The organism is Marinobacter sp. SBS5 (genome assembly GCF_048285575.1).
In the GTDB taxonomy this organism is placed as follows: Bacteria; Pseudomonadota; Gammaproteobacteria; order Pseudomonadales; family Oleiphilaceae; genus Marinobacter.
On sequence record NZ_JBLWAZ010000002.1, the window covers coordinates 1 to 56,251 of the forward strand.

Consider the following 56,251-nt stretch of genomic DNA (forward strand, 5'->3'; position numbering starts at 1 on the left):
CTTTTTAAAGAGCGTTTGAGCGTCTCGTTGCTCAACAGTGGGGCGAATTCTACAGCGTTCTCGAAACCTGTCAACAGGTATTATCGAAAGTTTTTCATTTATCTCGGTTTCCCGCAACTCACTGATCCCACTTCGATTATTTAATGCCCAGGGCGAGCAAAAAACAACCAAAAACTACGAGCACTACCCTGAGGAAGATGGTGTTACGTCCATTCAGATGATACGTTGCTAATACAAATATAACCATCTACCGTGAACTCATGCCAACGACTCCTATCGACGCCGATCGCCCTGAGCATATTAGCACCCCGGGCAACTATATAGATGCACAACGCTATCAGTCGCTGCTCTCTCTTCACCCGGATTCAGTCTTTGAACTCGACCGGGATGGCTGCTTCATCGAGGTCAATCATAATTTCGAACACCTTTTCGGCACTACAAAAGCCAGTATTATAGGGCTGGACTTTGAAGAGCTGGTCGGCCCCGAGCACACTGACGACACCCGTGATTCCCTTCGGCTAGCACTACAAGGGACGTCAGCCCGAATTGAAATAGACAATTCGACAGAACTCGGTCGTGAATCTCTGATCGAGATCACTCTCATTCCTTCCATTGTTGATCATCACGTTGCTAGCGTTTATGGCATCGCGAAAGACCTATCCAGTCAGACCATAAACGCTCTAACACTGCGCAATGTGGATAGCCTAACAGGCCTACCGAATCGTTTGGCATTTGAAAAGCGGATTAGTGAAACCGAACAGAGTGATCAACAGCTCTCTGCAGTTTTGATTATCAACCTCGACGATTTCAGCTCCGTGAACAGGCATCTTGGCCACAATATAGGAGACCGTTTACTTCAGGCAGCAGCAAATCGCTTAAAGGAAGGGGTCCAGTACGGTGATTTTTTGGCGCGCTGTGCCGGAGACGAATTTGGCGTGCTATTACCGAACATTACTAATGAAGAGATCGCACTACAAATTGCAGAAGGCTATTTGTATCTGCTCTCCTGCCCTTTTGTTATCGATCAACACGTACTCCAGGTAACCGCCAGCATCGGCATCGCCTTTCGTCATACAGCGCCCCCCTCTAGCGCAACACTGATTCAGCGCGCCTGTATAGCGGTAACAGATGCCAAAACACAAGGGCGAAACACCTGGGGCTGGTATTCTGATGATTCAAATTCAGTCGTGCTAGAGCATGTTTCGCTTCGCCGTGATCTTGCGGATGCCATTGACGATAATGGACTTGTGCTCCACTACCAACCACTGGTCAATGCGCAAACCGGAGAAATAAAGTCACTGGAAGCGCTCGTCAGATGGCAGCACCCCAGTCGCGGACTGATGTCACCACAAGAATTTATTTCGCTTGCCGAAAAGACAGGACAAATCATTGATATCGAACGTTGGGTGCTTCGTCGAGCATGCAAAGATATCCGAAACTTAAATTCCGGCCGCAAACATCCCTTATCCATTGCAGTTAATATTTCCCCTGCACACTTCGGGCGAAACGGGTTCATTGAAGAGATTAAACACATTCTTAACGTCAGTGGCCTCAGCTCTCAATACCTGGAGCTCGAGGTTACCGAAAGCTCTCTAATGTGCGACACCGACAAATCTGTCGAGCGACTCCGCAATCTTCGAGCCCTTGGTGTCAAGGTGGCGATCGATGATTTCGGCACGGGCTATTCAAACCTCGCATACCTGCACCGATTTCCCATCAACAAGATAAAGATAGATCAGACCTTTATCAGACATATCGACACCAGCAATGTAAATGCAGCGATCGTAGAAGGTGTTATCACCATGGCCCACCGATTGGAGCTGGAAGTCGTTGCCGAAGGCATCGAAACCGCGGAGCACCGCCAACACCTTCTGGGGCTTAATTGCGATACCTTGCAGGGCTACTTTTTTTCGAAAGCGCTCCCAGTCTCGCAAATTCGAGCGCTGCCAGCGCACCTGCCTGATAACATCAGATAATCACCACTGTAACGCATTCATTCTCCCCTCAATAGCAAGCGCAGTCTATCCTTCTATTGTTGGTCCGCCGAATCCCGGTGTACCAGCTATTACGTTGCTGTTAAAGTTCACCCCAATCGCTTCTGACAACCATTTGCGGGTAGAAAGCACTTGCATCAGGCCGCAAGGAGATTTTATGAAAACGCTATTGCCTAACATATTGCTAGCCATTTCATTACTCGCGAGCACCCCATTGCTAGCGCAAGACGGTCCCTTGAGAGTCGGAATGTCCGGTCAGTACTTCCCTTTCACGTTTGTCGAACAGGACGAGCTTAAAGGCTTTGAGGTTGATGTCATGAACGCCCTAGGCGAAGAGATGGGTCGAGAAATCCAATACGAAACGGCGAACTTCTCCGGCCTGTTTGGGATGCTTCAATCCGGGCGCATCGACACCGTTGCTAACCAGATCACCATCACAGAAGAAAGACAGAAGGCCTATGTCTTCAGCGACCCCTACGTTTATGACGGCGCACAGGTGGTCACCAAGAAAGGCAACGCTGAGGTTCAATCGGTTGAGGACCTTAAGGGGAAAACCGTTGCAGTGAACCTGGGCTCCAATTTTGAAGCCCTTCTTAAAGAACTGCCTTACGCCGACCAGATCAACATCAAAACCTATGAAAGCAACCTTGAACGAGATACGGCCTTGGGCCGTGTTGATGCTTTCGTGATGGATCGCGTGAGTGCCAGCCAGATTATTAAAGAGAAGCCCCTACCCCTCGAACTGGCAGGCCCCACATTCTCCCAAATCAAAAACGCCTACCCGTTCCACGGCAACGAAGCCGGGCGCGCACTGCGTGACGAAGTGAACAAAGCCATGGCTACCCTACGTGAAAACGGCACACTGGCTAACATTTCCGAAAAATGGTTCGGCACCGACATTACTCAGCCTTGAGGGGCTTATCGAGGACTGACTCATTATGGACGTGCTGAACGTCGAGTACATGCTAGGCTTGGTACCTGTTCTACTTAGGTACCTACCCCTCACTCTACAGCTGGCAGGCATCGGGATGGTGTTCGCGCTGATCCTCGCATGCCTGTTTGCCGTTGTCCGGGTACTGCGCATTCCAGTCCTTAATCAGCTAACGATCGTATTCATCTCCTTCTTCCGGGGCACACCGTTACTTGTGCAGCTGTTCCTGTTCTATTACGGGCTGCCACAACTGTTCAGCGCACTAACCGTAATCGATGGCATCACCGCCACCATCATGGGCCTGACCATGCACTTTGCGGCCTACATGGCCGAATCCATTCGAGCCGCTATCGTGGGAGTCGATCGCAGCCAAACCGAAGCCGCCTTATCCATCGGCATGACTAACGGTCAGCTGATGCGCAGAATCGTGCTACCCCAAGCTACCCGAGTGGCCCTGCCAACACTGATGAACTATTTCATCGACATGATCAAAGCCACATCTCTCGCTTTCACGCTAGGTGTTACCGAATTGATGGGAGCGACGCAAAAAGAGGCGGCCGGAAGCTTCCTCTACTTCGAGGCGTTCATTGTCGCCGCCATCATGTACTGGATCGTGGTTGAAATCCTGTCCAAGCTCCAAAACTATCTGGAAACACGCCTGAACAAGGCCTATAACCGATGATCAAACTAGCCTCACTGAGCAAACATTTTGGCGATACCGTAGTTCTCGACAAGATCGACCTAACCATCGAAAAAGGCGAGATTGTGGTCATCATCGGCCCCTCTGGAACCGGCAAGTCTACCCTACTTCGCTGCATCAATTTTCTTGAACAGCCCACCTCCGGAACCATCTCGGTTGCTGACCTCACGGTCGATGTCAAACGCGCCAGCCGGGCAGACATTCTCGCGATGCGAAGGCAAACCGCGTTCGTATTCCAAAACTATGCCTTGTTCGCCAACAAGACCGCACTGCAGAACATCGCAGAACGCCTGCTGGTGGTCGATAAGTGGCCTAAAGAAAAAGCGCATCGCAAAGCTCACGAAATTTTGAATAAGATCGGCTTGGGCGACAAGGCTGGTGCCTACCCAGCCTCCATGTCGGGTGGCCAGCAACAGCGAGTGGCCATTGGCCGTGCTATGGCTGCAGGCGCGGAAGTGATCCTGTTTGATGAGCCTACATCCTCTCTGGACCCCGAGTGGGTGGAGGAAGTACTGGGGTTAATGAAACAGCTCGCAGCGGAACGTCAGACCATGCTGGTGGTCACCCATGAGATGTCTTTTGCCCGGGACGTGGCGGACCGCGTTATTTTTGTGGAAGGCGGCCGCATTGTTGAGCAAGGGCCTCCCAGCGAGATTTTCCAGAACCCTAAAGATCCCCGCACCCAGGATTTTCTTAAGAAGATATTGGCTACCAATCCGGTAACACCGGAGCGCCCCTGAAAAACAGGCATGGATGCCTTCTTCCCTCAAATTATTCAGTTTTCCTGATCGTTCACATCGAATCGTTCCGCTATTCTCAACGAAACTTACTCACTATATTACTCGCCTCAAACAACGCCACTGACCAGATACAGCGGCACGATGATGAGCAAAGGCGATTCACCTAACATCGCGCCTACACGCTCTGCACTTACCGATACAGCCTGAGGTCCACCATGCAAGCACTACAGTTAACAGCAACCGGCACTCTCGATGCACTACAAATGCAAGATCTCCCGAAACCCGTGCCTAAGGACGGTGAAGTTCTGGTTGAAGTTCGGGCTACCGGAGTCAACCCGAGTGACATCAAGAATGTCCTCGGTCGATTCCCTTATACCAAACCACCGGTCATTCCAGGGCGTGACTTTGCCGGCGTTATAGTGGATGGGCCCGCCGAGCTCCAAGGAAAATCGGTTTGGGGTGGAACGGGTAAAGGCTTCGGTTTTTATCAAGATGGTTGCCATTCGCAGTATGTAGCAGTGCCGGCCAACGCTGTTGCCCTTATGCCAGAATCACTCACCTTTGCTCAAGCAGCAACGTTCGGTGTTCCTTTTATCACAGCATGGGACGCGCTCGAGCGTAGCCAAGTAAAAGCGGGCACACGGTTTTTAATTATTGGCGCAGGTGCAGTGGCCAAAGCAGCTCAATCATTAGCCAAAGCGAAAGGTGCTGAGGTTGTCGCCGCCGCACGGCGCCCCGAGGTTGTCGAGAACCTTAAAGCCGAAGGCATAAACGCCCTAACGCTGAAGGATAACGATCAACTGCCGGAACAGGCGAAAGAAAACTTTGGAGGGAATTTACCCGAAGTGATCTTCGATACCACAGGCTTCTGGTTAGCCGCGGCCGTTAACACCGTTGACACGTTCGGGCGAATTGCCGTTATTGCCGCACCGACAGATGGCATGGCTAGCCTGTCATCCCTCAACTTATACCGCCGGGGTGGCTCCATTGTTGGCATCAATTCATTGCTATACAGCGTGGAGGATTGCGCTCGGATGCTGGAGCAAATAGCTGAAGTGTTTGACGGCGACTTGCCGATTCCTGATCACTTTACAGAAATGCCGCTCTCAGAAGCCATCGCGGCCTACCGCAAAGTGAGCGAAGGTAGCTCTGAGAAAATCGTCCTGATTCCCTAAAACTGACCTCACCAGCATCCAACTCAAACTGGAGGTTCCGATACAATGGAACCTCCCGGATTCAACCTCTTTAGCTTCCGATCTACCCATGCCAAGTTGAGCATTATGACGATGCTCGAGCCTCCCGATAGGTCACCATTCGTTGCTTTTCTTCGTCCCAAAGGGCGTACCGGAAGCAATCTGCAATGTCCCTGGGTGCAAGCGTTGTGATCAAGGGTGATTGCAGCTCGGGAATGGCCGCCATCACTTCCGGCAGGCGGTAAAAAGGAATTCGTACGTTGAGATGGTGAATATGATGGTAGCCAATATTTCCGGTAAACCACTGCATAACCCGGTTCATCCGCAAACAACTCGAATGGCAGATCAGCGCTACCAGAGAATCGCTGTGTTTCGCGGGTGCCCGTAGCAGCGGTAAGAGCGTAATGTTCAAACCGAAGACTATCGGGTAGCTCAACAGCACCACCAGGGGGTGCCGCTGGGCTCGATAGGCAAAGCGTTGCCACCGGGTTGAGGACTGCCACACTTCGGTGGTCAAAAGCGGAAAAGCGCCCACACCGGCGTCTGAAATCTGACCCACGTGGCCGTGATGATAATTATGACTGGCTAGCCAGGATCGAGTCGGCGTCAGGGCAAAAGCCCCATAAGTATGAAAAAACCAATGAGCGGCCCGGGATTCCTTGAGAATGCCACCATGCAGGTAGTCATGGAAGGTGATGAACACCCGCACCATCAACAGGGCGCCCAGCACTGAAAACGCCAGTCGCAAAGGCCACCACGCGATGCCCCCCGCGGCTGTCAGGGTAGTAATCATCAACAAAAAAGCAGTTCCAACATGCCGCCAGCTCGTCGCCGAAGACTGTTCAACGTAGGGCGTGGTAGCCGCAAGCAGCGCCCGGTCTACCCGGATGCCTTCGCTGTGTTCCGGCAAGCTGGTGTCCAAGTCCTGAACATTACCCTGACCCATGCGCCACTCTCCCCTGCTTTTAAAAATATAGCTTTTGGCGGGACGTTTACAACAATTGCACGGCCTGGAATGAGCTTGGGAACACTAGAACTCCCAGTACAGGAGGGAGCATCTCCAAGTACTTCTAGATCAGCCCAAAACGGCGAATCTCTTCAAGGGCCAAGATCAACAATGTCGATTTATGGCCTTTTTCTGTCGATTTTTAGAAATTGGTCGTCTCACCTTGTGGGTAACACTAGGCCATGTACCAGGCAGATATCTCAAGGAGCAATTGAGCTCCAGAAGTTTCTACCTGAGTAATGGCGAAAATTAGCAAAAACAAAAACCCCAAGCCGGAGTGATGAATCCTCATGTTATCTGCACGTTTCTTACACCCAAAATCCATCGCTGTGTTTGGTGGGCGTGAAGCAAAAAAAGTTATTGAACAGTGCGAAGCCCTGGGGTTTACCGGAGAAATCTGGCCGGTTCACCCAAAGCATGCCGAAATTTCCGGGCGTAAAACATACCGCTCGGTTGCTGAGCTACCTAGCAGCCCGGACGCGGCTTATATCGCTGTTAATCGCAACCTGAGCATCCAGATTGTTGCGGAACTAGCAGCTCGGGATGCAGGTGGTGTGGTGTGCTACGCCACAGGGTTCTCTGAGTCTGGTGAGGATGGTAAGGAACTTGAGCAGCAACTTTTAAAGGCAGCCGGAAATATGCCGTTGCTCGGGCCTAACTGTTATGGGTTCCTGAACTATATTCAGGGAGCAATGATGTGGCCTGACCAACAAGGCGGTCGACAGGTAGATCGAGGCGTCGCTCTCATTACCATGTCGAGTAACATCGCCTTCAATCTCACAATGCAACGGCGCGGCCTGCCAATCTCTTACCTTGTGTCTCTGGGCAACCGCCTCAAGTTTGACCTCCAAGACGCGATCACCACCTTTGCCCAACAAGAAGAAGTCACTGCAATTGGCTTATACGTCGAGGGTATTACCGATCCTCGAGCATTCCAGGAAGCAGCTGAAGTAGCGCGTCAGTTTGGTAAGCCAATTGTCGCCCTGAAGTCCGGCCACTCAGAAGTAGCCAGCCAAGTTGTAATGTCGCACACCGCTGCGCTCAGTGGTTCCGACGAACTGATCGATGCCTTGTTCGAACGCTCAGGCGTAGCCAGGGTTAACTCTTTGGAGACACTAATTGAAACGTTGAAGCTGCTACATGTGCACGGCCCCCTTCGCGGCGCCCGTATTGGTGCAATGAGCACCTCCGGCGGAGACATGACAATCCTGGCAGATGCTATAAGCGAAACAGAGCTATCTCTGGCGCCCCTATCTGACAGCGGTGCGATAGCGCTGAAACAAGTAGTTCACGAGCGCATGGCGGTTGTCAACCCTCTGGATTACCAGTTGTTCGACTGGGGTAACCAAGAACGACTGCAGATCACCTATGAAGCGTTTATGAACGATGGCTTCGACCTGGCTATTAGCATGCTCGACCTTCCTCGCGAAGATCGATGCGATGCGTCTGACTGGCAAAGTGCCGAGCACGCTTTCATTGAAGCCAGCATTAGTACTCAGTACCCAACGGCAGTGATGTCAACTGTTTCAGACAACCTGCCTGAAGCGCTGGCACTTCGTTTGATGGAGAGAGGTATCGTCCCTCTAAACGGTATCCAGGCCGCGGTTCCGGCCATCGAGGCAGCAGCCCGCATCGGCCAACTCTGGGCACGCAATTCGACAACGGAACTAATACTGCAGAGTGTACCAACATGTTTTTCGGGTGAGCAGATTATTATTAATGAAGCGAGCGCAAAAACAGCGCTTGCCAAACACGGTTTGGCAGTCCCTCCCTCCCGCATTGTTAAAAGTGAAGAGGAAGGCATTGCAGCCGCTGAAGCACTTGGGTACCCAGTGGTGATTAAAGCTCTGGGCATCGCTCACAAAACCGATGTAGGCGGCGTTCGCCTCAATTTAACCAACCCACAGTCTGTTGCCGAAGCTGTGTCTGAAATGAGGCAGCTGGCTCAGGATGTTCTTGTCGAAAAGATGGTAACTGGCGCTGTCACCGAGTTGATCGTCGGAGTTAGCCGCGACGAGCAGTTCGGGTTGCATCTTGTGGTTGGTGCCGGTGGCATCATGGTAGAGCTACTTAAAGACAGTCGCCCGCTTTTATTACCGACCAGCCGATCTGAGATTGAGGCAGCCCTTCGCTCACTTAAGACCTCAAGCTTGTTGTTTGGCTTTCGCGGGCGAGAAGAAGCTGATCTTGACGCTGTCATTGATGCTGTTATGGCGATCGCTGCCTACGCCCAAGAACACGCTTCTTCGCTGATCGAATTAGACGTTAACCCATTAATGGTTCTACCTAAAGGCCAAGGCGTGGTGGCTGCCGATGCCTTAATTCGCAAGGCACCCGCACTCCCTCACGCAGAACAAGCCGTTCGTGAGACCGCCGATCAGGAGCCAGCGTGATGAGCAACTACCTGGAACTGGAACGTCGTGGGGCGGTGCTCGAAATCACGCTGAACCGTCCTAAAGCAAACACCATTGATATCCCGTTGAGCCAAGAACTGAGCCGGGTATTTGCTGAGTTTCGCGATGACCCCGAGCTTCGTGTTGCCATTATGACGGGGGCGGGAGATCGCTTCTATTCTGCGGGCTGGGACCTAAATGCAGTTGCTGATGGCGAGGAGTACATCGGTGAATTCGGCGAAGGCGGATTCGCCGGCTTCCCCGAATTGAAATCACTCAACAAGCCAGTGATATGTGCAGTCAATGGCATGGCCGTAGGTGCTGGTTTTGAAATGCTAACCCGTGCTGACTTTGTCGTTGCCGCCGAGCACACCGAGTTCTTGTTGCCAGAAGTGCGCATCGGAATTGCCCCGGACATCGGGACCTTTATGCTTCCCAAGCTGTTCACCCGCCAGCGCGCCATGGAGGTCCTAATGACTCGTCGACGCTATTCGGCCCAGCAGATGGCGAGCTGGGGCCTAGTAAACCAAGTGGTTCCTAGGTCAGAGCTTATGACGGCTGCTCGGGCACTGGCAGAGCGCTTGCTCACCTCCGCCCCACTGTCATTGGCAGCCATCAAAGAAACCGTTAACGAAACTGAAACCACTACATTTTCTGACTGCTACCAACGTTTGCGGAGCAATACCTGGCCAGCATTCAAGGCCATGCTGGAGAGCGACGACGCAATAGAAGGTGCCAGAGCATTTGGTGAGCGCCGCCCTCCTCGTTGGGCTCAAAAATAAACAACCAAGATCCACCCAGAACAATAAAGGAAGAGCGTAATGTCTGACTATTTACACGCTGTACATAATGGCGAAATTTTCGAAATCACTTTAGATAAGCCAAAAGGCAATGCCGTTAGCGCTGCCCTAAGCCGAGAGATGGGAAAACTGTTTGCCAAATTTCGAGACGATCCATCCCTACGCGTCGCAATACTGACGGGTGCGGGCGAGAAGTTCTTTTGCGGTGGCTGGGACCTGAATTCAGTAGCAGACGGTGAGGAGTATACCGGCGACTTCGGTGAAGGTGGCTTTGGCGGTTTCATCGAAATGCCAAAACTCTACAAACCCGTCATTTGTGCCGTTAACGGCTACGCGATCGGCGCGGGTTTCGAAATGCTGCTGCGCTCCGACTTTGTGATCGCTGCTGAAAACGCACAATTCTGGCTTCCAGAATCCCAGCTTGGCGTAGCGCCAGATGTAGCAACCTTCCTGCTACCGAAACTCTTGCCTCGTCAAAAGGCCATGGAAATTTTAATGACCGGCCGTCGATATACAGGCCACGAGCTGGCCGACCTGGGATTGGTAAACAATGTTGTGCCAGCGGGGCAAGCAATGGCCGCAGCACGAGATCTTGCAGAGGAACTCATCAAAGCCGCTCCGCTATCGCTGGCAGCCATAAAAGAAGCCGCTGAACTGACTGAGGGGCTTACATTCAGTGAAAGTTACGCCGCCCTTCGCTCGAAAGAGTGGCCGGCGTTTATGGCCATGCTTGAAAGCAGTGATGCGCAGGAAGGCGCCAAAGCTTTTCTCGAGGGACGCTCTCCAGAGTGGACCGGACAATAACAATATTCTAATCGGAGAAACGTTATGGATTTTCAACTGACTGAAGAACAGAACATGCTGGTGCAGACCGTATCCACGTTTGTGGAAAAAGAGCTGCTGCCTTATGAAAACGAAGTTGAGGAACGTGGCTTTGTAAGCCCTGAACTAGCAGCAACCATCCGATCCAAAGCCCTTGATGCAGGCCTTTACGCTTTCAACCTGCCTGAATCTGTTGGTGGGCTCGGAATTGATCACGTTAGCCAAGCACTTATTGAGCGGGAACTATCGAAAGTTTCGTGGGCGCTTCACGTAAACGTAGCTCGTCCAAGCAATATCTTGATGGCCTGTCGAGACGACCAAATCAATGATTACCTAATGCCATGCGTACGCGGCGAAAAATCGGACTGCTTTGCACTTACAGAGCCAGGCGCCGGTTCGGACGCTGCAGGCATCACCACTCGCGCACGAGAAGACGGTGATGAGTATGTTATTAACGGAAGCAAACACTTTATAAGCCACGCCGGTGAAGCTGACTTTGCCATTGTATTTGCGGTCACAGGGGTTGATAACTCCTCATCACGCCCACGTAATCAGGTGACGGCATTCCTAGTCGACAAAGGCACAGCTGGCTTTGAATGCCGCCGCGGCCCGATTTGCGTCAGCAACCGCGGTTACGAGCAATATGAGCTGTTCTTTGATGATTGCCGTGTACACAAGTCCAAGGTGCTGGGTGAAGTGGGCAAAGGCTGGGAAGTCGCCAACACTTGGCTGACAGCGGGACGCGTCATGGTGGCCGCAAACTGTGTGGGACAAGCGCAGCGTGCCATGGACATGGCCGTCCAGTGGGCAGCAGATCGCAAGCAATTCGGAAAAGCCATAGGAAGAAATCAGGGCGTTTCGTTCAAGCTTGCGGATATGGCAACAGAGATTCGCGCCGCAGAGCTGTTAACGCTTCATGCTGCCTGGAAGATGGACCAAGGTACTATGACCGATTCAGATGCAGGTATAGCAAAATTGTTCGCGAGTGAAATGCTTGGTCGAGTCACAGACGAAGCCGTGCAGATCTTCGGTGGCATGGGGCTGATGAATGAAACACCTGTAGAGCGATTGTGGCGAAACGCCCGCATTGAACGGATTTGGGAAGGCACTTCTGAGATTCAGCGCCACATTATTTCAAAAGACCTGCTGCGGAATCAGGCACAGTAAAAGATATTGCCCAAAAAGATCTTCCAACAATAAAACAGATCAAAACAAAGGCATTGAACAATGAACAACAATATTGCAGGGGCTACCCGCCCCAAAGATGCTCCGATAGATAAGCACATCTTCTGGCCTTCTTGCCTAATCGTTTCAGCAGTCATCCTTGGGATGATTGTCTTTGAAGATCAGGCGCTAGCAGGTATCAAGGTCGCATTTGATTTTGTTACCAACCAATTCGGCTTTGCCTATATCTGGGCTGGCGCGTTCTTTTTTGGTGCAGTGTTATGGTTATCGCTAGGGCGCTATAGTCAAGTACGCCTTGGCGGGCCCGACGCACGCCCTGAATTCTCGCGCCTAAGCTGGATCACAATGTTTTTCTGCTCAGGCATTGGCACCTCACTGATCTTTTGGTCTTCGATTGAGTGGACTTATTATTTTACGGCGCCTCCTTTCGGGTTGGAGCCTAAAAGTGATCTTGCCGCAGATTACGCTGCAATGTACGGCATGTTCCATTGGGGACCGCTTGCCTGGGCGTTCTATTGTTTGACGGCCTTCCCTATCGGATACGCTTTCTACAACCGGAAAAAATCTCAGCTGCGACTAAGTGCTGCCTGTTCAGGGCTTCTTGGCGACAAGCATGCCAATGGCCTCGCAGGTAAGGTCATCGATATCCTGATGGTATTCGGTCTAGTTGGCGGTATCGGCACAGTACTCGCGTCGGGTACACCGATGCTCGCAGAGGCCGTTAGCCGTCAATTGGATATTGAGCACACGTTCAAAGTCGATATCGCGGTTGTCCTTGTATGGGTGGCGATCTTCGTCACATCCGTCGTGCTCGGCCTTAAGAAAGGCATCCAGCGTCTAAGTCGGCTCAACATGTATGCGCTGACCATTCTGTGCATCCTAGTGTTTGTTGGTGGTCCAACCTTCTTTATGTTGAACAGCTTTACCAACAGTCTCGGCCTGATGGTCACCGAGTTCGCCCATATGGCGTTCTACACAGATCCAATTGCTAACAGCATGTTCCCGCAGTGGTGGACGATTTTCTACTGGGCTTGGTGGGTAGCGATGGGCCCCTATATGGGCATTTTCATTGCACGGATTTCTCGTGGCCGTACCTTCAGAGACATTGGCCTGACTGTTTTGTCGGCGGGCAGCGCCGGGTGCATGTTGTTCTTCGTACTCTTTGGCAGCACCTCTATGAACGCTGAACTAACGGGTGCTTTCCCGGTACTCGAAACAATTGCCAACGAAAGTCCTTCGGCTGCCATTTTGGGCACGTTAGAGCAGCTGCCATTTTATGACGTCATCCTCATCCTGTTCATCGTAGTTGGCTTCGTCTATTCAGGCACAACGGTCGATTCCTCAGCGTATGTTTTGGCCTCCGTCACTTCCTATAACCTCCGTGAAGGCGTTGAGCCAAACGTTGCCAACCGTTTTTTCTGGGCGATTGCGTTAGGGGGTGCTGGACTGGTTCTTATGAATGCGGGTGGCCTTGAGCCTATTAAAACAGCGAGTCTCGTTGTCGGCGTACCGCTTCTGGTAGTGATGTGCATGTCCTTCTTCTCACTTTTAAATTGGTTGAAGGCGGACTACCCCATGCTTACCCCAAGCATTGAGCAAACAATGACGGGCAACGTGCACATTAATGTCGAAGCCAACCGTAACTCAGCAGTAGGAGCAGAGAGCTATGTTTAAGACTCGAATAACCGAACTTTTCGGTATTGAGTACCCAGTTATTCAGGGCGGAATGCAACGGGTCTCAACTGCAGAGTTGGTTGCAGCTGTGGCCAATGCCGGAGGGTTGGGATTTCTCAGCGCCCTCACCCAGCCCACCCCTGCGGCGCTGGCTGAGGAAATTACTCGAACCCAGGCGATGACGAACAAACCTTTCGGAGTGAACCTAACGATCTTACCGAGCATTACACCTCCTCCGTACGAAGAGTATGCTCAGGTCATCATTGATTCTGGCGTGAAGATCGTCGAAACCGCAGGGCGCAGTCCCAAACCGTTCATGGCCGCATTTAAGGAAGCGGGAATAAAAGTGGCCCACAAGTGCACATCTGTGCGCCATGCGCTGAAAGCACAAGAAGTCGGCTGCGATGCGGTCATCATTGATGGATTTGAGGCTGCGGGTCATCCAGGCGAAGATGACATCCCTTCTCTCGTTCTACTACCTCGCACCGTTGATACTTTGGACATCCCGGTTATAGCCTGTGGTGGGTTCAGCGATGGCCGGGGGCTAGCGGCGGCTCTGGCCATGGGAGCGGAAGCCGTCAGCATGGGCACCCGTTTTTTAGGAACTGTAGAAGCACCTGTGCACCAGAACCTCAAAGACAAACTTCTCGAAGGCAGCGAGTTAGATACTCAGCTGATTTTCCGTAAGTTCCGTAACACGGCCCGAGTCTACCGAAACTCGGTGGCTGAAGAAGTTGTCAGCATTGAGCAAAAGAAGGACACCGAATTTTCGGATATAGCGGAATTAGTGTCCGGTAAACGAGGTGCAAAAGTTCTAGAAACCGGCGACATGGAACACGGCATTTGGTGGGCAGGTATGTCACAAGGCCTGATTTACGACATCCCAACCGTGGACGTTTTGGTAAAACGAATAGTCTCAGATGCTTACGAAATTGTTCAGGGACGCCTAGCCAAACTGATCAGCGCTTAGTACATACTAAACAGAAATATGCCTTAACCTTTGCCCCTTCGGGGGCTTTTTTTATGCCTGAATAGACGCACCTGCACGCGCCCGGTGAGATTTACGGTCATTCGACGGAGTGCAGCTATATACCGATCGGTAATTTCGTGTCAGAGCTGCAGAAGAACTAAACCCACAACGCACCGCTATCTGAGTTATTCCGAGACTGGTTTCCCGCAATAAACGCTGTGCTGCGGCTATGCGCAACTCAATGTAATGCCGGGCCGGTGTTGTTTTAAATATTTCATGAAATTCTCGCTCGAGCTGACGTTGCGAAGTTCCTACCTTTGAAGCCAAATCCGAGATCGCAATTGGCTGTTCAATATTGGCTTCCATAATTCTCACGGCTTTCGCCAATCGCGGCGCTCGAACGCTAAGCCAGGTAGAGGCATACTCTCTCTGTTGTTTGCTGCCCGGCTGCTCAATATCGAATATAAGGTACTCAGCTACCGCAAGGGCTAATTGCTCGCCGTGATGCTGGCGTATCAACTCCAAGATGAGGTCCATAGAGGTGCTCGCCCCACCTGTCGTAATCCTGTCTCTATCAATCACATAACGGTCGGCACACACTTTGATGTCGGGAAAGCGCTCATGAAACACCTCTAGCTCTGCCCAATGAATCGTAGCCCGATAACCACTCAGCAAGCCCGCTTTAGCAAGCGCAAAAGCACCAGCATCCATACCCGCAATTTGAACGGCATAGGGTTTAAGTTTCCGGAGGCTCTTAACCAAATCCGCCGTGACATAAGACTCATAGTTATAGCTGGCAAGTACAAAGAGCACGTCCAACGGTGCTATGCTGGGAATGTCGGCAATACTTTTAGTAACAGGAAAAGTCAGTCCACTGGTACTTGATACGCTTTGGCCATCAACCGAGAATAAATGCCACTTAGCAACAGGCCGGTCCGACAGATCATTTGCGGCGCGAATAGGCTCAATAAGATTGGAAAAACAAAGATTACTAAACTCTGGCAGCAAAAGGATGCCGTAATTTTTGATCATCGCTCATCGACCCGATTCATCACCGTTAACAACAACGACTGGCCTATTTCGTTACAAGGCCGCACATCCCATGAAACTGCTCATTCATCTAGCCCTAAAAACTGGGGGAGCGCCGTTCGATGAAAGCCCTAACCCCTTCTACGAAGTCATCGGCATTAACACAATCGGAAAAGCTATCTAACTCCGCTGCCAGAGTTTCATAAAATTCATCGAAATTACGCTGAGCATGCAACAACCGCAGAGTATTTGCTGAAGCAATACTCGGCCCTGCAACCAGTTGTTTCGCCACTTGGCTGACATCTTCTTCTAACTCATTTGCGTCAACCAACCTCGTAACAAGCCCCCAACTCTCGGCCTGCTCAGCATCAAAGCTACGGTTAGTCAAAAGCACATCTGATGCTCGCCGCTCTCCAATCAAACGGGATAGGCTGTAAGACAGCCCGCCATCAGGTGTCACGCCAAGACCAAGGTAGGCCGGTACGAATCGGCTCCCACGAGCCGCAACCACTATATCGGCGACGCAACACAGGCTAAGACCAAAGCCTGCGGCCGCGCCTTGCACAGCCACCAGCAACGGAACACGCAGTGATGCAAAAAGCGCCATAACTTCATGAGCTAAGCTAACGTATTGGCGCGCTTGTTCAGACCGTTCGGAAGAAGGGAGGTCAACCAGTTCTGCGAAGAAATCAATATCCCCCCCCGCACAGAATACCTTGCCATCACCCTTCAATATCACCACTCGTACGTCTTGATTGTCATGCAGCTCACGAAGCACTTGCCTGAGCTCAAGAAAGGCTTCTTCAGACAAGGAATTGAGCTGCGAGGGGCGGCTAATGGTAATAGTCGCTGTATGCTGAACGTATTCAAGATTGACGCAATGGGACATCTTAACCTCGGTGGGGTGGTTCGGATTTCAAAGCACAAACAATTATTGACTCAAAGAGCTTACTGAATTTGCTGAACACAATCTCTTGGACTTTAGGCCGTTGATTCTCTGCGTGTTCACGTGTTCAGCTTTATCTGCCATGGCAATTGTTTTGGTCTGAATCCATTTAAAGCCCAAACCGTTTTATTTTCCGGTACAGCGTTGCTCGGGTTATTCCCAACTCTCGCGCCGCAGCACTAATATTGTCACTGCATTTTTCGAGCGCCGCACACACAGCCTCGCGTTCGGCATTCGCCAATAAGCTTCCCGATTTCGGAGGCATTGCTGGCGCTAACGCGGTAAATCGATTCGCTTTGACTGCTTCAGGCAGGTGATCCACTTCAATAAAACCGTTATTAGCCAGCGCCTGCCCTAACTTTAGTGCCTGCTCCAGCTCTCGAATGTTTCCTTTCCAGGGATAATTTCTTAACAGGTTGCGGGCTTCCGGAGACAATATCGATGGTCTATCTGGTGATGCGGCGATCGCCAGCAAATGATCGATCAACCCATCTAGATCTTCACGCTCTCTTAATGGCGGCAACGTTACCTTCAGGCCATTCACCCGATAGTAAAGATCATCGCGAAAGCTCCCTTGCTCCATTAGGTCATCCAGATTCCGGTGGGTAGCGCAAATCAAAGAAAAGCAGACTTCACGAGTTTTTTCTTCCCCCAGCCGAGTTACCGTTCGCTCCTGCAGTACACGTAACAAGCGTGCTTGAAACTCCACCGGCATGTCTCCAATCTCATCAAGAAACAGCGTCCCTCCGCAGGCCTCTTCGAACTTGCCTTTGGCGCCCCCACGGCGAGCACCGGTGAACGCTCCGTCGGCGTAGCCAAATAGCTCAGATTCAATTAAGCCTGCTGGGATAGCTGAGCAATTTACAGCCACAAAGGCACCTTTAGGGGAAGGGCCCTGCGAGTGTAACCAACGGGCAAGCACCTCCTTTCCTGTTCCCGTTTCACCGCTAATCAACATCGGCACACGATGCATGAAAGCACGGCGTGCCTTTTCAAAAAGAGGACGCAGGGAAACCTCTGCAAAAAATGGAGACGGTGCTGTTGCTGATGCGCGTTCCAACACAACTTGGGCGTGAACAGGTGAGGATACTTCGGGCACTGTTTCGGCCTTCAAAAACAGTTCTGATCCATTGTGGCATGCCACCTTAATTGGACTACGTTGCGAACGCCTTACCTCATCAAGACTGCAAGAGAACAAATCTCTGAACGTCACCGCTCCCCCGTTCTGCTCAAGAATGTCCAGTTCCAGCATCTGCCGAGCAGTGGGGTTTGCCCCCAACACTTCACCATCTGCACAGAAATGAATCAGACCTCGCATCGGCGAACCGGTTAGCTCTGGAAGATAGTGAATCGCAAGCACCCAAGCACCAGACAAATCTCCTACCATCCGGTTTTCAACAGCTCTGCTCGCCAAAGCAACGGACTCGAGTATCCCTACAGGACGACCATCGTAGTGCTTAGTCGCATTCAGGGCCCCGATCACCATTCCTGCCGGGTCAAAAATGGGGACAGCAACGCAAGCAAGATCTCGAAATTCATGCAAAAAATGCTCATCACCACACACGACTGAAGGCCTGTGTTCGAGCAAAGCACAGCCAGGGCCATTAGTACCCGCAACTTGCTCAGAAAGATCGAGCCCCGAGCTTAACGATGTTCCCAGCAGGCTTTCCTTTCCAAAATACTTAATACTCCGACCTTCTCTTTCCAGACAGGCAAAGACCCAGCCAGCTGCCCCCCAAGACCGAAACAAATTTCGCATTTCCGGTTCTACATAACACAGAAGATCTCGGTGCTGATCGTGCAAATAAGGTAATTCATTGAGCGACAAGGTCTTTCGTAAAACCTGATCGACAGGAGAAAGGCCGTGCTCTCTAGAGCGCAACCAGGATCGCATAACCTCATCCCGCACCCACTGAGACGGCACCTCAAGGCCCGCATCAAAAAGCTCCCGTGCTTGCTGAACCCGGGTATCTTGATCGAAATTATGTACCTCCATACTTCCTCCACCAAGCTGTTTTATTTTTATTCACCTGACCGGATGGTGTGTATTAAAACGATCCAGTTTTTCCTTCCCTGGGCCTTTATGTATTTCTATTGATCCGTAACCCTCTGTTTCATCGGTCTATTTATATTTCAGTTTACTTGGCACGAGCTCTGCTTAGACACGTCTGCGGTACCAACAAAATCAATAAGGAATCTGCACTATGCCATTTATGTCAAGCTTTGGAAAAATAACCCCAGCGTCCTCAAAGCAGCGTTTCCTATGCCTAGCTACTGCTACCATAGCCTCTTTGCTGCTCTCTTCAGGCAATGCCAACGCCGTTGATATCGATGCGGGAGACTACACTGCGCTCCCGCCGGGCACTAATCTAGCAATGGGCTACTACCAGTTCGCTACTCGGGACTCCCTCTACTCAGACGGCGATAAAGCCCCTATCAATGCTAGGCTCGATTCACATATCGGTATTCTTCGGGGCGTCCACTTTACTGAAATCGGAGGTTACACCGTAGACCCTCAGTTCCTTCTACCGGTAGGAAAGCTTGGAGGCAAGGACGACACATCTGGCCTAGGCGATGCCAGTGGCGTAGGTGATCTGATCTTAGCCGCCACAGTCTGGCTGGTAAACAAACCTGAAAGTAACACCTATTTCGGTATTACTCCTTTCCTCTACCTCCCCACTGGAAGCTATGACCGAACTGACGCTTTAAACCTTGGAGAGAATCGTTGGAAATATGCCTTGCAAGCCGGCTACGTTAACGGGATTACCCCTAAGATCTCACTAGATCTGGCCGCTGACGTTACGGTTTATGGTGACAACGATAAGTTTGGATCGACTAACGCAACCCTAGAACAGGACCCTTCTTATCAATTCCAAGGGTTTCTTCGTTATCACCTGTCTTCACAATTGGATTTTCGCGCAGGAGTTTCTCACACACTAGGAGGCGAAACATCTGTGAACGGTACCGATCAGGACAACCGGATATCACACACAAAGATAACCGTGGGTACGGCTTGGTCCGCGACGCCAGGCTTACAGTTAATGGCAAATTATGGGACAGACCTTTCAGTAGACAACGGGTTTAAAGAACAGCATCGAATCAACCTTCGTGTTCTCAAAGCCTTCTGAATGGCTAGAAGCAGAAATAACAAAGATAAAGGACATTGAGATGACATTTATAAAAAACGGCTCCGGAATCCTTATAATACCCCATGCCCTCCGATTGGCCCTGGTGGTGAGCCTAGGGTTTACTAGCGCTCATGCAATCGCTGCCAATCGCATTGACCAAGTCAATGAACGCTACATCTTAGAAAACGCCAAAACAGGCAAAGATTGGCCGGCTCACGGTTTCGATTACTCAGAAACACGCTACAGTCCCCTCTCCCAAATTACAGCCGATAATGTCGATAAACTGGGGCTCGCCTGGACCTACGACCTGCAATCAAGTCGCGGGATTGAAGCGACCCCCTTGGTTGTCGACGGTGTGATGTATGTCACCGCATCCTGGAGCGTGGTGCATGCAGTTGATGCCAAAAACGGTAAAAAGCTATGGACGTTCGATCCGGAAGTTCCTCGCGAAAAAGCCTACGAGGCCTGCTGTGACGTGGTCAACAGAGGTGTCGCCTTATACGAAGGCAATGTCTATGTTGCGGCACTTGATGGGAGACTGGTCGCCGTCGACGCAAAAACAGGCAAAAAAGTCTGGGAAAAAAATACGCTGATTGACAAGGAAATTGGTTACACGCTGACAGGGGCACCACGGGTGTTTAAAGGCAATGTAATCATCGGAAACGGCGGCGCAGAACGCGGTGTAAGGGGCTATATAACAGCATACGACGCCAAAAGTGGAGAGCAAAAATGGCGCTGGTTCACCGTACCCGGGAACCCAAACAAGCCCTTTGAGAACGAGGCTATGGAAAAAGCCGCAAAGACCTGGGACCCCAGTGGCAAATACTGGGAAAGCGGTGGTGGCGGCACCGTTTGGAACTCAATGGTCTTTGATCCAGACCTAAACCTTATGTACATCGGCACAGGTAATGGCGCTCCATGGTCGCATAAAAAGCGCAGTCCAAAAGGCGGAGACAACCTCTACGTAGCTTCTATCGTCGCACTAAACCCCGATACCGGCGAGTATGTTTGGCATTACCAGGAAACGCCGGGAGATAACTGGGACTACACCTCAGCGCAGGACATGATACTTACAGATCTGGTTATAGAGGGCGAACAGCGAAAAGTTATTATACATGCGCCTAAAAACGGATTCTTTTTCGTGGTCGACCGGACCAACGGGGAGTTTATATCCGCCAAGAATTTCGTCGATGTGAACTGGGCAGTAGGGTACGACAGCAACGGACGACCTATCGAGGCACCTGACGCGCGGGCTACTGACAAACCGTTTGATGCGATCCCGGGCCCCTTTGGCGGACACAACTGGCACTCAATGTCGTTTAATTCTGACACAGGGCTAGCCTACTTCCCGTCTCAGAACATTCCAGTGACATTATCCGAAGACCCCACCTGGCTAAATATAGACAGCAATGAGCCCGGACAACCCATGAGTGGTATTGGCTGGAATACGGCCATGAGAATCAACGAGGCCCCTCCTTCGAGCAAACCATTCGGACGCCTGACAGCTTGGGATCCTGTTAAACAAGAGGAGGCCTGGCGTTACGAGCATGCCTCTCCGTGGAACGGTGGCGCGCTTTCTACCGCGGGCAACCTGGTCTTTCAAGGTACTGCAGATGCTCGATTAATGGCGTTTAACGCTCAAACAGGCAAGCCGTTATGGGAGTCTCCTATGGGGACCGGTGTGATCGCAGCTCCGGTCACTTATGAAGTGGATGGCACCCAATATATCTCTATTGCAGCGGGCTGGGGCGGCGTCTACGGCCAATCTCAGCGAGGCTCGGACCTAAAGACTCCCGGCACCGTTTATACATTTGCCCTGAATGGTGATGCGGAAATGCCTGAGTTCACCAAATATCAGTTGGGTTCATTGATATCCGGCGTCAAATACAATCCGGAGTTTGTCGAGGAAGGCACCGGGCTTTACGTCAGTAACTGCGTGTTTTGCCACGGCGTCCCCGGGGTGGATAAAGGCGGCAACATTCCGAACCTGGGTTACGTCAATAGTGCTGTTATTGAAAACCTAGGAGCCTTTGTTTTTAACGGTCCATTTGTATCCAAAGGAATGCCTGACTTCACGGGCAGGCTGAGCGAGGCCGATGTCGAGAAAATAAAGGCCTTTATCCAAGGTACCGCTGACGCAATTCGCCCTAAAAGCCAATGAATCGAGGAATTTTCAATGAACACTATGACAAACGAAGTAGCAAGTACCCAACAAAAGACACGTGCATTTCTAGATCGCCAAAAACACCGCATGTTGATAGGCGGACAATGGGTTGATGCGCTGAATGGCGAGCGCCTACAGATCGTCAACCCGGCCGATGAAGCGGTGATTGGAAGCATACCTTCTGCCCACGCAGAGGATGTTGATAACGCTGTAGAGTGTGCAAAAAACGCGTTGGAACATGGTACTTGGGCGCGGATGCGCCCTTCCACCCGGCAAAATTTGCTTTTAAAGTTGGCCGATCTGATTGAGCGTGACGCTCGAGTAATCGCCGAACTGGAAGCCATCGACAATGGCAAATCTGCCGCCATTGCTCAGGCAGTCGATATCGGTTTAGGACTGGAGTTTTTCCGCTACATGGCGGGCTGGACTACCAAAATTGAAGGGTCCACTTTGGATGTATCTGTGCCTTTTGCGCCACCCGAAGCCGACTTTTTTGCCTACACTCGGCGGGAGCCAGTTGGCGTTGTGGCCGCCATCATACCGTGGAATTTCCCCTTTCTGATGGCGTGCTGGAAACTCGCCCCAGCACTTGCAGCCGGCTGTACCGTGGTTCTTAAGCCCGCAGAGCAAACATCTCTTTCTGCCCTGTATTTAGGGGAGCTTATTGAAGAGGCCAACTTTCCTGAAGGTGTCGTCAACATCGTCACGGGTGATGGGCAAAATGCCGGTTCGGCTTTGACCAAGCACCCGGGCATCAACAAAATCAGCTTCACGGGGTCAACACAGGTAGGACAGGTCATCGGCCGCGCCGCCATGGACAATATGGCCCGCGTCACTCTGGAGTTAGGCGGTAAGTCACCAATGATTGTCTTGGGGGACTGTGATCCTGAAAAAGCGGCACAAGGTGCAGCGACAGCCATATTTTTTAATCACGGGCAAACCTGTAGCGCGGGCTCACGCTTATACGTGCACCGAAGCATCTTTGATGTGGTTGTGAATCGGCTCGCGGAGCTAGCCGAGACCATTCCAATGGGGTCGGGCCTCGACCCTGCTACGGAAATGGGGCCGCTAGTGTCTCAGGTACAGCTAGATAGGGTCTGCCATTTCATTGAGAAAGGACGCGAGGAAGGTGCCCGCTTGGTAACTGGCGGCAAGAGGGCTGATCGCAAGGGCTATTACGTCAAACCAACCATTTTCACCAGTGAAGATGACAGCCTGGTTATCGCCAAAGAGGAAATATTTGGCCCAGTACTGGTAGCAATCCCCTTTGATGATGTGGACGATGTAGTTCTCCGCGCCAATGACAGCCGCTATGGCTTGGCAGCCAGTATCTGGTCAAACGATCTCTCACAAGTGCAACGTATAATCCCAAGACTTAAGGCCGGCACGGTCTGGGTCAATGGGCACAATATGCTTGACGCAAACGTGCCATTTGGAGGCTACAAACTTTCTGGAGTTGGCCGCGATATGGGCAAACAGTCTCTGGACTCCTATCTAGAAACCAAATCGGTTTTTATGGCCCTTTAGGAAAATTGAGAGCGTGAGGCCCCGGGGTACGGATACCGGGGCTTCGATCTACGAGCCACTGGTTTACACTGTCAAACACCCTCCCAAGACGACATTTATGAATAACTACAAATTGACCTTTCGCTTGTTGAGTGGACTTATCATGTTACCTTTCACCATGACGGCCTATGCACAAACACCTGCCGAAATAGTGGTGACTGCGCCGGTGATGGAGCGTACTTTGTACCAAACACCGGCAGCCATCTCGGTCGTTCAGCCAGATACGATTCATAAAGGCCAACCCAAGCTAAAGCTTGATGAAACCCTTGCTATGGTTCCGGGTCTTTTTCTGCAGAACAAGGAGAACTTCGCACAAGGAGAACGTATAGCCATACGGGGGTTTGGAGCGCGAGCACCTTTTGGGGTTCGGGGCATTACGGTTGTAGTAGATGGCATCCCGTATACTCTGCCGGATGGGCAGGCCCAGCTGGATACGATTGACCTAGACAGCGCCGAGCGCATCGAAGTTATCCGCGGCCCGGCCTCAGCTCTGTATGGCAACGCAGCCGGTGGCGTTATCAGTGTAACCACATCAGATGGTCGACGGAGACCCAATGAAACATCTCTGCGAGTTACGGGCGGCAGCGATCGCTTTGGCAAGGTCTCGCTGAAAAACAGCCAGAACAATGGCCCCTGGTCTCACAGCATCAACGGTTCAGCACTTAACTATGAGGGATATCGCGAGAACGCTAAGGTTGAAAAATACCTTCTGAATGCCAAACTGCGTCGAGAGCTCGGAAACGATCGCTCGATGGCCGCCATTATCAACCTCCTAGACAACCCACGTTCAGAAGACCCGGGCGCGCTGACCGCTCAGCAGGTTGAAGAAGACCGATCTCAGGCTGGGCGCTTTACTGAGGCTTACCACGCTGGGCAATCCGTTGATCAACAAGTAATTAGCCTCCATTATCAGAATCTTTCTGCGGGGCCAGGCGAATTCCGCGCGAATACCTTTTACCTCCGCAGGAACTTTGAACAGCAACTGCCCTACCCCGGTGACAGTCGAATTGATTACGATAGGGATTATTATGGGGTAAGGGCCGATTACCGAGAGTCGCTTTTGATCTCCGGGTTGCCTTTTCGCTATGTCGCCGGCCTAGAAGCCCGAAAACAACGGGATGATCGTATCCGCAGAGGCATGAGCTTCGGAGGAGAGCTGCAAGGGCGAACCGCCGATGAACTGCAAACCGCCACGGCTTTGGGTGCCTTCGCACAAGGAGATGTGAGCCTATCCGAGCAGCTAACCCTATCAGTGGGTGGTCGTTTCGATCGGGTACATCTCAAAGTCGATGATGATTTCACCACCGACGGAGACCAAAGCGGCGGTCGCACCCTACGTGAATGGAGTGGCTCTTCAGGTTTGAGTTACCGCTACCTTAAATCCCACCAAGCCTATGCCAATATCAGCAGTGCTTACGAAACCCCCACTTTCTCGGAGTTTGCAAACCCGTCTGGAGTGGGTGGGCTTAACCCAGCAGCTGAACCGCAAAAATCGCTGAATCATGAAATAGGGCTGCGAGGCAGCTTTGACAACGGCGTCCATTACGACATAACTCTGTTCTGGGTAGATGTCCGCGATGAACTGATCCCCTATGAATTGTCAGGGCTGGATGACCGGACCTTCTATCGTAATGCCGGTAACACGACACGCAAAGGTGTTGAGGCTGCGGCCGATTGGCTAATTTCTCCGAGCTGGCGCGCAGAAACAGCACTCACGTTGGCTAGCTACGAGTTTGATACGTACCGTTCGAGTGCCACTAGTTATGATGGAAATCGGTTACCCGGCCTACCTGAGCAGGTTTGGTCAAACCAACTCACTTGGCAAGGCTTGGGGGGCGCGTTTACCACCCTCGAGGTCCGTTATATCGGAGACATTTTCGCCGACGATGCCAATGAAACCAAGGTCGATGACTACTGGCTGATCAACTTTCGGGGTGGCAATACGTTTTACGCCGAAAGGAGTTATCTGTTGAAAGGATTTGCGGGCGTGCACAATCTCGGCGATAAGGAGCACTTTGCCAATGTTCGTATTAACGCCAGTAATGATCGGTACTATGAACCGGCTTCTGGGCGCACTTGGTATGCTGGTCTTGAGTTTGTTTTCTGACGGACGGTTTCACTGATCCGCGGCCCGCAGAACACATTCATCCGCTCAACCCACACAAGGTCGTCAACTACGACCGATTACACATCCACCGAAGCGATCGTAATCAACCAAACTATAAACAAATAAAGGCCCTCGAAAGGGCCTTGAGACAACCAAAGAAAAAATGTGATATCACTAGCGCTGGGATCGCCTGACAATCTTCTGAACAAATTTACGCCAGGATTTACAGCTTTGTTTGTTTCTCCTGAAACGCTCTGATCGAATCTTGGCGATCATCAGGAATGCAGAAGAGTCCAATAGGGGCTCTTCTTTGCCTGAACCCTTAGCGGACTCATTTGTTTCCAGCTGACGGTTATTAACGTCCAAGAGCTTTGCACCTCTTTTGCACACCACCAACCTTCAAAGCTATCGACACTATATTCCACCTACCTGGCGCATTACTGCGGCAGCAGTATGTTTTAATTCAGAGAGTAATGTCTCCATAACGCCTTCCGCGTTCATAACCGGGTCTGGTCCTGAAATGTTTATGGCCGCTATGACCTGCCCAGTAAAATTTCGGATAGGGATCGCCAGTGCCGTCGAATGATCTGAATAATGACGAGTCCACCCTTGGGCGCGTTCTTTTTCACAGAGCGCCATCAATTCTGGCATTGACTGTGGTGCTGGCCGAGGATAGCCATCAAGTCGTTGCCCCTGAAACAGGTGCTGCAACTCAGTTGGCGACATCCCCGTCAGGAGCGCCCTACCCATAGCGGTTGTGTGCAGCGGAAAACGAGTACCCACGGGCACGTTGACCGAAACCCTCTGTAACGCCAGCGCCCGGTATACATAGAGCACTTCCGTGCCGTCTCGAACGCCAACGTGGCTTGATAATGAAGTACTGTCTCGCAATCGTGTCACGAAAGGAGCAGCCACCTCGACAATCTCCCGACTGGCGAGGTAGCTGAAGCCACGAGAAACTACTTGAGTACCTAACGAATAGGTATTGGTTCCGATCTTGTTCAAATACCCCATGGAGACCAGAGTCTGCACGATTCTGTATAAAGAACTCGTGCTGACCCCCAAGCTCTGTGCCATCTCTGCCTGGCTCAGTGCCCGACAATTACTGTCAAACATCTCCAGGATACGCAGCCCTTTCTGTAAGGCCGGAACGGTATAGTCCTTCTGACTCAAGAGTTATATTCCCTATGCTGTGTGCGCCAACGGTTGAGAGTGCCCCGCCCTGTAGTTCCTACCAAGAACCACGAGCACTACTGCACCGGAGACCAAGATCAACCAAGGATTGTTCCCTACCAGAGACAACCCTGCAAGGCTAAGCACTGTTTTCTCAAACCTCGAAATTGGCGCACTGAAGAAACCGATATACGCCGCCGACAAGGCTACAATGCACAAGATGCCACTGATCATCGCGAGCGAGAATTCGAACCATGTGAAGTTGAGAAATAACAGGCTTGGAGCGTAGATGAACATCAATGGCACAAGCGCCTTACCCATAGACAGCCGGAATGCGGTAACACCCGTTTTCATCGGGTCAGACCCCGAAATCCCCGCCCCTGCATACGCAGCCAAAGCCACAGGCGGCGTCACATCAGCAAGTACACCGTAGTAAAAGATGAAGAAGTGGGATGCCAACAAGGCAATGCCAAAATCATCCAGTGCCGGAGCCACAATAGCGGCTAGGATAATGTACGTTGGTGTGGTTGGGATTCCAGCTCCCATCAGGATGCAAGCCAACGCGACCAAGATCAGCGCGATGAACAGGGTCAAACTGCCTTCAGTCACCAAATCAAAAGGAATCAATACGGCCAGTGTGCTACCAAAATCATTCGCTAGCCCGACAATAGCTCCTGAGAACTTAAAACCAAGCCCGGTCAATGTCGTTACACCCAGCAGAAAGCCAACGCAGGCGCATGCAGCGGTGATAGCGATGGATTGCTTCGCCCCTTCTTCAAGACCATCAATCAAACGTCGTGGTGTTAAGGCACTTTCATGGTCCAATTTGGTGAACCCAAGTGGCCTGAGCACGAGAGGTATGTACGAGCAAATAATGGTCAAGATAATCCCCCAAAATGCCGCCAGGAATGGGGTGAACTGCATTAGCAGTAGTGTGACCATAACCACTAACGGAATCACCTGATGCCAGTGCTTGGCAAGCACGGCTCCAAGGCGAGGAATTTGCTCTTCTGGCATGCCTTTAAGGTTCAGTCGGCGAGCCTCAAAATGAACCATACACAAGGTTGCAAGGTAGTGAAAAGCAGCCGGTATGATGGCAATCAGAATCAATTCACTGTACGGAACGCCCAGCATTTCCGCCATCACAAAAGCAGAAGCGCCCATGATCGGGGGCGTAATCTGTCCACCACAGGAAGATGCGGCTTCTGTAGCTGCGGCAAAGCGGCCGCTAAAGCCGTACTTTTTCATCATCGGTATTGTGAATGCACCGGTCGTAACCGTGTTAGCGACCGGTGATCCGGAAATCATGCCAAAAAATCCTGACGAAACTACAGATACTTTGGCCGGACCACCTGAATATCGGCCTGCAACCAGGGTTGCGAGTTCAATGAAAAGCTGGCCAAGGCCGGAAGCTTGGGCAAGTACGCCAAAAAGCACGAAGTGGAATACATAAGTAGCGACAACACCAATAGCTATGCCATAAATACCCTCTGTACCAAGATACAGGTGCTCAACGAGGCGAATAATATCGTAACCTCTGTGCGCCATAACTCCGGGCAAGCTGGGGCCAAACATCGCATATAGCAACGCCAAGACTCCAATAATGGAGAGCGACTCCCCCATGGTCCGGCGTGCACCCTCAACCACCAACATGACGGCCATTCCGCCCATGAGATAATCAAACGCTTTCGGGAAGCCAATATTGATGATGAAGATATCTTTGAAAAATATTACCAGGTAGGCTGAAAAACCAGCACCCGCCAGCACCAATGGCCAATCAAGCCAACTGGGTTTATTCCGACTACCCATAGCAGCAATGGGCAAAGCAGACAGCGCCATGAACCCCGCAAAACCGTAGATCATCCATGACCACCAGACCGGAATATCACTAGCCAAGGCTTGAGCTAGCTGATGGGCAATCAGGAGATAGAAGGCTCCGTAGGCAAGGCTCAAGACGACATTGATCTTGAGGTGTTTCGGTGGTCGCCGCGGAAACACGATAAAAAGCAGGCCCATGATAAAGGCCATGTGCACGTTACGGTGGGTGATCTCGTTTAATAAACCAAATCCAGCTGTATATATATGGAAAACACTCAGGATCACGCAAGTGATAGTCACCAGCGTTTTAAGAATTCCTTTCAGGTCCCTGAAATTCGATTCGTTATCGAACTTTTTTATCAGGTTATCCAGATCAGCTTGGTGCATTTCAGGCCCGCTGAACGAAGAACGGTTGTCCGCCTGGCTGTTTGAGTTGCTCATACCCGTTCACTCTGAGTTATGGTTGGCAGTTAAAGACCGGAGAAATCAGCAGCCCGCCGTCCGGCCATTGGTTCAAATTGATATTCTTGTTTCCAGTGTGCAATCTGTTCTTGAAGCGCCGATCGGTTCGTACAATCAGCTGCCCAATATCCCGATCCATTTCCAGAATGAACTGGCCATTCCTGTGCTTGAATGACTTCGCATCGGGTTCGTTCACCAGTGAGGGCAGCCCTTGCCCATGGGCGATGAAAACTTCTGCTGTCTGGTTAATCGTCAATCCGCCAGTCGCGGGTTCTACCAGTCGGTAGTAGTCCTTGACGGGCGTAAGCGACACGGAGTGGATGAATGAAAGTTCAAACTCCTTGTCCGCGACAGAAATGCAAGCAAGCAGCCTGCCTTCACGGTAATGGCTAATCTCAAGACCAGCAGCCTGCAAATTGCCAGCCAGAGCAAAGGCCCCGGCCAGCAGCAGGACTAGCTTATTCAATGATGCCCTTTTCACGGAAATACTTTTCTGCACCTGGGTGCAGAGGAATGGATACCGACTCAAGAGCGGTTTCGCGTGTGATTTCCTTACCCTTCACATGCACCTTGGCCAAGGTCTCGGTATTTTCGTAAAGCGCCTTGGTAACCGCGTAAGCGATATCGTCTGGCAAGTCGGCGTGGGTGGCCCAGATCGCTCGGACAGCAATAGTTTCAACGTCGTTGTCCACGCCTTTGTAGGTTCCACCCGGCAGAATCGTGGATGCGTAATACGGCTGGGTTTCCTGCAGCTTCTTGATCGGTTCACCGGTCAGCGGAATAATGTTGATATCGTGCCCGTTGGCCAACTCCAGGATGGATGCAGTTGGCGAACCAGCAGTAATCAAGGACGCGTCCAGGTTGCCGTCTTTAATCTTCTCGGCAGACTGGGAGAACGAGGAGTAATCCTCAGTGACATCGTCACGAGTCATGCCGTGAGCTTGCAACAAATCGCCCAGCAATTGCCACTGTCCAGAGCCAGGTGAACCTGAGCTGATTGAGTTACCTTTAAGATCTTCAAATTTCTTCAGTCCGGGCTGGGCTACCAGTTGGACTGCTTCTGGGTAGAGGGCGCCTAGGGCCCTAAGATTCTTCTGCGCCTTCCCCTCAAACTGGTTCTGGCCTTTGTAGGCTGAATCCAGGATGTCGGCTGCCACAAATGCTGACTCTATATCTCCACGCCCGAGCAAGCCGGCATTAGCTACCGACGCGTTGCCGGTTTCCGCTGTTGCTGAGAGCTTCTTTCCTTCCAATTCGGCGTTGTTGGAGATCACCTGAGCGAGCATGCCGCCAAGCGGATAGTAAGTGCCGCCAGTGCCACCGGTGGCAATACCGAAAAACACTCGCTCCTGCGCCTGCGCAGCTCCGGCAGCTAGACCCACTCCCAAGGCGGCAGTCATAAGCATTGTTTTCAGTTTTTTCATTGTTTTCACTTCCTTTACTGTTTTAGCTTAGTGAAACCGCCTCATGAGCGGCAGTGTTGACACAGCAATGTGTCCGCCAGCAGAGCCGCTGTTTTAGCGGTAACGCCAGATTCATCAAATTCGGGATTCAACTCGCAAAGTTCTACCAGTGGCATGCCGTAAGGTAATGTCGCAGCGATCTGCTGCGCTTCATCAATCACAGCTTGCACAACTTCCAACGCAACACCTCGTGCCGCTGGAGCACTAACACCAGGTGCCTGATAATGTGGAAGTACATCCAAGTCGATGGTCAGGTAGAGCATGTCCAAACCCTGGCTAAATTCGCGCACTTGTTTTATAACGTCCGGAATATCTGCCACCCGCATATCTCGATCTTCACGATAACTAACGCCCATAGCACGGGCACGATCGAATAATGAGGAGGTGTTGCTCGGACGAGCAAGGCCCAAGCAGCAGTAATGAAAAAAATCCCGACCGCAGTGCTCAGCTATTTGGGTAAAGGGCGTACCCGACGATGCACCCTGTTCACCTTTCATGCGCAGATCAAAATGGGCGTCTAGATTAATAATGCCGATTCTTGTAGTGGTCGGGTCGTACACCTTTGCTAGTCCCGAAAAACTGCCCCAAGCTGTCTCATGTCCCCCGCCTACAACTAATAGGCGACTAACGGACGTAAGTGCTTCCGCAACTCTTGACGCCAACTCTTCTTGACCCTGCTCAAGTGCGTCACCGCTAACCTCGACCGTACCAAGGTCCATTACCGACAGGTCATCACCACCGTGCCAAGCTAAGCTACCCAGTTGACGCCGAAGAGCATCCGGCCCAGCAGCAGCGCCGGGGCGCCCCTTATTTCTCTGGACACCTGCATCGCACGCGAAGCCGAGCATTCCAACGGTTTGACCGGAGCGTCCATTTGGCGCTAGTGACACCTTCTGATGCCACCGTATTGCACCAGCCCCTTCTTCACTATCTACCCTGCCGTGCCACTCTGATGCTGGCTTGAACGTGACCATACTCTCTCACCCTAATTCACGATACGATCATATAAGCACATAGAAACCGACATTTAAACACCCTGACGTCACATGTCATACATATATAAATGTCGTATTCACATATAAATTTTGATGGTTATATTTCGGCACATTTCTCACTTTGCGATAAGCCAAAATGAACGCTAAGAGGTACAGTTACACTCAAAGTGGGCAATGAAATCGAAAAGGGTAAGACCGGTATGTATGAAAGCGGCATTCAAACTCTGGACAGGAGTTATTCATTGCTTCGCCTAGTGATAAGAGCCGGGCAACACGGCCTCTCCATTTCCGAACTCACCGATGCAACAGGCCTGAGCACGCCAACAGTGTATCGCTTGGTTCGCGCCCTAAAAGATCTAGGTCTTGTCAGGCAACCACTTAGTCGCGGGCCAGTCTACCCCGGTCCGGAACTCTTGAGCTGGAGCGAGCTGACCCGCGCCGCACTGGACAAGGTTGCGCACATGCACCTGCTGGATATGGCAGAGAATTTAGGTGACAGCTTTTTTCTTATGATCCCTGACGGCTTTCACGTGTTATGCCTAGATATCGCAGATGGGCAACACCCAGCACGGAGTTACACCCGTCAAAAGGGTGACCGAATTCCCTTCGGAGTCGGCCAGGCGTCCATCGCCATCCTTAGCTTTATGAGCAAGCAAGAACAGACACACATCCTTGACCACAACGAAGCGCCGTTTCTGCGAGCAAAAGGAATTACGCGCGAGCGCGTGCAGGAAGCCATCGCCAACTGCCGACACCTAGAAGTCACCTGTGGAGTGGAAGGCACTGATCCTCCCGAGTTTACGGGTGTAGCTGTCCCTGTTTTCGGAAAAAACCAGACACCAATCGCTGCATTAAGTTGTTGCCTGCGGCGTTCCCGGTTGTCCGACGAACATTACGATCGCCTTACGAAATCACTGCTGGCCAGTGCGAGAGCGATTAGCCACAACCTTTTCGACCCGGTGGAAAACACCTGATAAAAGAGTATTCCCACGATGAACAGATGCAGCTCCCCCTACCCTGATTATAAACGCGCCTGTGGTTGGAATGAGACGGCTACGTTGTCCCCGAAACACCCTCGCCTTACAGGCTCTCAAACCTGCGACGCGATCATTGTCGGCGCTGGCTATACCGGCATCGGCATAGCCCGTCAGCTCGCTAAGTTACAGCCAAATAGTGATATCAGAGTCTTGGAGGCGGAAACCATTGGCGCAGGGTCACCCGGCCGCAACTCGGGATTTGTTCTGGAGCACGCCTTCACCGGTGCCAACCCTGAGGCTGCCGGAGCACTCTATCGGCACTATCAGTCCACCCAAGATACTATGCGTGAAATAGGCTATCCGGGAGCCGTCACAGCAAACCCTAAAATCTTCAAAGGCGCAGCTACAGACCGAGGCATGAGAAATTTATCAGCCTTAGCTACCCTCCTTGAAAAAAGCGGCCAACCCTTCGAGTGGATGAGTGCGGAGCGCTTAAGGTCAATTACGGGCAGTTGCTATTACCGTGCTGGGCTAAATTTGCCAGGCAACAGCCTAGTCAACCCCTATGCACTTATTTCGAACCTGGCCCGAAGCCTTCCAGCTACCATTAAATTGCATGAGCAAAGCCCGGCTGTTCACCTGTCACAAAACCCATTTGGCTGGTTAGCCACAACACCCGAAGGTTCACTTCAGGCACCAAAGGTATTTCTAGCCAACAATGCCTTCGCCGCCTCTTTGGGGTTCGGAAATGCTTATAGCGTGAAAATATTTACCTATGCAGGGATCACCCCAAAATTGCCAGCCGATTTATTCGCCGCCCTAGCACCAGAAGGTCAATGGGGGTTGCTGCCTGCCCACCGTCTTGGCTCCACCCTAAGAACCACTGACGATGGAAGACTTCTTATACGCGGCTTTTACGGCTACGAGCGCGAAGGCAATGACTCCACACGAAGCTATCTTGAACAAAGCCTGTTAAACCGTTTCCCTGAACTGAGCAGTTATGGCTTGGAGGAATGGTGGGGCGGCACCACGTCGCTGACAGCCAATGGAGCACCGCTTTGGGGTCAGCTAAAAAAAGGGCTATTCGCCTCCATCGGCTGCAACGGCGTCGGTATTTTAAAGGGAACGCTTCTGGGACAGCAGTTGGCCAATCTAGCTTCCGGCCAGCCCTGCCTGAACGTCCACGAGCTCATGGGCGTGCCCAGTTGGATGCCACCTGAGCCAATTAGACACATTGGATTCAACCTCGTCAGCGCCGTGGAAAGGCGTCTGGCAGGTGCTGAGCGCTAACCAAAACCCACCTAAGGAAGAGCAAACATGATTAAAACAGTAAAAACTGAATTATACGCGTCCCCATCACCACTAGAGTGGGCAACCATTGGTAACGGCATATTGTTCACTGCTCAGATCCCTATTGATGACCAAGGGAAAGTTGTTGACGGCGGTATTGAAGCCCAAACACGCCAGACCATGGAAAACCTGCGTCACACACTGGAATGCGCAAACACAAACCTCACAGATGTCACTCAGGTTTTGATTTACGTTACCGACAGATCGCACCTGCCGGTTGTTAACAGAATCTACGCAGAGTACTTCGAAAAACCTTACCCTAACCGTGCTGCTTTGGTAATAGCCGGCCTGGCTCGAGAAGAGATGCTGGTTGAATTGGTCGTCTATGCGGCTGTCGAAGATTAACCATTAAATGACTGCACCAAAACATTTCCCTGTTTGAAATCCCCAGCAAGCTAGGCCGGTTACCCGGCCTAGCTGTTCAAGCTGACTCTATCCGCTTACTCTAATCCTAGATCCATCCCTGAGCAGTACTGTAAATTTCACTGAAATGCTTCATTAGGACCCCGACGCTCTATTCGCGACAACACCGAATTGTCCGTTACCATTGGCTGGCGCAGTATCTGTTCGACAGCACCGAAGAAGTTCAAAGGAGAAAACAACAAGGGCGACCACGAGAGCAAACCAATGCGGAAACACTACCGATTGATTCGCCCACCAGAGCGTTCGAAATCGACGTTAAAATCACTGAGAGACACGGAGAGAAAATGAAATCGATGTCGCCATTTTGTCGCCATCGACACGCCGGTTAAGACAGCAAAAGGCTAAGCGATTGAAATAAAAGGGTAAAAAATGGAGGCGCGGGTCGGAATCGAACCGGCGTACACGGAGTTGCAGTCCGCTGCATAACCACTCTGCCACCGCGCCGGGTAAGCCTTTTCGGGCTTTGCTCTCAGGGGGCGTGAGAGACTTGGAATTGGAGCGGGAAACGAGATTCGAACTCGCGACCCCAACCTTGGCAAGGTTGTGCTCTACCAACTGAGCTATTCCCGCTCTTCGTTTAAGAGGCATTGCCTCGTCAACGGATGCGTATTCTACGGATTACTCCGGCGCCGTCAACAACTTTTTTCAACCTTTTGTTTTTTCGCACTATTTGGGCATTTTTTAGCCAAACCTCAGGACTTGTTTGCCTTTCGCCTGGCTGACCCGGTCATTCCCGCCATAGATTACCCCCATTCGTTAGCCGAGAATCGCCGACTTTAGCAATTCCGATCTTATAAAGGCCTGTATTTACTATGCGACATTTCAGTTTTTCGACCCTGGTATTTCTTGCCCTGACATTATGCAGTGTAAGCCCTACCCTCGCCTCTGATTGGGTCGTCAAGCAACAGGGTGACAAGCGGTCAGACATCACAACCTATGTTCGTGATACTGAAAACTCCGCCATTAAACAATTCCGGGGAGTGGTTGAAACTCAGCACTCCATGTTTTCAGCCATGTCGGTCATTAACGACATTTCCGTGTGCCAAGAGTGGATCTACAACTGCCAGGAAGCTCGCTACCACTACGCGGAAGACGGCGAAAAATTTCTTTGGATGATGTTCGATGGGGTATGGCCAGCATCGGATCGCGACTTGGTGATGAAGTCGTCGTTCATACAAGAAGACGTTAATGGCCCGGTCACCGTTCAATCGATTGGCCAGCCAGGTGGCGCGCCGGAGCAGGCGGACTATGTTCGGATTCCGATGCTGAACAACAGCTTTTATATAGAACCACTTGCAGACGGCTGGACGCGCATCACGTTCACTACTCAGGTCGATCCGGGTGGGCTTGTGCCGGCATGGATTGCGAACATGGTCGCGACAGACGCACCCATTCGCACCCTGGAAGGGCTTCAGAAGATGATGAACAAGGAACCGTTCAAAAACTACAGCGAGGAGAACCTGCCAACAAAACTGATTGAGAAGCACAATCTGCGCTTCTCAACCTTGGGTTTTTAAGAATTTCGTCGAATTACGAGTTATTACCCTGTGCCTGACTGGCTTCGGCCATTTGGGCGGGGGCATCGCAATTTAAGAAACTGGAACTCTGCAGCCATTCCTGGTCCGGATAATAGGTAAACACCAGCTGTCCGCCTTTCAGGTTATCCACCACAGAACGAATCACTTTCCGGTCGACCGCTGGGCAACCGTGACTGCGCCCAATCCGGCCATAGTCTGCCACCCAGTTCGGGCTGACATAGTCTGCGCCGTGAATAACAATCGCTCTTTGGCGAGCCAAGTCGTTTACACCAGGCTCCAGCCCATCCAAGCGTAATGCGTAGCCATGGGCCCCACTGTAGCTTTCGTTGCCTTTGAACAAGCCAATACTGGACTGGTGGCTGCCCTCGATATTCGAGAACGCACGGGCTTCCACATCACCAGAATTTTTTCCGTGGGCAACCAGATCCCTGAGCAGCAAATCTCCCTGCTCCAGATCAAAAATCCACATCCGTTCTTCACTGGACGGCAGTGAAAAATCGATAACCGCCAACCGCTCCGGCATAGCTACGCCGTTGTTGACCGCACACTGCGTTGCCTTAACTGCCGCACCTAGCACCTCTGACTTCAAGTACGGTGCAGCCCCAGCCAATTTATCGAGAAGTTCGTTATCAAGGGCTTCCGCATTACCGTGTGCGGAAAACGACAAAAGGACTGCCAGGCCTGCTCCCAATGAAAAAGGGTGTCGTTTCGTGTGCAAAGACATACGCACATTACCTCAAGGTTTAAGATAGTTTGGTAGCTGACTGAAAAGGTGCCTCATTCTAACAGCGTATTTTGAGACTTTCGTCTTTCCGTACATTTTTTAACCTTTAGCCTACAAACCCCTCGAATTTGTCCTACCACAGCGCCATGATAGAATTACTCCAACTCAACGGGGTGCCCTCTATCGGGGCTGAGACCACACCCGCGGAACCTGACACGGATAATACCGGCGAAGGGATTGAGTCGCACTGAACTTCGCAGTGTTTGCCGCGGCATGGTTACTCCCCCTCTTAATAAGGATGCCGCACATGCTCAATCGCTTATCTCTACTGCTGTTGGCCGTTACCTTACCGTTGGCCGCTCACTCGGCCGAGCGCCCTGTCCTGAACGTGTATACCCATCCGTCCTTCGCGGCAGAATGGGGCCCCGGGCCCGGTGTGAAAGATGCCTTTGAAAAGCAGTGTGACTGCACCCTTAACTACACCGTTCTGAACAGCGGTGGCGATATTTTGCAGAGGCTGCGTTTGGAAGGAGCTTCAACCCCTGCGGATGTTTTGTTGGGGCTCGACACCGCAACAATGGAAACAGCCCTTCAAACCGGCATGATTGGCAAGCACGAACGGGCTCTGGACGCATTGGATTTGCCCATCGACTGGAACGATGCTCACTTCATTCCTTACGACTGGGGTTACTTTGCGTTCGTGTACGACACTCAGCAGCTGGCAGAACCACCTGCCAGTTTCGATGCGCTCATCAATGCACCCGATGACCTCAAAATCATCATCCAGGACCCGCGCACCAGTACCCCCGGGCTAGGTCTGCTACTGTGGATGCACTCTGTCTATGGCGATGAAGCCGCTCAAAAATGGGAACAGCTGAACGGCAAGATTCTCGCGACAACACAAAGCTGGAGCGACGGTTACTTTTCACTGTTCATGAACGGCGAAGCGCCCATGATCCTTTCCTACAGCACCTCACCCGCTTACCACATGGCCGTAGATAAAACCGACCGCTATCAGGCCGCGCAATTCGAAGAAGGCCATTATCTGCAAGTGGAAGTTGCCGCGTTGGTCGAGTCTTCCAAACAAAAAGACTTGGCGCGCCGCTTTCTGGATTTCATGCTGACCCCGGATTTCCAAGAGCATATTCCCCTGAAGAACGTGATGTACCCGGCCATCGATCTTGGCGCAGATTTGCCTGAGGTGTTTGATCGGCTGATTACCCCCGAGCACACGTTCTTCATGGCACCGGCTGAGGTTGCAAGCCAACGCCGCCAGCTGGTCAATGATTGGCTGGATGCAATGACACGATAACACCGTGCCCTATTCCCTCAAACCCGTGCCACTGAGCCATCCAGGCTGGCAGCTCGTCCCTGGCCAAGTGCTTGGACTGGCGCTATTGCTGTTGGTCGCCCTGGGCCTGGGCAGCATGCTGATGACCGCCGGTAGCCTTGATCTGGCAACGGTTTTCAAAAGCCGCTACTTGCGGGGTGTGGTGTGGTTTACGGTATGGCAGGCCATGTTGTCTGTTTTGCTCAGCCTGGCACTGGCTCTGCCTATTGCCCGCGCTTTAGCCAGGTACCGAAGTTTTCCGGGCCGCTCGGCGCTGCTCAGAGTGATGGAGCTCAGCTTGGTGTTACCCACCATCGTCGCGGTTTCCGGCATTATTGGTGTGTATGGCCGGCAAGGCTGGGTCACAGGCTTGTTGAATGAATGGTTCCCCGGGCATGGCTGGCATCTCTATGGCTTGAACGGCATCCTGCTTGCCCACGCTTTCTTTAATGCCCCTCTGGCCGCAAGAGTTTTGCTGCAATCACTGGAAGCGGTACCTCCATCGCGCCTTCGGATTGCCTCGCAACTCGGGCTTCGCGGCTGGTGGCTGTGGCGTTCGGTTGAATGGCCGGCCCTGCGCCCGGTGCTACCGGGGCTGAGCGCTCTGGTATTCACCTTGTGCTTTACCAGCTTCGCCATCATCATGACACTCGGCGGCGGTCCCGCGGCCACCACCTTGGAGGTGGCGATTTATCAGGCGTTGCGGTTCGAGTTCGACTTCCCGCAGGCGGCGGTATTAGCCGTCATACAATTGCTGATTTGCGGTGGTTTGTGGTGGCTGGTATTCCGCCAGCGCCTGGAATCCTCTCTTCTTCCTAACCGGCAACTTTCCCACGCGGTACCCCTGAAGGCCTGGTCGGGTCAGCCAGTGCTCTATGCGGTTCTGCTGTTTGTATTCAGTCTTTTCTTGCTGTTGCCCTTGCTCGCCATCGGAATCCGTGGCTTTCCGGCGCTGCTGGCCCTGGATGCCGGCGCTTCAATCTACGAGCAACTGCTTCCCGCCACTGGGCGCAGTTTGCTGATTGCCTTACCCGCTGGTTTTGCCTCGGTTGGGGCCGCGCTGATGATTCTGGCCTCGGCCAACAAAGCGAAAAACCCGGTATTGAAAGCCATCCCTACCACCACCGGTTACCTGCCGTTGATTGTCCCGCCCATCGTGCTCGGGACCGGGCTTTTCCTTTTGCTTCGCCCGGGCTTGGGCAACCACGCACAGGGTTGGGTGCTAGTGGCGTTGATCAACAGTTTGATGGCCCTGCCCTTCATTATTCAGGTATTACGCGGCCCATTGAACAGTCTCGATAGCCACTCACTTCGTGTCGCTGACCAACTCGGCATATTGGGCTGGTACCGTTGGCGCTGGATTTATTGGCCCTTGTTGCGCCGCCCAATCGCGCTAGGCCTGGCTTATGGCATAGCTCTGTCGATGGGGGATTTCGGCGTCATCGCACTCTTTGGAAGCCCCAGCCAACCAACCCTGCCAGTTTTACTGTACCAGCAGCTGGGCAGCTATCAGGTATCAGCAGCAGCTGGCACCGGTTTATGGCTGCTGATATTGCTGATATCTATTTTCGGCCTCCTCTCAGCCCTAGGCCGCCCGCCTGCAAACCTCCGAAAAAATCGTTTGCCCGAAGCAACTCTGGAGCCTGAGCATGCTTGATGTAGAACACCTGAGTTTTCGCTACCCGGGTCAAGCCGACGGCTGGGAGTATCACTTCTCGCTGCAACCCGGCCATTGTGTAGCGATTCACGGCGCTAGCGGTACCGGCAAAACCACCCTGCTGAACCTAATTGCAGGTTTTCTTCAGCCCGATTCCGGCAAGATCCATTGGAAGGGGAAGCCCATTCAGCATCTGGAGCCTTGGAACCGGCCGGTTACCAGCGTCTTTCAAGAACACAACCTGTTTGAACACCTAGACGTGGCTACGAATATTGGCCTGGGGCTGCACCCAGGCTTGAAGCTGACCTCAGAACAAAAGCAACAGATCGAACAGGGCCTTGAGCGCACCGGGCTTGCAGGTTTCGGCACGAGAATGCCCGGTGATCTTTCCGGCGGGCAACGACAGCGAGTGGGTTTGGTGAGAGCAATTCTACGCCGACAGCCTTTGCTGCTTCTGGATGAGCCGCTAACCGGCTTGGACAATGAGGCAAAAGCCTGCCTGAGAGCCATGCTCTTGGAAGAAAAATCTCGGGGCGTCGCCTTGGTGCTCGCCAGCCACGACGAAGATGACCGAAAGTTACTGGCAGACTCCTACTGGAATCTCTAAGCTTGGAGTGAACTGTTACAGGGCTGGTTTTATTCAGTGGCGATCCATTCCGGACATCCTTCGACATCACCAGAACAAAGCGCAGGCAATGTTGAGCTTAACGGCGCTTCATTGGTGCTCAGTGGCGACTGGACGCTGACTTATTACACAGCCCTGTCCCGCCTGGTGCAAACCGTTCAGGAGAAGGACCTCGCGAACGTCTCGCTGGATGTCTCTCAACTTACTCGAGTAGATACTGCAGGTGCCTCCCTATTGGTTAAACTGATGGGAGGCCCAGCGCTTGTTGAGGCACTGAATAACTCGGAAATCGCCAACGAGCAACAAGCGCTGATTACAGCGGTTGCTTCAGCAATGAAGAACGAGGTATTCCAACCTCCCAGGGTAAACCCGGTACTGGGTTTTCTGGCAGACATCGGCCAGAAAGTGACGGCCGTTGCCCAGCTTCTCTGGCTTTTGGCCGGCTTCATCGGCGAAACCTTGTCCACGTTGTTTTACATCTTGCCTCGGCCAAGCCGCTGGCGTTTTACCTCCTTCGTCGCCGCCGTGCACGATACCGGGTTGAACGCGCTGCCCATTGTTGCCCTACTCACTTTTCTCGTCGGTTCAGTGGTCGCTTTTTTAGGTGCGACGGTCCTGCAGGATTTTGGTGCCACCATCTACACCGTAAACCTCGTGGCTTTTTCCTTCCTTCGGGAATTTGGCGTTCTGCTGGCTGCCATTTTGTTAGCCGGCCGGACCGCCAGCTCCTTCACCGCACACATCGGTGCCATGAAGGTTAACGAGGAACTCGACGCCATTCGAACGCTGGGCCTGAACCCCGTGGAGTTATTGGTGGTTCCCCGCGTTTTGGCAATGATGGTGAGCCTGCCGGTACTGACCTTCGTCGGTATGATTTCAGGCATGATTGGCGGTGCCGTGGTGTGCGCAATCACTCTGGAGATTCCGCCTAGCCAGTTTATGGCGATCATTGAACGAGACATTGGCTTAACGCACTTTCTGGTCGGGATTGGCAAAGCGCCGGTGTTTGCGTTTTTGATCGCAGTCATTGGCTGCCTCGAAGGATTCAAGGTGTCTGGCAGCGCTCAATCCGTTGGCGAACACACCACCTCAAGCGTGGTTCAGTCTATTTTTATGGTTATCCTGCTGGATTCAATCGCAGCGTTGTTTTTCATGGAAATGGGCTGGTAGCGCATGACCGAATCTCGCACGCAACGTCACTCTCCCGGCACGCCGATCATTCAGGTGCGCGGTTTGGGTACGCGCTTCGGCAGCCATGTTGTTCATGAGAACTTGGATCTCGATTTATATGCGGGCGAGATATTGGGCGTGGTGGGCGGCTCAGGAACCGGAAAATCAGTTCTTCTGAGAACCATTGTCGGGCTGAACACACCCAGTGCCGGCCATATCCGTGTATTCGATGTGGACCTGACCGAGCTATCAGCCATGGAACGTTCGTTGTACGAGCAACGTTTCGGGGTGCTGTTTCAGGGTGGTGCCCTGTTTACGTCTCTGAATCTGGTTCAGAACATATCAGTACCCCTGATTGAGCATGCCAGGCTGAGTCGGGCTGAGGCGGAAGAGTTGGCTCGCATGAAACTTGCACTGACCGGATTGCCACCCGAAGCCGCTTTGAAATACCCCTCCGAGCTGTCGGGGGGCATGGTAAAGCGCGCCGCGCTGGCTCGAGCCTTGGCGCTGGACCCGGAGATTCTGTTTCTGGATGAGCCGACTGCGGGGCTGGACCCTATTGGCGCAGCCGCGTTTGACGAGCTGATCGTGACCCTGAGCAAGGCGCTGGGGTTAACGGTTTTCCTGGTTACCCACGATTTAGACACGCTCTACTCAACCTGTGATCGTGTGGCGGTGTTGTCACAACGAAAAGTTTTAGTCGTCGACACCCTTGACCGGGTTGCCCAAACCGATGACGCTTGGGTGCAGGAGTATTTTCACGGCCCCCGCGGGCGCGCCGCCGGAAGCAAGCTGGTACAACAGGAGTTCAGTTAATGGAGCCAAAGGCCCACCACGTTGTTATTGGATTTTTCACACTGGCAGCGGTGGCGGCCGCCCTACTGTTCGCTTTGTGGCTCGGAAAATCCTCTGCTGACCGGGAATGGGCCTATTACCAGATTGGCTTTGATCACCCTGTCAGCGGTCTGACCAAGGGGAACCCGGTGCTTTACAGCGGCATTCAGGTCGGCGATGTTATGGACCTCACTCTGGCACCCGATAACCCCGCCCATGTTCGCGTGTTGGTCCGTGTTCATAAGGAAGTCCCCGTGCGCGCCGACACCAAAGCCGGTCTGATATTGGCAAACATCACTGGAAGCATGAGCATCCAATTTACCGGTGGTACACCTCAAAGCCCCCAACTTCAGGGCTCCCGTGAAAATCCGCCTTTAATTCTCGCGGAGCCGTCGGCACTGAACAACCTACTGAATAACGGCGAGGCCATGCTCGCTCAGGCTGAACAGCTTCTCACCAACATGAACCGCTTACTGGCTACCGAGAACATCGACAATGTCTCGGCTCTGCTTGGCAATGCACGAGAAGCGAGCGAATCCCTCCTTGCCAACCGAGACGCGCTGATTGCACTGATGGAGCAATTTAATGTTGCCGCGGTTCGGGCAGAGGAAGCGGCGATCAAGGTTTCTGGCGTTTCTGACAATACCCGAGCGGTACTCAACGACCGGGTTGTGCCGGTGCTGAACGCTATGGATACCGCCATTTCAACCCTGCAACCCTCTCTGGATCGAGTAAACCGGATCACTGCCAATAACGAGCACGCGTTGGACGCGGGGCTGCAAGGGCTTTCACAGCTTGACCCTGCCCTGAGAGAGCTTAGATCCACTTTGCGTAGCCTGAATAACCTGACACGCAGGCTCGAGCAAGACCCTGCAGGTACGCTATGGGGTAGATCAACCATCAAGGAGTTCGAACAATGAACACAGGTCTGGCCCGGCTTGCTGTCGTTGTGACAGTATTGAGCACCGCCGCTTGCACAGTTCTTCCCCGGCCTGAGCCACCCCGAGTGATGAGTTTGGCGAGTGCACCGTCGCAAGCGACGTTCGACCAAGTGTTACCGGTCAACATTCGTGTGGTTACGCCATTGGCTTCAGACCCGGTGGACAGCTCCAACATTCTGTTAAAGCCCACTCCTTACGAGTTCCTGGTCTACAAGAAAGCCCGCTGGAGAGACAGCTCACCGGTGGTTATTCGTGACCATTTAGCGCAACACCTGCGCAACAGCCACGGATTCCGAAACATTGTGGTCGACACCAGTACGGCAACAACCGGGTTAACCCTGTTAACGGAACTCTCGGCGTTTCACGTAGACCAGAGGTCAAACGAATATAAGGTAACCCTCCAGTTACACGCCGAACTCACCGGGAATCGCAGTAACGAGAGCATGTGCATTAACAACTGGGCGATTGAAGAACCGTCTGCCGGCGCTGATCTGGATTCATCGGTGGAAGCGTTTTCTAGGGCCGGCAACCTTCTGGCTCATGAACTTACAGAGTGGGTGTGGAACTGTGTTCAACGGGCGCGGTGAACCGCACCCGACAGGAAAGCGAGGTTAAACCTCGCTATTGTCCTCAATCGCCTTCGGGAACAAGTCGTCCCAGGCCGCGTGCAGATACAGGTACATAGACCAAAGGGTCAAGACCGCTGCGATATACAACAAGCCGATTGCTACGTCGGCTAGGAAATTGCCCGGCGGGAACGCGAGCAAACCAACAATGGCTGAAATCTGAGCCGTAGTTTTGATCTTGCCAATGTAAGATACCGCCACACTACCTCGGCTGCCGATTTCAGCCATCCATTCCCGCAATGCCGAAATCACGATTTCACGACCGATAATGATCGTGGCCGGGATGGTGAGCAGCACTGCAGAGTATTCTTCAATCAGTACCGCCAACGCCACGGCTACCATCAATTTATCCGCGACCGGGTCCAAAAAGGCGCCGAACGGCGTGCTTTGATTCAATCGCCGCGCCAGATATCCATCCAACCAGTCCGTGATCCCCGCCAACGCAAAAATCGCTGCACTCGCCATATAACTCCAGCTCGCCGGCAAATAGAAAACCACCACGAACACCGGAATCATGACGATGCGGGACAGGGTAATCAGGTTCGGTACATTCATGGTGTTCCTATTCGTTATGCAGTGCTGCGTAAATGGTTTCGGCCAGTGCTTTGCTGATGCCTTGCACCTTGGCAATTTCGTCCACTCCGGCTTTGCGGATACCCTGTATACCGCCGAAGTAGCGTATCAATTCTCGCCTGCGTTTTGGCCCTACGCCCTCAATGCCTTCAAGGGTGGACTGCCGGCGTTTTTTGTCGCGCCGCGCTCGGTGCCCGGTAATGGCAAACCGGTGCGACTCATCCCGTATGTGCTGAATCAGGTGCAACGCCGGTGAATCGGCTGGCACTCTGAAGACAGCGTCGGTCATAGCATCGATCAATTGTTCCATGCCAGCCCGACGAGTGACACCCTTAGCCACGCCAATCAGCGGAATATCGGAAATATTCAGTTCTTCAAACACTTCTCGGGCGATGTTCAACTGACCTTTACCGCCATCGATAAAAACCAAGTCGGGCTTTTTGCCTTCGCCATTGGCTAACCGACGATAACGGCGGCTAAGCACCTGGCGCATGGCAGCATAGTCATCCCCCGCCTTCACGCCTTCGATATTATAAAGCCGATAGTCGCTTTTGAGGGGGCCATTCTCGTCGAAAACCACGCAGGATGCGACGGTATTTTCACCATGACTGTGGCTAATATCAAAACATTCCATTCGACTGGGGGTTTCAGTCAGTTCGAGCAGGTCCCGCAGCGCAAGCAATCGCCGGTACACCGTTTCTTTGCTGGCGAGGTGCGTCAGCAGGGTCTGCTGGGCGTTGGTCATGGCTAACTCAAGCCAGCGTTTACGCTCACCCCGAACGTTGCCGCGCACTCTGGTCTCGCGATTAGCGGCCTCCGTAAGAGCTTCCGCTAGAAGCTCCTGCCCCTCCACTTTCACCGGCACCAAAATATCGTTTGGGATTTCCCGGCGGGTATCACCACCAAAATAATACTGACCAAGGAACGCTGCCAGCAATTCGCCTTCCGTCTGTTCCAAAGAGAATTTCGGAAAGTAATCCTTGGTACCCAGCACTCGTCCGCCCCGCACAATGATCACCACAATACACACCACGCCGGCATCCTGAGCAATGGCGATCACATCGGCATCACCGCCCTCCCCGTCAACCGACTGCTGCTCCTGCACATGGCGCAAGTGATTGACCTGATCGCGGTAGGTTGCCGCTTTCTCAAACTCGAGTCTTGAGGATGCCTCTTCCATCGCGTTCATCAGATCGCGGATGATCACCGGGTTCTTGCCTTCCAGAAACATGGTGGCACGCCGGATGTCCTGCTGGTATTCCTCCGGGCTGATGTACTCAACGCAGGGCGCTGTGCAGCGGTTAATCTGATACTGAAGACAAGGTCGATTCCTGTTTCTGAAATAGCTTTCATTACAAGATCTTATCTTGAAAACCTTCTGTAGAACATTAAGACTTTCTTTAACCGCCCCAGAGCTCGGAAAAGGTCCGAACCAGGTTCCGCCACCCTTTTTAGTCCGGCCACGACGGAAGGTCAGCGACGGGTAATCGCTATGCGAAGACAAATAGATATAGGGGTAGGATTTATCGTCCCTAAGCAGAATGTTATACGGCGGCCGCAGAGATTTGATCAGGTTTTGTTCAAGCAGCAGAGCTTCGGTTTCGCTGCCGGTGATCGTCACTTCAATCGAATGAATCTTGCCAACCAATGCTTCGGTTTTCGGGGCCAACCCCGTTTTACGGAAGTAACTGCTGACTCGGTTTTTGAGGTTACGCGCTTTGCCGACATACAGGATCTCCCCTGCACTATCGTACATACGATAGACACCGGCGCGTTCAGAGAGTTGTTTCAGGAAGCTCTTGCTGTCGAACTCCCCGGGGGTTTGATTGGGGTCAGACGGTGTCGGCATCCAGCAACCCAAGCCGTACTGCCATCAGCGCTAATTCTACGTCGCTGGAAATCTCGAGCTTTTCGAAGATCCGGTAGCGGTAACTGTTCACGGTTTTCGGGCTCAGACAGAGCTTGTCCGAAATATCCTGAACTTTCTGGCACTCCACCACCATCATGGCAATCTGCATTTCACGCTCCGACAAGCGCTCGAACTTCGACAGCTCGCCGTCTTCATCCCTATCGCCACCACCAAGAGAATTAAGTGCCATCTTCTGGGCAATCTCAGGGCTGATATAACGCTGACCGGAATGGGCCTTACGAATGGCACGAACCATTTCCTGAATGTCCGCACCCTTGGTGATGTAGGCCGCCGCGCCGCTTTGCATCACGCGAGCTGGGTAAGGGTCGTCAGCGCAAGCGGTAACCACAATGATTCGAATAGAATCATCCAGCCTGATAATCCGGCGTGTGGCTTCAAGCCCTCCAATACCCGGCATACGGATATCCATCAGTACGATGTCCGGGCGCGCTTTGCGTACGAAATCGATCGCATCTTCACCCGAGGATGCCTGGCCAATCACATCAATGTCAGGATTGTCAGCCAACATGCGGGTAATACCGGAGCGCACCAACTCGTGGTCATCAACAACCAGAACCCTGATCAAAGCTCACCTCACCAACAGGAAACGTATAAAGCGACTCAATTGTACCCATTACCGGTTCCACCGCATAGGCAAGGAGCTCAAAACCTTGGCCTACGTCAAACCTTGCACCCTTGAGTTTAGTGCGTCAGGTCGGGGAGCCCAAACTTGCCGTGTTTTCGACCGGGTCAAACCACACCACAAGTTCCCCACTCCGAATAGCCGCAAGTATGCGACCGAGCTCTGCCAACGGATCTTCGGTATCGTTTAATCCGTGGTACCGGGTGCAATACTCTTCAGCCAGCCCTCCAAGCTGATCCTCGGTGAGCAAGCTGGCTTCAACGATAAACTTTTCCTGACGCGGATCCGACTCAGGTCCATTAGCATAATCGCTCATCATTAATCCTTTCACGCTACCTTCAAAAGCCCCAAGCAATTCATTATCATCGTGCCTTTCACAAAGTTTGGATGCTAATGAACCAGAATGTCTTCAAGCTAACACTACCCATCCTGTTTGGCTATCTGCCGCTCGGGATGGCCTTTGGGGTGCTGTTCGCCACTCAGCTCGACTACGCTTGGTGGATAGCCCCTTTAATGGGGCTCGTTATCTACGCAGGTGCCGGACAGATCCTCGCCGTTAGCCTGCTGGCCGTCAATGCCGGTTTGGTAGAAGTGGCCGTTGCTATGCTGGTTCTCAATGCCCGCCACTTGTTCTACGGCCTGTCGTTACTCGGACAATTCCGCGGTGCAGGCTGGCGTAAAGGCTACCTGATTTTCGGGCTGACCGATGAAACCTATTCGCTCCTCACCAGCCGGCCACGTTCGGCCAACACGTCTCACGAACAAGAAATCGACTTCCGCATTACCGCTTTTAATCAACTTTACTGGGTCGCCGGCTGCACTTTGGGCGCCCTGTTGGGCGAGTGGGTGGCTTTCGATAGCACCGGTATCGAGTTCGCACTGGTTGCGCTGTTTATTGTATTGACCATCGAGCAATTCAAAGCCTTGAGGAATGGTTTCCCAATCTGGGCGGGCGCCCTGGCCGCAGGCGTTGCCATGCTGCTGATACCGGCCACACACCAGCTGATTGCTGCCATCGCGATTGTGACTACTGTGCTGCTTCTGCAATACCGTTACCAGCGCCAAACCAGGCTTGAACCGGAGGTCAGCCATGAGTGAAAGCTACTACTTGGCCGCGTTTATTACGGTCACTGCTTTAGCCACCTTCGCGACCCGCGTGGTACCGTTTCTGTTTTTCGAACGCCACACCGAGCACCCGCTAATTAAACATCTCGGGCGTTTTTTGCCAGCGGCGGTAATGGCACTATTGGCCACGGTCTTTTTGCAGCGATCGGGTAACTGGAATACTGGAATATTGGGATTAGATGCCCTGATACCGGGCTTGCTCGTTGTGGCTATCCACCTATGGCGTGGTAATGCATTGCTATCGATTGCGACAGGCACCATCGCCTATATGGCTATTCAGCAAACCGGAGTGGTTGTTTAGGGGTTCGGGTTACACCCCATCTTCGACATTGGCTACCAGTCGGGAATCTTCGAGTGCGGCGGTTCGATGCTTGAGAACGCCTTTGTAATCGGGGCTTTCGATCATAGCCAAGAAGGCGTCTGTCGAAGGGTATCGCACCAGCAATACCTGATCCCAAGCTTCATCCGGCGGCGCAATCAGAGAACCCACACTTCGGCCTGACCAAATGACTTCAGCGCCGACGGCTTTGACACAGGCGGCCGCCTCTTTCATGTAACGCTTGTACGCATCGCGCCCGGAACACGCTTCACTTTCATCCTGGTAGTTCGCTCGGTCGCGGAATCGCAGCAAGTTGAGCATGACTACCGGCTGATCTTTAGGGGTTTCCTGTAAGACTTTTTTCAGCTCTTCCTGTGAAGAGTCGACGGTCGCCATAAGTATCCTTTTTATTTGTTATAGAGAGTGCCAAAGTACCCACGTACCTTCGCACCATAAACCAAAATGCTCGGCCATGCACATCGAGAGAGTAATGTACTTTGAGCGAATTACTAGCCACGTTCAGCTACACACTGGAAACCACCCTGCCCGTATTTGCCATGGTGTTTCTTGGTATCGGGCTACGCCGGCTTGACTGGATTGACCAGAACTTCATTTCAACGGCATCAGCTCTGGTATTTAAAGCGACCCTGCCTACCCTAGTCTTCCTGGCAATCATCAAAGCCGACTTGAGCACGACCCTGAGCGCCAGCATGCTGCTGTTTTACTTGGCGGCCACGCTGGGGAGCTTTTTTGCGGTTTGGCTCTGGGCCACCCGACGAGTCCCCAGAGATGATCGCGGTGTTTACGTTCAAGGGGCTTTTCGGGGCAATTGCGGCATTGTCGGCCTAGCGCTCGCTGCCAGCCTCTATGGGGACTACGGCCTTTCAGCCGGGGGGTTATTGCTCGGCCTGATCATTATTTCGTACAACATACTTTCGGTGGTGGTATTGCTGGCCTATCAGCCCAACAAACACATGAATTTCTCAAACACCGCGAGAGATATCGTCCACAACCCACTCATTATCGCGGTGGTTGTCGCGATACCCTTCGCCGCGCTGCAAATCACCCTACCAAAGTGGGTGATGACCAGCGGCGACTACTTTGCCTCACTGACTCTTCCCCTTGCCCTGCTCTGCATCGGCGGTACGGTGTCATTGAAATCAATGCGCAGTGACAATGGGCCGGCGCTGGGCTCCGCAACCTGGAAGATGATTACACTGCCGGTAGCCTGCACGTTGGCAGCGTGGCTAGCGGGATTTGAAGGGCGTGAACTGGGGCTGATGTTTCTGTTCTTTGCCAGCCCCACCGCAGCGGCGAGTTTTGTGATGGTGAAAGCGCTGGGGGGCAATGACCGGATGGCCGCCAACATTATCGCGCTAACCACACTGATGGCGAGTGTGACTGTGACCATTGGCGTGTTCGTTTTACGGTCTACCGGGTTAGGTTGAAGCAACCTTTTCATAGCCACAAACAAAAAACCCCAGCATTTCTGCTGGGGTTTCGTATTGGCGGAGAGGGAGGGATTCGAACCCTCGATACGCTATTAACGTATACACACTTTCCAGGCGTGCGCCTTCAGCCACTCGGCCACCTCTCCAATAAACTGTTTCAAATCAGCGAACTCGCCGCTCATTTGAGGGCGCAAACTTTAATTGTTTTGGCGGCGTTTGGCAACCGTATCTGAGAAATTCTCTAAAAATTTATTCCAGAGCCGGCGGTACGCCCTACTCGCCCGGTATTTTCGCTATGCTTAACACCCTGAAGCCCACCTTTTTGGAGAAACAGAATGCTGATGAAAGCCGAGCAATCCACCTTGCTGCTAGTCGACGTACAAGAGAAGCTGATGCCGGCGATCAGCCAAGGTGAGGAAGTGATTGATCGCTGCACAACACTGGCGATTATCGCTGGTCTCCTCGAAGTACCCGTGATTGGCACCGAGCAATTGCCTGAAAAGCTCGGCTCGAATGTCGAGTCCGTTCGCGAGTTGTGCAATAACACCATTGGAAAAACCCACTTTGATGCCTGCCCGGACGGCCTCATTGATGAATTACCGGAAGGCCGCCAGCACGTTATTATTGGCGGATGCGAAACCCACGTTTGCATGCTGCAGACGGCTTTGAGCCTACTGGATGCCGGCTACAAGGTTTGGGTCGTTGCCGATGCCACCGGTTCGCGGAATGATTTCGACCGTGATGTGGCCCTCGACCGCCTCCACCAAAGCGGTGCAAGGATTGTCACAACTGAAATGGTCGCCTTTGAATGGATGGGCGACTGCAAGCACCCACGTTTCCGCGACATTCAAGAGTTGATCAAATAACGAGTAGCGAGCGCCTTTATGCTGAACATGGACTTTTCTCAACGCTTGGTCATCCGCACCCACGAGCTTGACTGGGCACCTAGCCCTGCTTCGGGTGTCGAGCGCAAACCGCTGGCACGCGAGGAAGCAGAACGCGGGCACGCGACCAGCATCGTCCGTTATAAGCCTGGCGCTTCTTTCAGTCGGCATGAACACCCGTTAGGCGAAGAGATTCTGGTGCTTGAAGGCGTTTTTTCCGACGAAAACGGCCACTACTCGGCCGGAACGTATCTTCGAAATCCTCCAGGCAGCGGCCACGCACCGTTCAGCGAGGAAGGCTGCACGTTATTAGTCAAACTGCACCAGTTTGATCCGCGCGATACCTCAACGGTTTGCATCGATACCACTACGGCCGAGTGGTTACCGGGTATCGGCGGCCTGCAAGTTATGCCCCTGCATGATTTCGAACACGAACACGTTGCCCTGGTAAAGTGGCCAGCCAACGAAGTGTTCCAGCCGCATCGGCACTTTGGTGGTGAGGAAATTCTGGTGTTATCGGGAGAGTTTTGTGATGAGCAAGGCCGGTACTCGAAAGGTACCTGGATGCGCTCACCACACATGAGCCAACACCACCCCTTCGTAGAAGAAGAAACCGTGATTTGGGTAAAGACCGGTCATCTGCCACTCGAATAAGCGGAGGCAGATGTCCGGATCAAAGCGAGCCTATTTTTTGCGGTAAACAATACCCGGCTGGCACTGCACCATTTCGTACAAATCCGGCAAGCCATTCAGCGATTCTGACGCCCCTAAAATCAGGTAGCCGCCAGGGTTCAATGCTCCGTGCAAGCGAGTCAGGATGTCTTTTTTAGATTCTGCCGAGAAGTAGATCAACACATTGCGACATAGAATAATGTCGAACTTTCCGAGCATATAACGCTCGAGAAGGTTCAGCTCTTTAAACTCCACCATCGCCTTGATTTGATTATTGATCTGCCAACCACCGTTTACAGAGGGCTTAAAGTAGCGCTTTTGGCGCTCAGGGGACAAACCACGCCCGATCGCAATCATTTCATACTCGCCCTTACGAGCCACTTCCAGAACGCTTTTGGATATATCGGTCGCGGTTATACGAACGTCCCGGAGTTTGCCCGGACGGGTCTGCCGAAACTCATCAAGCACCATTGAAACCGAGTATGGCTCCTGCCCGGTTGAACATGCAGCCGACCAAATCCGCAGTGGCTGCAACGATTTGCGCTCAGCAAACTCTGGCAGAAGTTTGTCCTGGAGAATACGAAACGGATGATTATCCCGAAACCAAAGCGTCTCGTTGGTGGTCATCGCATCAATCACGACTTCGCGAAGGCCCATACGCCCAGACCGTTTTAGCCGCTCGAGAAGCTCACCAAGCGAACTCAAACCGTTATCTTCAAGAATTCTGCGTAGCCGGCTTTTAACCAAATACTGCTTGTTATCGCCCAGCAAAATGCCACAGGCATCCTGTAAGAACGTTTTGAACTCTTCGTATTCCCGAGGCGTTATTTCCGCGTTCATTGCATCTCTATCATGGGTAAAACGGTTAACCGGGACATCAATCCTGCCCGATCAATTCCATTACACGCTCAGCCAGTTCGTCCGGGCTAAATTTTGCCATAAAATCGTCTGCACCCACCTTCTGCACCATGGCCCGGTTAAAAACACCGCTCAGCGATGTGTGCAGCATGATGAACATATCTTTTAGCGCAGGGTCTTCTTTGATTCGGGTAACCAGCGTATAGCCATCCATCTCGGGCATTTCCACATCGGAGATAATCAGCGAGAGGTGGTCTCGAATGGATGAACCATCCTGCGTGAGACTTTTCAAGTAGTCCAGCGCTTGCCTGCCATCGTTATGAGTAATGACTTCCATTCCAATCGCCGTCAGACAACGGCTGATCTGGCGCCGCGCTACGGCGGAATCATCTACCACGAGGACAGGAAGATGACGTTTGGACTGAGCCGCACTTCGCGTCACAATCTCTTGATTAACGTCTTCACGAAGCGGAGAAACCTCTGAAAGAATCTTCTCTACATCGATGATTTCAACCAGTTTTTCATCAACTTTGGTAACCGCCGTCAAGTATACATCTTTGCCCGCTCCTTTCGGCGGCGGCATGATGTCTTCCCAATTCATATTTAAAATGCGGTCGACGCCAGACACCAAAAACCCCTGGGTCTTTCGGTTGTATTCCGTGATGATCACAAAGCTCGTCGCCAGTTGCTCCTGGGGTACGCCTGGCAGACCGATCGCCATGCCCATGTCAACAATGGGAATGGTCTCCCCACGAATATGGGATACGCCGCGCACAACCGCACGACTGTTAGGAATAGAAGACAGTCTTGGGCACTGCAACACTTCTTTCACTTTGAAGACGTTAATACCATAGACCTGACGGCCACGGAGCCGAAACAGCAACAGTTCGAGCCGATTCTGGCCGACCAGCTGGGTGCGCTGATTAACGCTTTGAAGTACCCCTGTCATGACGCTCTACTCCTAGGGTGCCCTTAACCGGCACTGATTTTGCTTTATAGTTCACAAGCATTGAATTCAGACACAGTGTAACGGCCATATGCCCAGATCCTTAACTTTTTTTAAAGGGCAGCAGACATACCAACAGCATAGGACAAAGCAACAAAGATGCGCACCCTCTTATTTCTTACGCTGACCCTCTTTTTCAGCCTCCCCGTCTTCGCCAAACAGACCACAACCGCCAGCGATATTCGAAACATGGCACAGCGTTTCTTGCAAACATGGGCCGAGGATCAATCGGAACTAAATCGGCGCATTGAGTATCAAATAGGCAATATTGACCGGCGCCTGAAACTGGCACCGTGCGAGGGAAAGCCTGAACTGAACTTCGTTAGCGATCCGCTGCGAACGCCGAGCCCTTCCATTCTTATTAGCTGCGCTGGCGAGCGTCCGTGGCGAATGTACGTTACGGCGTCTGTGGAGATCTACGGCGAAGCCATCGTTGCTGCACGCCCCTTAACAAGGGGCGAGCGATTAACCAGCGCTGCCCTGACGACAAGCGAAGTTCAGCTGAATGCCAGTCGCCGGGGCACTCTAACCGACATAGACACAATTCAGGGCATGATGGTTCGCCGCCCCGTTAAAACGGGCACAATGCTGACTCCGGACTTGCTGGAAGCCCCTGATGCCATCGAGCGGGGCGACCATGTTATTATTGTTGCCCAATCCGGCTCGTTTTCGGTCAGTTCCCGCGGCAAAGCTCTTGGCAACGCAAGTATCGGGGAGCAAGTGCTGGTAGAGAATCTTCGTTCCGCGCGCACACTCAAGGCAACCGTGGTAGCGCCGGGGCGTGTTGAGATACCGATGCAATAGCGCTTAACGACAGAGCGGAAATTTTTTTCCTGAAAAGACTAAAGTACGGCAACACCTTGCCGATAAGAAGGTATAAACCCGATTCTGCCACTCGTTAGCAGTGGTCACAGGCAAGCAGGTAATTTTATGTCAGTTGACTTAAATGGAATTGGCCCAGGCCAGGTCAACACCACCAGAACACCGGCCGATAAAGCGGCAAGCACCGCCAACACCACGTCATCAGCAGCCGATCAAGCCCAGGCGCAAGGCCCAGCTGCTCGTGGCGAGAACGTTAGCCTTAGCAGTCAGGCCAAAAACCTGAAACAGCTTGAGCAAAAGCTTGGCGATTACCCGGAAATGGACGACGATCGCATCGCGCAGATTCGCTCGGCACTGGATAACGGCACCTACAAGATCGACGCAGAAAAACTGGCCCAGAAAATGCTTGAGATGGATGAAAGCATTTTTGGGTGAGTAGAATATGGCCGCTATCGATGAGTTGAAGACCCTTCTTAGTGAAGACCTCCGCCAGCTGGAAGGCTTGGCGGATCTTCTCCTTAGGGAGAAGCAGGCATTGTCCTCTCCGGATATCAGTCCTCTGCAAGAGCTTACACAAGAAAAGAATCAAATTCTTGGCGCTATCCGTGATCGAGCCCGACAGAAGATCCACCTGTTGGTGAACATGGGCTATCGCCCTGACTCCGGCGAGCCCTCGCGCTTTATTCAGGCCGGCGGAATGAGTGATTTGCATCAGCTGTGGAAAGCGGCCGATCAAAAGCTTCGGGAGTGTCAGTCACTCAACCAGAACAACAGTCGAGTGGTCAGTCATCTGCAAAAGCGCCTCGCACGCGTCACTGATATTTTCCGCGGTGCCTCTAGCCAGCAAAAGCTCTACGGCGCTCAGGGTCAGCAGACCAGCGTTTCAAGTAGCACCGTTTTTGCCAGCGCTTGATTCTCGCTAGTAAAAAGTAAAATGCCCGGCTCTTGGCCGGGCATTTTGTTTAGAACGCAACAATTGGTTGTTAACGGGTATAGATGGTCATGTTCGAATCGGGATGAAACCGAATATCCTGAATACTGACACTCCCCATCGATGCGCCGTTCCCGCCTGCGACTCGGATATTCTCCACTCTGATTTCCTCAATGCGCTCGGGCAACGCCAGCGTTATAGCGCCATCATCCCGAATCGAGTATCGCTCTTCGCCTTCACGATACTGCACACCCGAAATGGTGAGGTCAGAGTCAAGGAAACTCAAGACAGGCACAAACACGTTGGCCGCAAGCCGAACCCCCTCTACCGCATCAAGGCCAGCCTCATCAGCGTTGCCGCCCTTCGCATCCGCCGCCTTACCCGGCATTGACGCCACCTTTTCAATGCGGTCCATCAAACCTATGCCCCGCTGCCCTGACACCGACGACATTTCATCTTCCGTCAACGGAGCGAATCCGCGCCCTTCATACAACTGCCCTGCACTCGCTACAGTTTCTGCATCGTCATTATCAGTGTTCGTAGACGCAAAAGAGACCAACGGTTGAAATGGAAGAGCAACCATCGTCACCAGTGCCGCCGTATTGCGGTATCGAGACTGGTGCTTCAAAACCCGAATCAGGTCTTTTTCAGTGATACAGCCCGATGCAATCAGAACCTCACCCAAGCGCTGCCCAGAGGTTCGCTGAAGCTTCAACGCATCATCGAGCTCTGACTCAGACAAGTATCCGCGATTGATCAACAACCGGCCAAGCCGTGACTTTTCTTCAAATCCTCTTTGGACTTTCACTCATGTTCTCCTGTGTTCACCATGAACACCGTACAACCAAGCCCGGCATTGTGATTTCCTTCAAGCTATTACAAGCGTAGTTGAGCACCGACCTACTTGCTGTTTGCTTTTACTCTTATCGGCGTAAGGATCTGTTAATATCGTTAACTGCTTTGTAGCGAATCTGATTATGTCACCTATTCCGACACTCACTGAAACAAAGAGCAGCCTTTAAATGACAAACTTCGTAAAACAACAATCTCTTGTGATTTATGCCGCATTGTTGGTCCTTTCGGCGCTTATTTTTGCCAGCACAGCGCACGCGGACAGCAACGATGAGTTGCCAAAAGTACGCTTCGTGACTTCCGAAGGGGCGTTTGAACTCCTTTTGCGCCCCGACGTTGCCCCCAAAACCGTCGAGAACTTTTTGAACTACGTGGAAGATGACTTCTACGATGACACTATTTTTCACCGTGTCATATCAGGCTTCATGATCCAGGGCGGTGGGTTCACTGCTGACATGCGCCAGAAACCCACCAACTCCCCCATCGTCAATGAAGGCAGCGAAACCCTGCCAAACCTGCGTGGTACCATCGCGATGGCCCGCACCAGCAACCCCGACTCTGCCACATCACAGTTCTTCATTAATGTCGTGGATAACGACTTCCTGAATGCAGGTGTGCGCGGTGCCGGTTATGCGGTTTTCGGAAAAGTAACTCAGGGCATGGGCGTGATCGACAAAATCGCCTCAGTGCAGACCGGACGCAAGCGAGGCATGTCCGACGTACCGCTCTCCCCTGTCGTTATTAAAAGTGTT

The 56,251-nt window shown here is 52.4% G+C and carries 53 protein-coding genes, 3 tRNA genes and 1 riboswitch (1 of these 57 cut by a window edge); of the genes, 35 read left to right on the forward strand and 21 right to left on the reverse strand.

Annotated elements, in window-relative coordinates:
• The first annotated feature begins 260 nt into the window (after positions 1–260).
• The 5 genes from ACNQ6O_RS05620 to ACNQ6O_RS05640 all read left to right on the forward strand — a co-directional run bounded on the left by ACNQ6O_RS05620 (position 261) and on the right by ACNQ6O_RS05640 (position 5,540).
• Positions 261–1,976, forward strand: a complete 1,716-nt coding sequence (locus ACNQ6O_RS05620; RefSeq protein ID WP_418052278.1) for a putative bifunctional diguanylate cyclase/phosphodiesterase — start codon at positions 261–263, stop codon at positions 1,974–1,976.
• Between the two features lie 175 nt (positions 1,977–2,151).
• Entirely contained in the window at positions 2,152–2,907 is a 756-nt protein-coding gene (locus tag ACNQ6O_RS05625) for an amino acid ABC transporter substrate-binding protein (RefSeq protein WP_418052279.1), read from the forward strand.
• Positions 2,908–2,932: 25 nt separating this feature from the next.
• A complete protein-coding gene (locus tag ACNQ6O_RS05630) occupies positions 2,933–3,607 on the forward strand; it encodes an amino acid ABC transporter permease (protein WP_418052280.1) in 675 nt (224 codons plus the stop codon).
• Positions 3,604–4,365: an amino acid ABC transporter ATP-binding protein gene (locus ACNQ6O_RS05635; RefSeq protein WP_418052281.1), complete on the forward strand. Its 762-nt coding sequence runs from the start codon at positions 3,604–3,606 to the stop codon at positions 4,363–4,365. The genes ACNQ6O_RS05630 and ACNQ6O_RS05635 overlap by 4 nt, the downstream gene beginning before the upstream one ends.
• Before the next feature lie 215 nt (positions 4,366–4,580).
• Positions 4,581–5,540 carry a quinone oxidoreductase family protein gene (locus tag ACNQ6O_RS05640; RefSeq protein ID WP_418052282.1) on the forward strand — a complete coding sequence of 320 codons (960 nt, stop codon included), beginning with the start codon at positions 4,581–4,583 and terminating at the stop codon, positions 5,538–5,540.
• 103 nt (positions 5,541–5,643) lie between these two features.
• Here the strand turns inward: ACNQ6O_RS05640 and ACNQ6O_RS05645 are convergent, their stop codons facing one another.
• Entirely contained in the window at positions 5,644–6,504 is an 861-nt protein-coding gene (locus tag ACNQ6O_RS05645; protein ID WP_418052283.1) for a fatty acid desaturase family protein, read from the reverse strand.
• Between the two features lie 350 nt (positions 6,505–6,854).
• Between ACNQ6O_RS05645 and ACNQ6O_RS05650 the strand changes: the two genes are divergently transcribed.
• Genes ACNQ6O_RS05650 through ACNQ6O_RS05675 form a run of 6 tightly spaced genes read left to right on the forward strand, consistent with a single transcriptional unit; the run spans position 6,855 to position 14,408 of the window.
• Complete coding sequence (locus ACNQ6O_RS05650; RefSeq protein WP_418052284.1) at positions 6,855–8,957, forward strand: acetate--CoA ligase family protein; 2,103 nt, start codon at positions 6,855–6,857, stop codon at positions 8,955–8,957.
• Positions 8,957–9,739: an enoyl-CoA hydratase-related protein gene (locus ACNQ6O_RS05655; protein WP_418052285.1), complete on the forward strand. Its 783-nt coding sequence runs from the start codon at positions 8,957–8,959 to the stop codon at positions 9,737–9,739. The genes ACNQ6O_RS05650 and ACNQ6O_RS05655 overlap by 1 nt, the downstream gene beginning before the upstream one ends.
• A 39-nt stretch (positions 9,740–9,778) precedes the next feature.
• Positions 9,779–10,561, forward strand: a complete 783-nt coding sequence (locus ACNQ6O_RS05660) for an enoyl-CoA hydratase-related protein (protein WP_418052286.1) — start codon at positions 9,779–9,781, stop codon at positions 10,559–10,561.
• 24 nt (positions 10,562–10,585) lie between these two features.
• Entirely contained in the window at positions 10,586–11,746 is a 1,161-nt protein-coding gene (locus ACNQ6O_RS05665) for an acyl-CoA dehydrogenase family protein (protein WP_418052287.1), read from the forward strand.
• Between the two features lie 60 nt (positions 11,747–11,806).
• Positions 11,807–13,438: a BCCT family transporter gene (locus tag ACNQ6O_RS05670; protein WP_418052288.1), complete on the forward strand. Its 1,632-nt coding sequence runs from the start codon at positions 11,807–11,809 to the stop codon at positions 13,436–13,438.
• On the forward strand, positions 13,431–14,408 hold the full coding sequence (locus ACNQ6O_RS05675) for an NAD(P)H-dependent flavin oxidoreductase (RefSeq protein ID WP_418052289.1): 978 nt from the start codon (positions 13,431–13,433) through the stop codon (positions 14,406–14,408). The genes ACNQ6O_RS05670 and ACNQ6O_RS05675 overlap by 8 nt, the downstream gene beginning before the upstream one ends.
• Before the next feature lie 51 nt (positions 14,409–14,459).
• Here ACNQ6O_RS05675 and ACNQ6O_RS05680 read toward each other — a convergent pair whose 3' ends face one another.
• The 3 genes from ACNQ6O_RS05680 to ACNQ6O_RS05690 form a co-directional block, all read right to left on the reverse strand.
• The gene (locus ACNQ6O_RS05680; RefSeq protein WP_418052290.1) at positions 14,460–15,440 is read right to left on the reverse strand and encodes a GlxA family transcriptional regulator; all 981 of its coding nucleotides are present in this window, start codon (positions 15,438–15,440) and stop codon (positions 14,460–14,462) included.
• Between the two features lie 94 nt (positions 15,441–15,534).
• Complete coding sequence (locus tag ACNQ6O_RS05685) at positions 15,535–16,326, reverse strand: enoyl-CoA hydratase/isomerase family protein (RefSeq protein WP_418052291.1); 792 nt, start codon at positions 16,324–16,326, stop codon at positions 15,535–15,537.
• Between the two features lie 166 nt (positions 16,327–16,492).
• Positions 16,493–18,211 (reverse strand): sigma-54-dependent Fis family transcriptional regulator, encoded by a 1,719-nt coding sequence (locus ACNQ6O_RS05690; protein ID WP_418052292.1) that lies wholly within the window; start codon positions 18,209–18,211, stop codon positions 16,493–16,495.
• A gap of 376 nt (positions 18,212–18,587) precedes the next feature.
• Here ACNQ6O_RS05690 and ACNQ6O_RS05695 point away from each other — a divergent pair, with 376 nt between their 5' ends.
• The 4 genes from ACNQ6O_RS05695 (at position 18,588) to ACNQ6O_RS05710 (ending at position 25,348) form a co-directional block, all read left to right on the forward strand.
• Positions 18,588–19,511, forward strand: coding sequence for a transporter (locus ACNQ6O_RS05695; RefSeq protein WP_418052293.1), 924 nt, complete (start codon positions 18,588–18,590; stop codon positions 19,509–19,511).
• Positions 19,512–19,551: 40 nt separating this feature from the next.
• Complete coding sequence (locus ACNQ6O_RS05700; protein ID WP_114335952.1) at positions 19,552–21,672, forward strand: PQQ-dependent dehydrogenase, methanol/ethanol family; 2,121 nt, start codon at positions 19,552–19,554, stop codon at positions 21,670–21,672.
• Between the two features lie 15 nt (positions 21,673–21,687).
• Positions 21,688–23,202 (forward strand): aldehyde dehydrogenase family protein, encoded by a 1,515-nt coding sequence (locus ACNQ6O_RS05705; protein WP_418052294.1) that lies wholly within the window; start codon positions 21,688–21,690, stop codon positions 23,200–23,202.
• A gap of 97 nt (positions 23,203–23,299) precedes the next feature.
• On the forward strand, positions 23,300–25,348 hold the full coding sequence (locus tag ACNQ6O_RS05710) for a TonB-dependent receptor family protein (RefSeq protein WP_418052295.1): 2,049 nt from the start codon (positions 23,300–23,302) through the stop codon (positions 25,346–25,348).
• A gap of 414 nt (positions 25,349–25,762) precedes the next feature.
• On the opposite strand, the gene ACNQ6O_RS05715 is transcribed toward ACNQ6O_RS05710, so the two are convergent.
• From ACNQ6O_RS05715 to hutG, 5 genes are read right to left on the reverse strand one after another with little or no spacing between them, the layout of a single operon-like run.
• Complete coding sequence (locus ACNQ6O_RS05715) at positions 25,763–26,521, reverse strand: IclR family transcriptional regulator (protein ID WP_418052296.1); 759 nt, start codon at positions 26,519–26,521, stop codon at positions 25,763–25,765.
• A gap of 12 nt (positions 26,522–26,533) precedes the next feature.
• Positions 26,534–28,780, reverse strand: a complete 2,247-nt coding sequence (locus ACNQ6O_RS05720; protein ID WP_418052297.1) for a TRAP transporter permease — start codon at positions 28,778–28,780, stop codon at positions 26,534–26,536.
• A 16-nt stretch (positions 28,781–28,796) separates the two neighbouring features.
• Positions 28,797–29,267, reverse strand: a complete 471-nt coding sequence (locus tag ACNQ6O_RS05725) for a DUF1850 domain-containing protein (RefSeq protein ID WP_418052298.1) — start codon at positions 29,265–29,267, stop codon at positions 28,797–28,799.
• Positions 29,260–30,225 carry a TAXI family TRAP transporter solute-binding subunit gene (locus ACNQ6O_RS05730; protein ID WP_418052299.1) on the reverse strand — a complete coding sequence of 322 codons (966 nt, stop codon included), beginning with the start codon at positions 30,223–30,225 and terminating at the stop codon, positions 29,260–29,262. The genes ACNQ6O_RS05725 and ACNQ6O_RS05730 overlap by 8 nt, the downstream gene beginning before the upstream one ends.
• Before the next feature lie 41 nt (positions 30,226–30,266).
• Positions 30,267–31,238, reverse strand: a complete 972-nt coding sequence (hutG, locus tag ACNQ6O_RS05735; RefSeq protein WP_418052300.1) for a formimidoylglutamase — start codon at positions 31,236–31,238, stop codon at positions 30,267–30,269.
• Between the two features lie 188 nt (positions 31,239–31,426).
• Between hutG and ACNQ6O_RS05740 the strand changes: the two genes are divergently transcribed.
• From ACNQ6O_RS05740 to ACNQ6O_RS05750, 3 genes are all read left to right on the forward strand, one after another.
• Positions 31,427–32,233: an IclR family transcriptional regulator gene (locus ACNQ6O_RS05740; protein WP_418052301.1), complete on the forward strand. Its 807-nt coding sequence runs from the start codon at positions 31,427–31,429 to the stop codon at positions 32,231–32,233.
• Between the two features lie 84 nt (positions 32,234–32,317).
• Positions 32,318–33,526, forward strand: coding sequence for an NAD(P)/FAD-dependent oxidoreductase (locus ACNQ6O_RS05745; RefSeq protein WP_418052302.1), 1,209 nt, complete (start codon positions 32,318–32,320; stop codon positions 33,524–33,526).
• A gap of 27 nt (positions 33,527–33,553) precedes the next feature.
• Complete coding sequence (locus ACNQ6O_RS05750; protein ID WP_418052303.1) at positions 33,554–33,931, forward strand: RidA family protein; 378 nt, start codon at positions 33,554–33,556, stop codon at positions 33,929–33,931.
• Positions 33,932–34,379: 448 nt separating this feature from the next.
• Here the strand turns inward: ACNQ6O_RS05750 and ACNQ6O_RS05755 are convergent.
• Positions 34,380–34,453: transfer RNA gene (locus ACNQ6O_RS05755), tRNA-Cys, on the reverse strand.
• A gap of 50 nt (positions 34,454–34,503) precedes the next feature.
• Positions 34,504–34,579 (reverse strand) — tRNA-Gly (locus ACNQ6O_RS05760).
• 242 nt (positions 34,580–34,821) lie between these two features.
• On the opposite strand from ACNQ6O_RS05760, the gene ACNQ6O_RS05765 reads away from it, so the two are divergent.
• A complete protein-coding gene (locus ACNQ6O_RS05765) occupies positions 34,822–35,526 on the forward strand; it encodes an START domain-containing protein (protein ID WP_418052304.1) in 705 nt (234 codons plus the stop codon).
• Between the two features lie 13 nt (positions 35,527–35,539).
• On the opposite strand, the gene ACNQ6O_RS05770 is transcribed toward ACNQ6O_RS05765, so the two are convergent.
• Positions 35,540–36,271: a murein L,D-transpeptidase catalytic domain family protein gene (locus tag ACNQ6O_RS05770; protein ID WP_418052305.1), complete on the reverse strand. Its 732-nt coding sequence runs from the start codon at positions 36,269–36,271 to the stop codon at positions 35,540–35,542.
• 159 nt (positions 36,272–36,430) lie between these two features.
• Positions 36,431–36,525: riboswitch (TPP riboswitch) on the forward strand.
• Positions 36,526–36,578: 53 nt separating this feature from the next.
• Here ACNQ6O_RS05770 and thiB point away from each other — a divergent pair.
• The 7 genes from thiB to ACNQ6O_RS05805 are packed head-to-tail and all read left to right on the forward strand — an operon-like array spanning position 36,579 to position 43,415.
• Positions 36,579–37,583, forward strand: coding sequence for a thiamine ABC transporter substrate binding subunit (thiB, locus tag ACNQ6O_RS05775; RefSeq protein ID WP_418052306.1), 1,005 nt, complete (start codon positions 36,579–36,581; stop codon positions 37,581–37,583).
• Between the two features lie 4 nt (positions 37,584–37,587).
• Positions 37,588–39,258 (forward strand): thiamine/thiamine pyrophosphate ABC transporter permease, encoded by a 1,671-nt coding sequence (gene thiP, locus ACNQ6O_RS05780; protein ID WP_418052307.1) that lies wholly within the window; start codon positions 37,588–37,590, stop codon positions 39,256–39,258.
• Entirely contained in the window at positions 39,251–39,865 is a 615-nt protein-coding gene (locus ACNQ6O_RS05785) for an ATP-binding cassette domain-containing protein (protein WP_418052308.1), read from the forward strand. The genes thiP and ACNQ6O_RS05785 overlap by 8 nt, the downstream gene beginning before the upstream one ends.
• 36 nt (positions 39,866–39,901) lie before the next feature.
• A complete protein-coding gene (locus ACNQ6O_RS05790) occupies positions 39,902–41,053 on the forward strand; it encodes an MlaE family lipid ABC transporter permease subunit (protein WP_418052309.1) in 1,152 nt (383 codons plus the stop codon).
• A 3-nt stretch (positions 41,054–41,056) separates the two neighbouring features.
• On the forward strand, positions 41,057–41,869 hold the full coding sequence (locus ACNQ6O_RS05795) for an ABC transporter ATP-binding protein (RefSeq protein WP_418052310.1): 813 nt from the start codon (positions 41,057–41,059) through the stop codon (positions 41,867–41,869).
• On the forward strand, positions 41,869–42,807 hold the full coding sequence (locus ACNQ6O_RS05800; protein ID WP_418052311.1) for an MlaD family protein: 939 nt from the start codon (positions 41,869–41,871) through the stop codon (positions 42,805–42,807). Before ACNQ6O_RS05795 ends, ACNQ6O_RS05800 begins: the two co-directional genes overlap by 1 nt.
• Complete coding sequence (locus tag ACNQ6O_RS05805) at positions 42,804–43,415, forward strand: ABC-type transport auxiliary lipoprotein family protein (RefSeq protein WP_418052312.1); 612 nt, start codon at positions 42,804–42,806, stop codon at positions 43,413–43,415. The genes ACNQ6O_RS05800 and ACNQ6O_RS05805 overlap by 4 nt, the downstream gene beginning before the upstream one ends.
• Positions 43,416–43,439: 24 nt before the next feature.
• On the opposite strand, the gene pgsA is transcribed toward ACNQ6O_RS05805, so the two are convergent.
• The 4 genes from pgsA to ACNQ6O_RS05825 all read right to left on the reverse strand — a co-directional run bounded on the left by pgsA (position 43,440) and on the right by ACNQ6O_RS05825 (position 46,895).
• Positions 43,440–44,009 carry a CDP-diacylglycerol--glycerol-3-phosphate 3-phosphatidyltransferase gene (gene pgsA, locus ACNQ6O_RS05810; RefSeq protein ID WP_418052313.1) on the reverse strand — a complete coding sequence of 190 codons (570 nt, stop codon included), beginning with the start codon at positions 44,007–44,009 and terminating at the stop codon, positions 43,440–43,442.
• Between the two features lie 7 nt (positions 44,010–44,016).
• Positions 44,017–45,876, reverse strand: coding sequence for an excinuclease ABC subunit UvrC (gene uvrC, locus ACNQ6O_RS05815; RefSeq protein WP_418052314.1), 1,860 nt, complete (start codon positions 45,874–45,876; stop codon positions 44,017–44,019).
• Positions 45,860–46,522, reverse strand: a complete 663-nt coding sequence (gene uvrY, locus ACNQ6O_RS05820; RefSeq protein WP_418052315.1) for a UvrY/SirA/GacA family response regulator transcription factor — start codon at positions 46,520–46,522, stop codon at positions 45,860–45,862. Before uvrY ends, uvrC begins: the two co-directional genes overlap by 17 nt.
• 124 nt (positions 46,523–46,646) lie before the next feature.
• Positions 46,647–46,895, reverse strand: a complete 249-nt coding sequence (locus ACNQ6O_RS05825; protein WP_418052316.1) for a hypothetical protein — start codon at positions 46,893–46,895, stop codon at positions 46,647–46,649.
• Between the two features lie 77 nt (positions 46,896–46,972).
• Here ACNQ6O_RS05825 and ACNQ6O_RS05830 point away from each other — a divergent pair, with 77 nt between their 5' ends.
• Positions 46,973–47,677 (forward strand): AzlC family ABC transporter permease, encoded by a 705-nt coding sequence (locus tag ACNQ6O_RS05830; RefSeq protein WP_418052317.1) that lies wholly within the window; start codon positions 46,973–46,975, stop codon positions 47,675–47,677.
• Positions 47,670–48,005, forward strand: a complete 336-nt coding sequence (locus ACNQ6O_RS05835; protein ID WP_418052318.1) for a branched-chain amino acid transporter permease — start codon at positions 47,670–47,672, stop codon at positions 48,003–48,005. The genes ACNQ6O_RS05830 and ACNQ6O_RS05835 overlap by 8 nt, the downstream gene beginning before the upstream one ends.
• A gap of 9 nt (positions 48,006–48,014) precedes the next feature.
• Here ACNQ6O_RS05835 and ACNQ6O_RS05840 read toward each other — a convergent pair whose 3' ends face one another.
• Entirely contained in the window at positions 48,015–48,419 is a 405-nt protein-coding gene (locus ACNQ6O_RS05840) for a DUF1330 domain-containing protein (RefSeq protein WP_418052319.1), read from the reverse strand.
• Positions 48,420–48,520: 101 nt separating this feature from the next.
• Here ACNQ6O_RS05840 and ACNQ6O_RS05845 point away from each other — a divergent pair, with 101 nt between their 5' ends.
• Entirely contained in the window at positions 48,521–49,471 is a 951-nt protein-coding gene (locus tag ACNQ6O_RS05845) for an AEC family transporter (protein WP_418052320.1), read from the forward strand.
• Between the two features lie 58 nt (positions 49,472–49,529).
• On the opposite strand, the gene ACNQ6O_RS05850 is transcribed toward ACNQ6O_RS05845, so the two are convergent.
• Positions 49,530–49,620: transfer RNA gene (locus ACNQ6O_RS05850), tRNA-Ser, on the reverse strand.
• A gap of 189 nt (positions 49,621–49,809) precedes the next feature.
• Here ACNQ6O_RS05850 and ACNQ6O_RS05855 point away from each other — a divergent pair.
• Together ACNQ6O_RS05855 and ACNQ6O_RS05860 are read left to right on the forward strand one after the other, a co-directional pair.
• Positions 49,810–50,340 (forward strand): isochorismatase family protein, encoded by a 531-nt coding sequence (locus ACNQ6O_RS05855; RefSeq protein ID WP_418052321.1) that lies wholly within the window; start codon positions 49,810–49,812, stop codon positions 50,338–50,340.
• An 18-nt stretch (positions 50,341–50,358) separates the two neighbouring features.
• Positions 50,359–51,012 (forward strand): cupin domain-containing protein, encoded by a 654-nt coding sequence (locus ACNQ6O_RS05860; protein WP_418052322.1) that lies wholly within the window; start codon positions 50,359–50,361, stop codon positions 51,010–51,012.
• Positions 51,013–51,042: 30 nt separating this feature from the next.
• On the opposite strand, the gene ACNQ6O_RS05865 is transcribed toward ACNQ6O_RS05860, so the two are convergent.
• On the reverse strand, positions 51,043–51,870 hold the full coding sequence (locus tag ACNQ6O_RS05865) for a CheR family methyltransferase (RefSeq protein ID WP_418052323.1): 828 nt from the start codon (positions 51,868–51,870) through the stop codon (positions 51,043–51,045).
• Positions 51,871–51,907: 37 nt separating this feature from the next.
• Entirely contained in the window at positions 51,908–52,837 is a 930-nt protein-coding gene (locus ACNQ6O_RS05870; protein WP_418052324.1) for a chemotaxis protein CheV, read from the reverse strand.
• A 156-nt stretch (positions 52,838–52,993) separates the two neighbouring features.
• On the opposite strand from ACNQ6O_RS05870, the gene flgA reads away from it, so the two are divergent.
• The 3 genes from flgA (at position 52,994) to ACNQ6O_RS05885 (ending at position 54,629) form a co-directional block, all read left to right on the forward strand.
• Positions 52,994–53,698, forward strand: a complete 705-nt coding sequence (gene flgA, locus ACNQ6O_RS05875; RefSeq protein ID WP_418052325.1) for a flagellar basal body P-ring formation chaperone FlgA — start codon at positions 52,994–52,996, stop codon at positions 53,696–53,698.
• Positions 53,699–53,824: 126 nt separating this feature from the next.
• Positions 53,825–54,151 (forward strand): flagellar biosynthesis anti-sigma factor FlgM, encoded by a 327-nt coding sequence (gene flgM, locus ACNQ6O_RS05880; RefSeq protein ID WP_418052326.1) that lies wholly within the window; start codon positions 53,825–53,827, stop codon positions 54,149–54,151.
• Between the two features lie 7 nt (positions 54,152–54,158).
• Positions 54,159–54,629 (forward strand): flagella synthesis protein FlgN, encoded by a 471-nt coding sequence (locus tag ACNQ6O_RS05885; protein WP_418052327.1) that lies wholly within the window; start codon positions 54,159–54,161, stop codon positions 54,627–54,629.
• Positions 54,630–54,699: 70 nt separating this feature from the next.
• Here the strand turns inward: ACNQ6O_RS05885 and ACNQ6O_RS05890 are convergent, their stop codons facing one another.
• Positions 54,700–55,455 (reverse strand): pilus assembly protein PilB, encoded by a 756-nt coding sequence (locus tag ACNQ6O_RS05890; protein WP_418052328.1) that lies wholly within the window; start codon positions 55,453–55,455, stop codon positions 54,700–54,702.
• A gap of 214 nt (positions 55,456–55,669) precedes the next feature.
• Between ACNQ6O_RS05890 and ACNQ6O_RS05895 the strand changes: the two genes are divergently transcribed.
• Positions 55,670–56,251, forward strand: the 5' portion of a protein-coding gene (locus ACNQ6O_RS05895) for a peptidylprolyl isomerase (RefSeq protein ID WP_418052329.1). Its footprint extends 24 nt past the window's final position; only the first 582 of its 606 coding nucleotides appear in the window; it begins with the start codon at positions 55,670–55,672; its stop codon lies beyond the right edge, outside the window.

What these genes read in the sequence shown, in the direction of transcription:
- ACNQ6O_RS05620 (WP_418052278.1), top strand. Translation starts at nt 261, where the DNA reads ATGCCAACGACTCCTATCGACGCCGATCGCCCTGAGCATATTAGCACC.
- ACNQ6O_RS05625 (WP_418052279.1), top strand. Translation starts at nt 2,152, where the DNA reads ATGAAAACGCTATTGCCTAACATATTGCTAGCCATTTCATTACTCGCG.
- ACNQ6O_RS05630 (WP_418052280.1), top strand. Translation starts at nt 2,933, where the DNA reads ATGGACGTGCTGAACGTCGAGTACATGCTAGGCTTGGTACCTGTTCTA.
- ACNQ6O_RS05635 (WP_418052281.1), top strand. Translation starts at nt 3,604, where the DNA reads ATGATCAAACTAGCCTCACTGAGCAAACATTTTGGCGATACCGTAGTT.
- ACNQ6O_RS05640 (WP_418052282.1), top strand. Translation starts at nt 4,581, where the DNA reads ATGCAAGCACTACAGTTAACAGCAACCGGCACTCTCGATGCACTACAA.
- ACNQ6O_RS05645 (WP_418052283.1), bottom strand. Translation starts at nt 6,504, where the DNA reads ATGGGTCAGGGTAATGTTCAGGACTTGGACACCAGCTTGCCGGAACAC.
- ACNQ6O_RS05650 (WP_418052284.1), top strand. Translation starts at nt 6,855, where the DNA reads ATGTTATCTGCACGTTTCTTACACCCAAAATCCATCGCTGTGTTTGGT.
- ACNQ6O_RS05655 (WP_418052285.1), top strand. Translation starts at nt 8,957, where the DNA reads ATGAGCAACTACCTGGAACTGGAACGTCGTGGGGCGGTGCTCGAAATC.
- ACNQ6O_RS05660 (WP_418052286.1), top strand. Translation starts at nt 9,779, where the DNA reads ATGTCTGACTATTTACACGCTGTACATAATGGCGAAATTTTCGAAATC.
- ACNQ6O_RS05665 (WP_418052287.1), top strand. Translation starts at nt 10,586, where the DNA reads ATGGATTTTCAACTGACTGAAGAACAGAACATGCTGGTGCAGACCGTA.
- ACNQ6O_RS05670 (WP_418052288.1), top strand. Translation starts at nt 11,807, where the DNA reads ATGAACAACAATATTGCAGGGGCTACCCGCCCCAAAGATGCTCCGATA.
- ACNQ6O_RS05675 (WP_418052289.1), top strand. Translation starts at nt 13,431, where the DNA reads ATGTTTAAGACTCGAATAACCGAACTTTTCGGTATTGAGTACCCAGTT.
- ACNQ6O_RS05680 (WP_418052290.1), bottom strand. Translation starts at nt 15,440, where the DNA reads ATGATCAAAAATTACGGCATCCTTTTGCTGCCAGAGTTTAGTAATCTT.
- ACNQ6O_RS05685 (WP_418052291.1), bottom strand. Translation starts at nt 16,326, where the DNA reads ATGTCCCATTGCGTCAATCTTGAATACGTTCAGCATACAGCGACTATT.
- ACNQ6O_RS05695 (WP_418052293.1), top strand. Translation starts at nt 18,588, where the DNA reads ATGCCATTTATGTCAAGCTTTGGAAAAATAACCCCAGCGTCCTCAAAG.
- ACNQ6O_RS05700 (WP_114335952.1), top strand. Translation starts at nt 19,552, where the DNA reads ATGACATTTATAAAAAACGGCTCCGGAATCCTTATAATACCCCATGCC.
- ACNQ6O_RS05705 (WP_418052294.1), top strand. Translation starts at nt 21,688, where the DNA reads ATGAACACTATGACAAACGAAGTAGCAAGTACCCAACAAAAGACACGT.
- ACNQ6O_RS05710 (WP_418052295.1), top strand. Translation starts at nt 23,300, where the DNA reads ATGAATAACTACAAATTGACCTTTCGCTTGTTGAGTGGACTTATCATG.
- ACNQ6O_RS05720 (WP_418052297.1), bottom strand. Translation starts at nt 28,780, where the DNA reads ATGAGCAACTCAAACAGCCAGGCGGACAACCGTTCTTCGTTCAGCGGG.
- ACNQ6O_RS05730 (WP_418052299.1), bottom strand. Translation starts at nt 30,225, where the DNA reads ATGAAAAAACTGAAAACAATGCTTATGACTGCCGCCTTGGGAGTGGGT.
- hutG (WP_418052300.1), bottom strand. Translation starts at nt 31,238, where the DNA reads ATGGTCACGTTCAAGCCAGCATCAGAGTGGCACGGCAGGGTAGATAGT.
- ACNQ6O_RS05750 (WP_418052303.1), top strand. Translation starts at nt 33,554, where the DNA reads ATGATTAAAACAGTAAAAACTGAATTATACGCGTCCCCATCACCACTA.
- ACNQ6O_RS05765 (WP_418052304.1), top strand. Translation starts at nt 34,822, where the DNA reads ATGCGACATTTCAGTTTTTCGACCCTGGTATTTCTTGCCCTGACATTA.
- ACNQ6O_RS05770 (WP_418052305.1), bottom strand. Translation starts at nt 36,271, where the DNA reads ATGTCTTTGCACACGAAACGACACCCTTTTTCATTGGGAGCAGGCCTG.
- thiB (WP_418052306.1), top strand. Translation starts at nt 36,579, where the DNA reads ATGCTCAATCGCTTATCTCTACTGCTGTTGGCCGTTACCTTACCGTTG.
- ACNQ6O_RS05785 (WP_418052308.1), top strand. Translation starts at nt 39,251, where the DNA reads ATGCTTGATGTAGAACACCTGAGTTTTCGCTACCCGGGTCAAGCCGAC.
- ACNQ6O_RS05795 (WP_418052310.1), top strand. Translation starts at nt 41,057, where the DNA reads ATGACCGAATCTCGCACGCAACGTCACTCTCCCGGCACGCCGATCATT.
- ACNQ6O_RS05800 (WP_418052311.1), top strand. Translation starts at nt 41,869, where the DNA reads ATGGAGCCAAAGGCCCACCACGTTGTTATTGGATTTTTCACACTGGCA.
- ACNQ6O_RS05805 (WP_418052312.1), top strand. Translation starts at nt 42,804, where the DNA reads ATGAACACAGGTCTGGCCCGGCTTGCTGTCGTTGTGACAGTATTGAGC.
- pgsA (WP_418052313.1), bottom strand. Translation starts at nt 44,009, where the DNA reads ATGAATGTACCGAACCTGATTACCCTGTCCCGCATCGTCATGATTCCG.
- uvrC (WP_418052314.1), bottom strand. Translation starts at nt 45,876, where the DNA reads ATGCCGACACCGTCTGACCCCAATCAAACCCCCGGGGAGTTCGACAGC.
- ACNQ6O_RS05825 (WP_418052316.1), bottom strand. Translation starts at nt 46,895, where the DNA reads ATGAGCGATTATGCTAATGGACCTGAGTCGGATCCGCGTCAGGAAAAG.
- ACNQ6O_RS05830 (WP_418052317.1), top strand. Translation starts at nt 46,973, where the DNA reads ATGAACCAGAATGTCTTCAAGCTAACACTACCCATCCTGTTTGGCTAT.
- ACNQ6O_RS05835 (WP_418052318.1), top strand. Translation starts at nt 47,670, where the DNA reads ATGAGTGAAAGCTACTACTTGGCCGCGTTTATTACGGTCACTGCTTTA.
- ACNQ6O_RS05840 (WP_418052319.1), bottom strand. Translation starts at nt 48,419, where the DNA reads ATGGCGACCGTCGACTCTTCACAGGAAGAGCTGAAAAAAGTCTTACAG.
- ACNQ6O_RS05855 (WP_418052321.1), top strand. Translation starts at nt 49,810, where the DNA reads ATGCTGATGAAAGCCGAGCAATCCACCTTGCTGCTAGTCGACGTACAA.
- ACNQ6O_RS05860 (WP_418052322.1), top strand. Translation starts at nt 50,359, where the DNA reads ATGCTGAACATGGACTTTTCTCAACGCTTGGTCATCCGCACCCACGAG.
- ACNQ6O_RS05865 (WP_418052323.1), bottom strand. Translation starts at nt 51,870, where the DNA reads ATGAACGCGGAAATAACGCCTCGGGAATACGAAGAGTTCAAAACGTTC.
- ACNQ6O_RS05870 (WP_418052324.1), bottom strand. Translation starts at nt 52,837, where the DNA reads ATGACAGGGGTACTTCAAAGCGTTAATCAGCGCACCCAGCTGGTCGGC.
- flgA (WP_418052325.1), top strand. Translation starts at nt 52,994, where the DNA reads ATGCGCACCCTCTTATTTCTTACGCTGACCCTCTTTTTCAGCCTCCCC.
- flgM (WP_418052326.1), top strand. Translation starts at nt 53,825, where the DNA reads ATGTCAGTTGACTTAAATGGAATTGGCCCAGGCCAGGTCAACACCACC.
- ACNQ6O_RS05885 (WP_418052327.1), top strand. Translation starts at nt 54,159, where the DNA reads ATGGCCGCTATCGATGAGTTGAAGACCCTTCTTAGTGAAGACCTCCGC.